Source organism: Halobacterium hubeiense, assembly GCF_001488575.1.
GTDB classification, from domain to species: Archaea; Halobacteriota; Halobacteria; order Halobacteriales; family Halobacteriaceae; genus Halobacterium; species Halobacterium hubeiense.
In genome coordinates this window covers 55,075-110,629 of the sequence record NZ_LN831305.1, presented here as the reverse complement: position 1 = coordinate 110,629, position 55,555 = coordinate 55,075, and the positions used below count along the sequence as shown (strand labels likewise).

General features: G+C 54.5%; 60 protein-coding genes (2 of these 60 running past the window's edge). 28 read left to right on the top strand and 32 right to left on the bottom strand.

The features are described from left to right. On the bottom strand, positions 1-538 hold the start of the coding sequence (locus HHUB_RS15940; protein ID WP_059059225.1) for a Cdc6/Cdc18 family protein. The gene continues 713 nt to the left of window position 1, outside the view; the window shows 538 of its 1,251 coding nt (coding positions 1-538); the start codon lies at positions 536-538; its stop codon lies off the left edge, out of view. A gap of 1,063 nt (positions 539-1,601) precedes the next feature. Between HHUB_RS15940 and HHUB_RS15935 the strand changes: the two genes are divergently transcribed. Then, positions 1,602-2,594 carry a ParA family protein gene (locus tag HHUB_RS15935; RefSeq protein WP_059059224.1) on the top strand — a complete coding sequence of 331 codons (993 nt, stop codon included), beginning with the start codon at positions 1,602-1,604 and terminating at the stop codon, positions 2,592-2,594. Continuing rightward, positions 2,594-3,055 carry a hypothetical protein gene (locus HHUB_RS15930; RefSeq protein ID WP_059059222.1) on the top strand — a complete coding sequence of 154 codons (462 nt, stop codon included), beginning with the start codon at positions 2,594-2,596 and terminating at the stop codon, positions 3,053-3,055. Before HHUB_RS15935 ends, HHUB_RS15930 begins: the two co-directional genes overlap by 1 nt. Before the next feature lie 266 nt (positions 3,056-3,321). Here the strand turns inward: HHUB_RS15930 and HHUB_RS15925 are convergent, their stop codons facing one another. Further along, complete coding sequence (locus HHUB_RS15925; RefSeq protein ID WP_059059220.1) at positions 3,322-3,735, bottom strand: putative toxin-antitoxin system toxin component, PIN family; 414 nt, start codon at positions 3,733-3,735, stop codon at positions 3,322-3,324. Continuing rightward, entirely contained in the window at positions 3,732-3,995 is a 264-nt protein-coding gene (locus tag HHUB_RS15920) for an AbrB/MazE/SpoVT family DNA-binding domain-containing protein (RefSeq protein ID WP_059059218.1), read from the bottom strand. Before HHUB_RS15920 ends, HHUB_RS15925 begins: the two co-directional genes overlap by 4 nt. Positions 3,996-4,437: 442 nt before the next feature. Between HHUB_RS15920 and HHUB_RS15915 the strand changes: the two genes are divergently transcribed. Continuing rightward, positions 4,438-4,782, top strand: a complete 345-nt coding sequence (locus HHUB_RS15915; RefSeq protein WP_238324131.1) for a hypothetical protein — start codon at positions 4,438-4,440, stop codon at positions 4,780-4,782. A 60-nt stretch (positions 4,783-4,842) separates the two neighbouring features. On the opposite strand, the gene HHUB_RS16950 is transcribed toward HHUB_RS15915, so the two are convergent. Together HHUB_RS16950 and HHUB_RS15910 are read right to left on the bottom strand one after the other, a co-directional pair. Next, on the bottom strand, positions 4,843-5,160 hold the full coding sequence (locus tag HHUB_RS16950) for a hypothetical protein (RefSeq protein WP_157534049.1): 318 nt from the start codon (positions 5,158-5,160) through the stop codon (positions 4,843-4,845). After that, complete coding sequence (locus HHUB_RS15910) at positions 5,153-5,428, bottom strand: hypothetical protein (protein WP_059059216.1); 276 nt, start codon at positions 5,426-5,428, stop codon at positions 5,153-5,155. Before HHUB_RS15910 ends, HHUB_RS16950 begins: the two co-directional genes overlap by 8 nt. 455 nt (positions 5,429-5,883) lie before the next feature. Between HHUB_RS15910 and HHUB_RS15905 the strand changes: the two genes are divergently transcribed. The 5 genes from HHUB_RS15905 (at position 5,884) to HHUB_RS16940 (ending at position 9,251) form a co-directional block, all read left to right on the top strand. Then, the gene (locus tag HHUB_RS15905) at positions 5,884-7,116 is read left to right on the top strand and encodes a hypothetical protein (RefSeq protein WP_157534048.1); all 1,233 of its coding nucleotides are present in this window, start codon (positions 5,884-5,886) and stop codon (positions 7,114-7,116) included. A gap of 104 nt (positions 7,117-7,220) precedes the next feature. After that, entirely contained in the window at positions 7,221-7,814 is a 594-nt protein-coding gene (locus HHUB_RS15900; RefSeq protein ID WP_059059212.1) for a hypothetical protein, read from the top strand. A gap of 6 nt (positions 7,815-7,820) precedes the next feature. Then, positions 7,821-8,069: a hypothetical protein gene (locus tag HHUB_RS16945; protein WP_157534046.1), complete on the top strand. Its 249-nt coding sequence runs from the start codon at positions 7,821-7,823 to the stop codon at positions 8,067-8,069. A 412-nt stretch (positions 8,070-8,481) separates the two neighbouring features. Beyond that, complete coding sequence (locus HHUB_RS15895; protein WP_059059210.1) at positions 8,482-8,682, top strand: hypothetical protein; 201 nt, start codon at positions 8,482-8,484, stop codon at positions 8,680-8,682. Beyond that, positions 8,682-9,251 carry a hypothetical protein gene (locus HHUB_RS16940; protein WP_157534044.1) on the top strand — a complete coding sequence of 190 codons (570 nt, stop codon included), beginning with the start codon at positions 8,682-8,684 and terminating at the stop codon, positions 9,249-9,251. Before HHUB_RS15895 ends, HHUB_RS16940 begins: the two co-directional genes overlap by 1 nt. 255 nt (positions 9,252-9,506) lie before the next feature. Here the strand turns inward: HHUB_RS16940 and HHUB_RS15885 are convergent, their stop codons facing one another. Further along, positions 9,507-10,421, bottom strand: a complete 915-nt coding sequence (locus tag HHUB_RS15885; RefSeq protein WP_059059205.1) for a hypothetical protein — start codon at positions 10,419-10,421, stop codon at positions 9,507-9,509. Between the two features lie 651 nt (positions 10,422-11,072). Between HHUB_RS15885 and HHUB_RS15880 the strand changes: the two genes are divergently transcribed. Next, positions 11,073-11,354, top strand: coding sequence for a PadR family transcriptional regulator (locus HHUB_RS15880; RefSeq protein WP_059059203.1), 282 nt, complete (start codon positions 11,073-11,075; stop codon positions 11,352-11,354). 89 nt (positions 11,355-11,443) lie between these two features. On the opposite strand, the gene HHUB_RS15875 is transcribed toward HHUB_RS15880, so the two are convergent. Next, positions 11,444-12,004, bottom strand: a complete 561-nt coding sequence (locus HHUB_RS15875) for a TATA-box-binding protein (RefSeq protein ID WP_059059201.1) — start codon at positions 12,002-12,004, stop codon at positions 11,444-11,446. A 143-nt stretch (positions 12,005-12,147) separates the two neighbouring features. Between HHUB_RS15875 and HHUB_RS15870 the strand changes: the two genes are divergently transcribed. Next, positions 12,148-13,098 carry a hypothetical protein gene (locus HHUB_RS15870; protein ID WP_059059198.1) on the top strand — a complete coding sequence of 317 codons (951 nt, stop codon included), beginning with the start codon at positions 12,148-12,150 and terminating at the stop codon, positions 13,096-13,098. 228 nt (positions 13,099-13,326) lie between these two features. On the opposite strand, the gene HHUB_RS15865 is transcribed toward HHUB_RS15870, so the two are convergent. The 4 genes from HHUB_RS15865 to HHUB_RS15855 form a co-directional block, all read right to left on the bottom strand. Then, on the bottom strand, positions 13,327-13,566 hold the full coding sequence (locus HHUB_RS15865; RefSeq protein ID WP_059059196.1) for a hypothetical protein: 240 nt from the start codon (positions 13,564-13,566) through the stop codon (positions 13,327-13,329). Positions 13,567-13,570: 4 nt separating this feature from the next. Then, complete coding sequence (locus HHUB_RS15860; protein ID WP_059059194.1) at positions 13,571-13,783, bottom strand: hypothetical protein; 213 nt, start codon at positions 13,781-13,783, stop codon at positions 13,571-13,573. An 825-nt stretch (positions 13,784-14,608) separates the two neighbouring features. Then, on the bottom strand, positions 14,609-14,761 hold the full coding sequence (locus tag HHUB_RS17700; RefSeq protein ID WP_449271436.1) for a DUF7837 family putative zinc-binding protein: 153 nt from the start codon (positions 14,759-14,761) through the stop codon (positions 14,609-14,611). A 570-nt stretch (positions 14,762-15,331) separates the two neighbouring features. Beyond that, positions 15,332-15,673 carry a hypothetical protein gene (locus tag HHUB_RS15855; RefSeq protein ID WP_059059193.1) on the bottom strand — a complete coding sequence of 114 codons (342 nt, stop codon included), beginning with the start codon at positions 15,671-15,673 and terminating at the stop codon, positions 15,332-15,334. A gap of 1,042 nt (positions 15,674-16,715) precedes the next feature. Between HHUB_RS15855 and HHUB_RS17695 the strand changes: the two genes are divergently transcribed. Beyond that, on the top strand, positions 16,716-16,862 hold the full coding sequence (locus HHUB_RS17695) for a DUF7563 family protein (RefSeq protein WP_230892641.1): 147 nt from the start codon (positions 16,716-16,718) through the stop codon (positions 16,860-16,862). A gap of 158 nt (positions 16,863-17,020) precedes the next feature. Here the strand turns inward: HHUB_RS17695 and HHUB_RS16430 are convergent, their stop codons facing one another. Beyond that, positions 17,021-17,236, bottom strand: coding sequence for a hypothetical protein (locus HHUB_RS16430; protein WP_082687327.1), 216 nt, complete (start codon positions 17,234-17,236; stop codon positions 17,021-17,023). Positions 17,237-18,508: 1,272 nt separating this feature from the next. Between HHUB_RS16430 and HHUB_RS16425 the strand changes: the two genes are divergently transcribed. Together HHUB_RS16425 and HHUB_RS16935 are read left to right on the top strand one after the other, a co-directional pair. After that, a complete protein-coding gene (locus HHUB_RS16425) occupies positions 18,509-19,141 on the top strand; it encodes a site-specific integrase (protein ID WP_157534042.1) in 633 nt (210 codons plus the stop codon). Between the two features lie 5 nt (positions 19,142-19,146). Next, a complete protein-coding gene (locus HHUB_RS16935; RefSeq protein WP_157534040.1) occupies positions 19,147-21,243 on the top strand; it encodes a homing endonuclease associated repeat-containing protein in 2,097 nt (698 codons plus the stop codon). A gap of 179 nt (positions 21,244-21,422) precedes the next feature. On the opposite strand, the gene HHUB_RS15840 is transcribed toward HHUB_RS16935, so the two are convergent. Both HHUB_RS15840 and HHUB_RS15835 read right to left on the bottom strand, forming a co-directional pair. Next, positions 21,423-23,504 (bottom strand): minichromosome maintenance protein MCM, encoded by a 2,082-nt coding sequence (locus tag HHUB_RS15840; RefSeq protein ID WP_059059186.1) that lies wholly within the window; start codon positions 23,502-23,504, stop codon positions 21,423-21,425. 99 nt (positions 23,505-23,603) lie between these two features. Continuing rightward, positions 23,604-23,858, bottom strand: a complete 255-nt coding sequence (locus HHUB_RS15835) for a winged helix-turn-helix domain-containing protein (RefSeq protein ID WP_059059238.1) — start codon at positions 23,856-23,858, stop codon at positions 23,604-23,606. A gap of 126 nt (positions 23,859-23,984) precedes the next feature. Between HHUB_RS15835 and HHUB_RS16930 the strand changes: the two genes are divergently transcribed. Next, positions 23,985-25,055: a hypothetical protein gene (locus HHUB_RS16930; protein WP_157534038.1), complete on the top strand. Its 1,071-nt coding sequence runs from the start codon at positions 23,985-23,987 to the stop codon at positions 25,053-25,055. Between the two features lie 215 nt (positions 25,056-25,270). Continuing rightward, entirely contained in the window at positions 25,271-25,930 is a 660-nt protein-coding gene (locus tag HHUB_RS16925; RefSeq protein ID WP_157534037.1) for a hypothetical protein, read from the top strand. A gap of 385 nt (positions 25,931-26,315) precedes the next feature. On the opposite strand, the gene HHUB_RS17560 is transcribed toward HHUB_RS16925, so the two are convergent. The 4 genes from HHUB_RS17560 to HHUB_RS15815 form a co-directional block, all read right to left on the bottom strand. Then, positions 26,316-26,441, bottom strand: a complete 126-nt coding sequence (locus HHUB_RS17560) for a hypothetical protein (protein WP_272948293.1) — start codon at positions 26,439-26,441, stop codon at positions 26,316-26,318. Between the two features lie 86 nt (positions 26,442-26,527). Then, complete coding sequence (locus HHUB_RS15825) at positions 26,528-28,207, bottom strand: hypothetical protein (protein WP_059059183.1); 1,680 nt, start codon at positions 28,205-28,207, stop codon at positions 26,528-26,530. Between the two features lie 273 nt (positions 28,208-28,480). Beyond that, positions 28,481-31,867 carry a DUF5817 domain-containing protein gene (locus HHUB_RS15820; protein WP_059059181.1) on the bottom strand — a complete coding sequence of 1,129 codons (3,387 nt, stop codon included), beginning with the start codon at positions 31,865-31,867 and terminating at the stop codon, positions 28,481-28,483. Positions 31,868-32,200: 333 nt separating this feature from the next. Then, entirely contained in the window at positions 32,201-32,608 is a 408-nt protein-coding gene (locus HHUB_RS15815; RefSeq protein WP_059059179.1) for a hypothetical protein, read from the bottom strand. 149 nt (positions 32,609-32,757) lie between these two features. Here HHUB_RS15815 and HHUB_RS16420 point away from each other — a divergent pair, with 149 nt between their 5' ends. Continuing rightward, the gene (locus tag HHUB_RS16420) at positions 32,758-33,576 is read left to right on the top strand and encodes an HNH endonuclease (protein WP_082687326.1); all 819 of its coding nucleotides are present in this window, start codon (positions 32,758-32,760) and stop codon (positions 33,574-33,576) included. A gap of 310 nt (positions 33,577-33,886) precedes the next feature. Here HHUB_RS16420 and HHUB_RS17265 read toward each other — a convergent pair whose 3' ends face one another. Both HHUB_RS17265 and HHUB_RS16415 read right to left on the bottom strand, forming a co-directional pair. Beyond that, positions 33,887-34,273 carry an HVO_A0114 family putative DNA-binding protein gene (locus HHUB_RS17265; protein WP_238324129.1) on the bottom strand — a complete coding sequence of 129 codons (387 nt, stop codon included), beginning with the start codon at positions 34,271-34,273 and terminating at the stop codon, positions 33,887-33,889. A gap of 137 nt (positions 34,274-34,410) precedes the next feature. Next, a complete protein-coding gene (locus HHUB_RS16415) occupies positions 34,411-34,557 on the bottom strand; it encodes an integrase core domain-containing protein (protein WP_157534053.1) in 147 nt (48 codons plus the stop codon). A gap of 409 nt (positions 34,558-34,966) precedes the next feature. Here HHUB_RS16415 and HHUB_RS15800 point away from each other — a divergent pair, with 409 nt between their 5' ends. The 4 genes from HHUB_RS15800 to HHUB_RS16410 are packed head-to-tail and all read left to right on the top strand — an operon-like array spanning position 34,967 to position 37,142. After that, complete coding sequence (locus tag HHUB_RS15800) at positions 34,967-35,368, top strand: helix-turn-helix domain-containing protein (RefSeq protein ID WP_059059176.1); 402 nt, start codon at positions 34,967-34,969, stop codon at positions 35,366-35,368. Next, positions 35,361-35,762, top strand: coding sequence for a hypothetical protein (locus tag HHUB_RS15795; protein ID WP_059059175.1), 402 nt, complete (start codon positions 35,361-35,363; stop codon positions 35,760-35,762). Before HHUB_RS15800 ends, HHUB_RS15795 begins: the two co-directional genes overlap by 8 nt. Next, positions 35,752-36,156 carry a hypothetical protein gene (locus HHUB_RS15790; RefSeq protein ID WP_059059174.1) on the top strand — a complete coding sequence of 135 codons (405 nt, stop codon included), beginning with the start codon at positions 35,752-35,754 and terminating at the stop codon, positions 36,154-36,156. The genes HHUB_RS15795 and HHUB_RS15790 overlap by 11 nt, the downstream gene beginning before the upstream one ends. Next, positions 36,153-37,142 (top strand): AAA-associated domain-containing protein, encoded by a 990-nt coding sequence (locus tag HHUB_RS16410; RefSeq protein WP_082687325.1) that lies wholly within the window; start codon positions 36,153-36,155, stop codon positions 37,140-37,142. Before HHUB_RS15790 ends, HHUB_RS16410 begins: the two co-directional genes overlap by 4 nt. Positions 37,143-37,144: 2 nt before the next feature. Here the strand turns inward: HHUB_RS16410 and HHUB_RS16405 are convergent, their stop codons facing one another. The 4 genes from HHUB_RS16405 to HHUB_RS15765 form a co-directional block, all read right to left on the bottom strand. Next, positions 37,145-38,881 (bottom strand): helicase HerA domain-containing protein, encoded by a 1,737-nt coding sequence (locus HHUB_RS16405; protein WP_082687324.1) that lies wholly within the window; start codon positions 38,879-38,881, stop codon positions 37,145-37,147. A 98-nt stretch (positions 38,882-38,979) separates the two neighbouring features. Beyond that, the gene (locus HHUB_RS16920; protein WP_157534035.1) at positions 38,980-39,933 is read right to left on the bottom strand and encodes a hypothetical protein; all 954 of its coding nucleotides are present in this window, start codon (positions 39,931-39,933) and stop codon (positions 38,980-38,982) included. Positions 39,934-39,936: 3 nt separating this feature from the next. After that, positions 39,937-40,356 carry a hypothetical protein gene (locus tag HHUB_RS16915; RefSeq protein ID WP_157534034.1) on the bottom strand — a complete coding sequence of 140 codons (420 nt, stop codon included), beginning with the start codon at positions 40,354-40,356 and terminating at the stop codon, positions 39,937-39,939. A 352-nt stretch (positions 40,357-40,708) separates the two neighbouring features. After that, complete coding sequence (locus HHUB_RS15765; protein ID WP_238324127.1) at positions 40,709-41,047, bottom strand: HVO_A0114 family putative DNA-binding protein; 339 nt, start codon at positions 41,045-41,047, stop codon at positions 40,709-40,711. 189 nt (positions 41,048-41,236) lie between these two features. Between HHUB_RS15765 and HHUB_RS15760 the strand changes: the two genes are divergently transcribed. Then, a complete protein-coding gene (locus tag HHUB_RS15760) occupies positions 41,237-41,581 on the top strand; it encodes a DUF7718 family protein (RefSeq protein WP_059059169.1) in 345 nt (114 codons plus the stop codon). A gap of 1,281 nt (positions 41,582-42,862) precedes the next feature. Beyond that, positions 42,863-43,747 carry an IS1595 family transposase gene (locus HHUB_RS15755; protein WP_059059168.1) on the top strand — a complete coding sequence of 295 codons (885 nt, stop codon included), beginning with the start codon at positions 42,863-42,865 and terminating at the stop codon, positions 43,745-43,747. A gap of 475 nt (positions 43,748-44,222) precedes the next feature. Here HHUB_RS15755 and HHUB_RS15750 read toward each other — a convergent pair whose 3' ends face one another. Beyond that, positions 44,223-44,654 (bottom strand): exodeoxyribonuclease VII large subunit, encoded by a 432-nt coding sequence (locus tag HHUB_RS15750; RefSeq protein WP_238324126.1) that lies wholly within the window; start codon positions 44,652-44,654, stop codon positions 44,223-44,225. Positions 44,655-44,729: 75 nt separating this feature from the next. Continuing rightward, positions 44,730-44,897 (bottom strand): DNA-binding protein, encoded by a 168-nt coding sequence (locus tag HHUB_RS15745; RefSeq protein WP_004048632.1) that lies wholly within the window; start codon positions 44,895-44,897, stop codon positions 44,730-44,732. Positions 44,898-45,062: 165 nt separating this feature from the next. On the opposite strand from HHUB_RS15745, the gene HHUB_RS15740 reads away from it, so the two are divergent. Genes HHUB_RS15740 through HHUB_RS15735 form a run of 3 tightly spaced genes read left to right on the top strand, consistent with a single transcriptional unit; the run spans position 45,063 to position 48,216 of the window. Continuing rightward, complete coding sequence (locus tag HHUB_RS15740) at positions 45,063-47,672, top strand: heavy metal translocating P-type ATPase (protein WP_059059167.1); 2,610 nt, start codon at positions 45,063-45,065, stop codon at positions 47,670-47,672. Beyond that, on the top strand, positions 47,669-48,022 hold the full coding sequence (locus HHUB_RS16400; RefSeq protein ID WP_082687323.1) for a DUF7541 family protein: 354 nt from the start codon (positions 47,669-47,671) through the stop codon (positions 48,020-48,022). Before HHUB_RS15740 ends, HHUB_RS16400 begins: the two co-directional genes overlap by 4 nt. Next, entirely contained in the window at positions 48,022-48,216 is a 195-nt protein-coding gene (locus tag HHUB_RS15735) for a hypothetical protein (protein WP_059059166.1), read from the top strand. Before HHUB_RS16400 ends, HHUB_RS15735 begins: the two co-directional genes overlap by 1 nt. A 128-nt stretch (positions 48,217-48,344) precedes the next feature. Here the strand turns inward: HHUB_RS15735 and HHUB_RS15730 are convergent, their stop codons facing one another. From HHUB_RS15730 to HHUB_RS16395, 4 genes are all read right to left on the bottom strand, one after another. After that, a complete protein-coding gene (locus tag HHUB_RS15730; protein ID WP_143416470.1) occupies positions 48,345-49,418 on the bottom strand; it encodes a hypothetical protein in 1,074 nt (357 codons plus the stop codon). 162 nt (positions 49,419-49,580) lie between these two features. After that, the gene (locus tag HHUB_RS15725) at positions 49,581-49,859 is read right to left on the bottom strand and encodes a DUF7521 family protein (protein WP_059059164.1); all 279 of its coding nucleotides are present in this window, start codon (positions 49,857-49,859) and stop codon (positions 49,581-49,583) included. Continuing rightward, complete coding sequence (locus HHUB_RS15720) at positions 49,856-50,233, bottom strand: winged helix-turn-helix domain-containing protein (protein WP_059059162.1); 378 nt, start codon at positions 50,231-50,233, stop codon at positions 49,856-49,858. Before HHUB_RS15720 ends, HHUB_RS15725 begins: the two co-directional genes overlap by 4 nt. A 376-nt stretch (positions 50,234-50,609) precedes the next feature. Next, positions 50,610-51,539: a transcription initiation factor IIB gene (locus tag HHUB_RS16395; protein WP_082687322.1), complete on the bottom strand. Its 930-nt coding sequence runs from the start codon at positions 51,537-51,539 to the stop codon at positions 50,610-50,612. 965 nt (positions 51,540-52,504) lie between these two features. Here HHUB_RS16395 and HHUB_RS16390 point away from each other — a divergent pair. The 3 genes from HHUB_RS16390 (at position 52,505) to HHUB_RS15705 (ending at position 54,424) form a co-directional block, all read left to right on the top strand. Continuing rightward, complete coding sequence (locus HHUB_RS16390) at positions 52,505-52,804, top strand: DUF7520 family protein (RefSeq protein ID WP_082687321.1); 300 nt, start codon at positions 52,505-52,507, stop codon at positions 52,802-52,804. Positions 52,805-52,883: 79 nt separating this feature from the next. Continuing rightward, complete coding sequence (locus tag HHUB_RS17180) at positions 52,884-53,060, top strand: DUF7333 family protein (RefSeq protein ID WP_169793430.1); 177 nt, start codon at positions 52,884-52,886, stop codon at positions 53,058-53,060. A 440-nt stretch (positions 53,061-53,500) separates the two neighbouring features. Beyond that, on the top strand, positions 53,501-54,424 hold the full coding sequence (locus tag HHUB_RS15705) for a CPBP family intramembrane glutamic endopeptidase (RefSeq protein WP_238324138.1): 924 nt from the start codon (positions 53,501-53,503) through the stop codon (positions 54,422-54,424). Between the two features lie 62 nt (positions 54,425-54,486). Here the strand turns inward: HHUB_RS15705 and HHUB_RS15700 are convergent, their stop codons facing one another. Together HHUB_RS15700 and HHUB_RS15695 are read right to left on the bottom strand one after the other, a co-directional pair. Continuing rightward, on the bottom strand, positions 54,487-55,296 hold the full coding sequence (locus tag HHUB_RS15700; RefSeq protein WP_059059154.1) for an ABC transporter permease: 810 nt from the start codon (positions 55,294-55,296) through the stop codon (positions 54,487-54,489). Continuing rightward, a protein-coding gene (locus HHUB_RS15695; protein WP_059059152.1) for an ABC transporter ATP-binding protein crosses the window boundary here: on the bottom strand, positions 55,289-55,555 show its final stretch. It continues 504 nt past the right edge of the window; only the last 267 of its 771 coding nucleotides appear in the window; its start codon lies beyond the right edge, outside the window — the gene reads right to left on this strand; it ends in the stop codon at positions 55,289-55,291. Before HHUB_RS15695 ends, HHUB_RS15700 begins: the two co-directional genes overlap by 8 nt.

The following is a 55,555-nucleotide window of genomic DNA, read 5'->3' as shown; positions in this document are numbered from 1 at the left end:
CCCCGGCGCGTGACAGTTGCATTAGTATCTCGCTGTCTTTGAGTTTGTCAATCTCGTCGAGGATGATAACGGCAACATCGTACAGTTCGTCGAGGATATTCCAGAGTCGGTGGTAGTAGACGTCAGTTGAGAGTCCGGTAACGGGAATCGAGATGTTCGTTGCCTCTGGGCTGTTGAGGTTTCGAGCGATATTGATGACAACGCGGGTTTCCGTTGTGGATTGCGTGCAGTCGATGTAGACACGCCCCATGTCTGTATCGTTGGTTTCAGCGAATTGCTTGGCGCTTTGTGTGACGTGTTTCGCTACGAGTGATTTCCCAGTCCCGGTTTTCCCGTAAATGAGTGTGTTTCGTGGGGATTTGCCACGGACTGCGGGGTGGATGCTGGAGGCAACGTCTTCGATTTCTTCGTCACGGCCGATGATTCGGTCTTCGTCGGGAATATGGTCGATGTCAAGGAGTTCTTTCCTGGCGAAGATGGCGTCCTCGCTCGCCCAGATGTCGTTGAGTGATTGTTGCGACCCGGTGTTATCGGCCATACACTCGACACCCGGTTGAATGCATATAAATCCACAGGTCCCTCCACCCCAGGTGTCGAATGTAAACACCGAAAATCAGGACTTTTACGCCCTATAGTCGGATTTAAGTGAAGTCTCCCACACCATCCGTCGGATGAAGATTGAGGGGCGGTCGTCGAGTGTAAACCGTGACATGTGTGGCAGTAATTACGGCACGGTTCTGAGACACCCACACCCCAGGTGTCGAATGTAAGTCCCTAAAATACCCAGGTAAAGACGCTTACAACGCTATACAGTATTAGTAGCAGATTACAGATGATGTGGGGATTCCCAAAACAGGCTATACTAGGGGAAAGGTATAAGTCATTAGCAGTAAAACAATAACCGTACTGCAACAAAGTAAAAGAGAAAAGGAGCGGCTAGCTCCTTCTTTCTATTCTTCCAGAACAAAAACGCGAGTATCAGCCTGTCTCTCCTGCTTCTCGTATGGATTTACACTCGACACCTGGGGTGTGTGCCCGAGACCATCTATCTTTGAAGAGAAAATCTCTCTCCAGGAAACGTGAATCCGACAACGCTCAACCAATCCACGCCCAGCGGAAACTCCGATTGTAGAACGCATTCGTCGCATGTCGGACACTGAGGCGGCACGACCGCTCACCTGATCGGATTATATTGGTAACCCGACCACCTCTCAGGGATAGGTGTAGCGGCAGTGTGGACCTGTCCTCAGAATGCTTTGCGTTCTGATGGGCTGCACGGGAACGCGGTTCTCGTGAACGCCAGTAGTCCTAGCATGCTGACCGGGCTGCAAACCAAGAAGCACCTCAATCTATCGGCACGATGCCGTGAGAAACCTCGCTGTTTCCTACCGACTACCGCCTGTTACATATATCTGCTACAGTTATCTGTAACAGATATCTGCTATAGGAATCCGTGGCGGATTAGCCCAGTTGCCTCCTTCTCACAGTAAACAATCGTAGCAGCCACTGATTACAGACATCTGTTACAGACAGGAGATACAGCCATTTGGCACAAATATCTGCCACAGATTAATGTAACAGCCGACCATATCGGGGAGTGTATGCTATCCGCAGTCGTCTACTCCGAATCCGGAGGGACGTTCAAAACCACAACAACCGGTAACCTCGCGGTTGCATTCCAACGCGCGGGCCTAGACACGCTTGTCATCGACCTGGACCCACAAGAAGGGAACCTGACGACCCTCTTCGATGTCGGTGAACATCGCAGCGACCCAGACGCCGACAACATCGTCCGACACATCCTCGAACGGCCAAAGGGTGAATTTGGAGATCTCATCGAGACCAGCAGCGAGGGCGTAGACATCGTTCCAAGTCACGACATGCTTGGTGATTTTACCAGCAATCTCGAGCAGAAAATCACCTACGAGGCACAGATGGAGAGCATGGACAGAGAAGACTACCCCCGGTTTGAACTCCTCCACGACCTCCTCTGGAAGGAAGAACAACTGCAGAACGAGTACGACGCTGTTCTGATCGACCCAAATGCTAGGGCAGAAGACCTGCTGTATAACTCAATTTTCGCCCTCCGAACACTCGTTGCGCCTGTCAAGCCAGCCGGAAAGGGGAATTTGAGCCTCGACGGCCTCGAACAACTGGTCACTGGAATGGAGGAGAAGCTCGACATTCAGGTCGGACTTTCTTGCGTCGTGCCGAGTGGCGTAGGACAAACGAACGCCCACCAGCAGTACCAGCGCAAATTCGACGCCACAGAGGAGTTCGCGACGCCCGTCTCAATCGGTGACCGCGAAAGCATGATGGATGAAATGTGGGAAGCGCGTGGGTCTGCGTTCAAGGTCGTCGAAGAGCGCTGGAAAACCCACGAAGTCAACGGCGAGATGGTTTCCGAGCCGGGGCCGCGTCGCGTCTCCGACCGGGAGCTGGAAACACTCGAGAAACTGTGGACTCTAGCGGCCTTCATCGCGACCGAAACCTTCGACGAGGACTTCGATGAGGAACTGCTGTTGAATATCACTGACCACGAGGACGTAACACTTGAGCCAGCACTCGGAAACGAACCTGAGGTGACTAACTAATGGGAGGCATGAAGAAGGGCTCTGGTGACCTGAGCTTCGAGGATGACTCTGAGAGCAACGAGGAAACCGATGCCAAGAGTCAGTCCGGAGAAGCCCCCACAGCCACCCCCGAACAGGACGCCGACACGACTTCGACCGGCTCCAGCGACTCCGACAACACTGGTAGCGTGACAGACGCATCGTCTGAAACTGAGAGTGATTCGACCGAAGAGTCACCGACATACCCTTACTTCGTGCGGCGGAGTAACGTCGGCGATGAGCGCGACACGCGACTGGAAATCCATGTTCGCGACGATGTTGCAGACACCGAGACCGAGTTCCTCAATAACCTCGCGGAAGAGCTGGGGACGACCGACGTGGCGAAAACGGACGCACGAGAGTATGCTCTGGTGCTCGCTCATGAGCGGCCGGAACTCGTCGCCGAGTTGATGCAGGAAGACGGCTACGGAGAACTTGATTGACTGAGTAACGTAGGCAGTGGCAAGGACGAATGATGCCGATTACGGATTTCTTGTGGTGTACGCGTGTGGGTTCGAGTCGCTGTCAGGCGGTTCTGACTTAGGTAAAGACGGATGGTACCTCGGTTACTCGCCACCGCCGTTGATAGAGCAGCTGATCGAAGATGGACAGAAGATCCACCAGCAGCGACCGATCTTACCAGAGACGCTCGCTACCGCTACGTAACCGTGGTGTGAGTCTTACCTAAAGACGAATGGTCCAAGGCGGTTCACTCTGCTTCGAGCTGCTCGTAGAACGTTCGGGGGTCGATGATTTCGATATTACGGAACGAATCTAGGTCGAGGAGGTGCTGATCACCAGAAACAACATAATCTACGTTGCCAGCAACAGCGGCTTCGAGGAACTTGTCATCGTCAGGATCGTCTTCAACAGCGGTGATCTCTTCATCCGGCTCGACAAACTCCGCGAAATAGCGGATCGTTTCAACCTCCTGTTGGACTTCGTCTTCGTCCATTCCAAACCGGTCCGGATACTTGAGGAGCGTCTCGCGAAACTCTGTGAGGGTCTCGACGGAGACGATGATCTGGTACTTACTGCTAAAGCCTTTGACGACGACGTCGTGTGGGACGCCGGTCGCGATAACGCTTGAGATGAGTACGTTCGTATCAAGAACCGCCTTCATTCACCAGATCCCCGCGCTTCATGCACTAACTCATCAACTTCCTCCATCGACAGTTCGACTGTTTCGGCTCGCTCTTCGACCCGCTGTTGGAACTCTTCGACTGACGGGAGTTCGAGTTTCTTTAGGACGAGCCCGTAGTCGGTTGGGACGACCATTAGCTTCGTGCCTCTTTCGAGGCCGAATTCCTCCCGTAGCCGGCTTGGAATCGTGATCTGGCCTTTCGATGTCACGGTGGTTACTTCAGGATCGTCGGTGCTCATTAGATAGTTCTACGTAAGGATTTCTTACGCATGGTCTTGAATCCATCGGCTATTCAGTACTACGAGCCAGAGACACAAACAGCGTGAGCAGAGATCAACTAGAGCTAGCGATACCAGCGGGAAGCTTGCCACCTAGAAGATCTAAAGAACAGCGGAAGCGGTGGGGTGGGGGAGACATTCCTATCCTGTACCGGCTTCTCGAACCAGCCACAACTCCTGCCCTCGCTCGCGTTCTGTAGACTCTTCAGAGCGGCCCGGCCAGAGTTAACCAACAATCTGAACCGATACGTGCAAAGTGTTGGTTAAGGTTGGCGCGTCGATCATCCAGACACCGCCCGGTGACGGCTACTCGTCCACGTTCGGTGTATCCTCTGTGAAACGCCTGCAGTAGTTTCTCTTTCTCGGCAGTCTTAACCAACACTATTACGACCTAGTCATCCTAATGTTGGTTAAGACGATGGCCCACACACGCCCCAATCCACCGGACAACATCGCCCAGTACATCCTCGATGGCCTCGATCGCCAGGGTCCCGAGACGCTTCGCCAGATCGCTGAGCACGCTGAGGATCTGGCCGACTGGAAAGCAGCACAGGCAGCTGCTGAGATGGACAAAGAAGATGTCGTGCGTGAGGACAGCCAGGAGGATAACGACCGCCCTGTCGATGTTCCTGCGAAAGCCAGCGTCGTCATCAAGGAGATCAACAACAACCGCTACTACTACTATCAGTGGCGGGCCGGCGATCAGGTCAAATCTAAGTACAAGTCCCCAGTCGAAGCCGGCGAGTAGAACGCGCAACTACCGTCAAGTGCACTGATATTGAAGCGGATAGACATACTACTGCAAGGCTTACTTGGAGGTAACATCGCTGTCCGGTCCTCGATTCGTTTCAACGAGGAACTCTACCGTATATTCCCAAGCATCCAGGTCGTAGTGAATCGTGGCGACATGCGTCCCGGGTTCGTGTGCCTCCAGGTCAACGACGTCGCGGACGTCGTCGAATGCTGGCGTTTTCAACTCGGTTCCCCATCCGTAATCCGCCGGACTTCGGGACGTTGGCGGATCTGAACCAGTAGTGTAGCCGAGGTCACGCTCTCCCTGGGAGTTCTCTCGGATTACGACTTTGTGATGTCCCGCCGCCTCTTCGTTTGGATCATCGTTAGTCATAGTCCTCGAAGAGGTCGTCAATCGCAGATTCGATGAATTCATCGCGAAGCTCGCACTCCTTGATTTTTACCTGTGCATCGAGTGTTCCCGCCAGTTGGTGTGCTAGTGTTCTTGATTCGTCATCAAGGACGTCGCTCATTCCGGAATCAAGTTTCTTGATGATGGCTTCTCGGGCGTCGTTGGCGGCCTCACGGTTGGTGAAGACACCGTATGGATAGGATCCCGACGGACCGTCTGTATACACGACGAACGTTTTCGTGTTAGTCATCGATTTCACCTATCTCGTGGTCGTCGCTATCTGGGCACTCGCTCGTTTCTGGAGTATTGGCGGGGAGCCAGGAGCTATTACAGACTTTCCGTAACGTCCTATCGCCGCTTTCTTCTGGGCCATTCATCTGAGCGTACGCTGTTCGGTACCTGCGGCCGACAGCGTCCGCCACCTTGAGAGTAGTTACCTCGGTGTGTGTTCTCATGCAGACTCGTAAAAGAACCTCGCACTAAATGGTGCTGGTCAGGGGAGTAAGCGGACCGCTTACCGGATAAATCAGAGGATTGTTTCCGAGTTATCAGACAAGTCGGCAATACCTTCTCGGTACGTACTCAGCACACACCCTTGGCCATTTATTAACCCATAGACACGACCCGATACTAAGCAATGAAGAGAGAGTGGACTAGTATCGTCTACCCCTGCGGACCGGCCTATATTAAATCAGGGTGGATAGTTTGAACAGTCAATCGGCCACCCAGCAGATTGAAGAATTTATCGAAGATACAGCGACAAATCGCGTCAAAGCCTTTCCTGCATGGCCAACCAGTATATTCCAACTAGAGTTAGAAGGAGTAGGGATATATCAGAATAAGTCCGGCAGCTATCTCGCGAAGATGATTGACAGAGGAGATCTGGCCGAAGAGCATGTAGGCGGAGTCCCGTATATATACGACTCATCAGACGATCTAAATTTGGATGGGACGAGAGTTCAGCGAGCTACAGAGACATTTTATGAGTATCGCAATAATCCGGGGCAAGCAACGCTCCCAGAGTTCACTCTCTATGTCGCGCTAGCCAAGGAGAGAACCCTGCTTAACGGCGATTTCATGGACATCTACCCGAAGGGAAATTACACACATATTCTTCGGGGGATGCCCGACGAAGTCGACGGCTTATTGAAACTGAACGGGGAGTGGTTCCCACTCCAGGTTTACAGTGGGATTCAACTGCTCACGATGGAGAGCCACAATGGGAAACGGGGTAAGATCAAGCAGGCAGAGAAGGTCTCGAACGAGAAAACACCAAAGAGCAATCCAGTCATCATTTCGCACCTAACGTCTGAGAATGTGCGAGATCATATGCGCGATCCGCACGACGGAACAGTTCTTGACACACGGAAATTAATCGCCTGTGAAGCCAATCACAGTCAATTGGAGAGCGCACTGAAGTTCTTGAATATCAGAGACCGGGTTGAGTTCATCCCGAGGCTGAGTACAGCTTATGAGAGGCTAGAGTTGGATGGAAACCGGTTTGACGAACTCGTTGATGAAGTCCCGACCGCGATTACTCCGGAGAAGATCGCACCTGGGGCGACTGACTTGCCTAATCGATACCGTCGTCTTGTGAGAGGAATGCTCCATTTACTCCATGTGAACACGTTCTGGCGACGCGCTGACGGACGGACAGAACGCGAGGCAAGTATTTTGCTTCAGGAAGCGTTCCACCACCTGCTTAGAAGCGATGGGATGGATATTGACGAGTACATCGATGTTGGGTGGGAAGAGCTTGAGAGTCGACTGAGGACTATCAAAGCCGCGCAGCAACGTGAATCGATGATTCGAGATAAAGCACGGGAGTATGTCTCGACGCTCGTTAGTCAGAATGTGATGAGGCAGAGAGGCGACACAATTTATGCGCGGAACTCAGCGCACCCACACACCTCACTTTCGTTCCCATCTGGGTTTTAACAGCAGGTTCTACCCTCTCCGCCGGTTCGTTGGCTGGATACTGACGTATGGTATACTCATACGCGAAGGTTGAGGGAGTCATACTCACAAAGGGTTAACCACAGATGGCCGAGACAAGCATCGGTGTTTCAGAGGAGGTGAAAGCCCGCCTCGAACCCGTCAAAGAGAAATGGGGCTCACCGTCCTGGAACGCCTTCATGGATGATTTGGTGGAACAGAACGTGGATATCGACCCAGAGGAACTTGACGAAGTTGCCGTCGAGAAACACGAGCGTATTGAGAAGACACGCGCGACCGCTGTTGGCGTCCTCGAAGCTCTCGACGAGGCCGACATGGTCAATGAAGCTGTGGAGATCATCAAGGAGATGAGCCAGCAGCGGATGCTTGCCGAGCATCAGCGAATCATCGACCACTTCCTCGAGAAATCCCGGAACGGGGAGCCGCCAAACGAGATGGACGAGCTTCTCGCACGGGTCATCATCAAGACCGAAGGCGTCCGCGACCAGGAAACGCCAGCCGCCGAAATTGCGCGTGGTCTGTTCAACGAATCAACTACCGCTGAACGGACGACCACCCAAGAGGTTTCGTCCAGCACGACAGACCAGACCGCCGCCGGCGAGTCCGTAATGGAGACGGACGAAGAATCCTGTGATGACTCACTGTTCGACGGTATCGAGGACGCAGACGGCGATATCTAATCAACGATGGCAAGGACTACTCAGACCGTTACGACCGCACAAGTCGACGACCAGCCGCGCCAGCAGACTGGTGAACCTGATGCCGTGGACGTGTTCGTGCGAGAGTTCGGTCAGGAAGCCGGGAAACACGTCGGTACTGCGTTAGCAGAAGAGATTCACAATGACCCAGGAGTCCGGCGTGCTGCCGCGACAGGAGCAGGCGTCGGCCTCGGTGTCGTCGCGGGCCTTGGCCTGCTAGCACTCCTCACTCAGTAGAATTTGACGCGGACACAGGCGTAGCTGGAGCGGCACGAGACTCTGTATTATCGAACAAGTCGTCACTCTCCGTGCTCCGACGAGTCCCCACTTTGTCGTTCTCGACGAGCTCTTGGACTGATCGGTCAAATCCACCTGTAGAGTGGGGTATTGGAATATCTGTGAAATTTCTGCCTAGATAAGCGAAACCCACCGCCATCTGCCATTCGGCCCGGGCCGAACTGTATTCCGCCCACACCGAAGGCGACCCCGCCCACGCCGAAGATAAAATCAGAGTACAGGCTGTCTGCCGCCCTAATTTAACGGTCTAAGGGATTTTTACTTCTCTGGCACCTGGGGTGTCGTGTGATGGTCGTGACAACCACCATGTCGAACCAAACGGCGACAGCGCTGAATACGGGGGAGAAGTCTAATGAGTGAGATTAGTGAGGGCATCGAGGGCGTCATCGCTCTCGTGATGGGTGGGTTCATACTCTTAGTTATCGGCTCCTCCCTCGAAACCACCGTCAACTACAACCTCAGCATGTGGGGGGCTCTCCTCATCCTTCTCGGTGTTGTGCTAGCAATCGGTATCGTTGCAGCAATCGTTGGGTCAATCGTTGGCCGGTTGTAATGAGCCTCCGAGAACACCTCACCCTCAATCGGGAAGAAAAGAGGGTAGATGAAGAGATCCTCAACGTCATCCGCGAGAGCGATGCTGGGTTCGTCGGAACAACGGAGGTAAGCGATAGTCCAGGCGTTGATCGGGAGGAGGACACTGTTCGGAACCGCCTCTGGGGTCTTGAGGAAGAGGGGCGTGTACATGTAAAACGAATCGGGAATGATGGGAACCTTGCTTGGTACCTATCAGAAGATGAGCGGCAAGACCCTGTGAACCCTGATATTTACTGGGCCGCACGCATCTGCGAGGAAGGGCGGGGCGTCGGAACTGTCGTACTGCGAATTGGCGTATTATGCGCACTTACCGGTTTCCTGCTAATGATGCTCGCACTGACTGCAGATATCGCGGGGGTCCAATTAGAGATTGTGAGCGCCGTTGGAGCGGCGTATCTCGGCTATATTGTTGCAGGAGCAGGTGCGGTGAACGTCTTCGTCGGTGGCGGAATCAAATGGGGAGTTTCCATCATGGAGAACGTCATCGAGCGGCGTGCCGAGGTGAATATGGACACGAGTTCAGGATGACCACGGTGGCTGAATATTCCTATACCGGTTTTAGGAACAGTAAATGGAGATTTCTCTACGGGGCGACTGTTCTCGGCTGTTTCCTCGTAGGGAGTCAGTGGAACTCGAAAACTGTGATATCGATTGTGACGTCTCGCTTAGCGTAAGCTACGGCGAAGGCTAGGAGAACGAACAGCGAGAACAGACCGAACACGAGAGCCGTCGCTGGTAATGTCGTGAGTGCTTGCAGAATCATGGTGTATGCTCCGTTATCCGTCAGGCGGAGTGCTGGTCGATTTCCTCTTGTAGTTCGTCAAGCAACTCCTCGGCCCTCTCAGTACGGGTGTCTTCTGAGGAGTTACCCTCCGAGTCGAGGCTGCTCGGCTCCTCCTCGTCTTCCTCGGCTTCTTGGTCTATTTCGTTCCACGGCTCCCATCGCCGCAGTTGCTCAACGAGCTCGCGGTACTCGTCAGGAACTTTCTCCTTCACGTACTCTGGTTGCGAATCCCAGTTTCGCGCGGTGTGCTCCCAGGCTTCGGGAGAGAAGCGATACCAATTCTCTCCCGAATAGGGGCGGTTCCGAGAGGAGTCAGGGAGGTTTGGGTCGCGTCCAGGAATTGTCGTCGAGAATTGCGGACCGAGGGGGATGCGTTCAATTGCATCACTGACCTTGTCGCAGAGCTTCATGAACCCGCGTTCGTTCGGAAGAACACGTTCTTTCGCGTCCTGATACTCGTCGCTATCCCGTAGGAGGTCGTCCCAGTCGGCACCGTGCTCGATACGCCGTTCATCGACGGCGTGTCTGATGGTAGCGAATGCCACTTTTTCGACCGCTTTCTGGTTGCCGAACTGGTCGAGGTCTAAGTCCTCGAACGCAGAGATGGCGAGTTCCTGCTCGGTCTGTGAAACTGGGAGAGATGAACAGAGCGCCTCGACGACCCGACGACGGTCGGCATAGTGCATCCGTTCGGCGAAGCCATCCGAAAACCGGTCACGCTCCTCGTTCACCTCCTGAAGGCGTTCTTCTCGCTCGCTTCGTTCACCGTGCTTGCCAATCGAGGTCGCGTCCGGCGTCTCGTAAACCTCCTTCTCGGCATGTTTGTCGATGTACAATTCTTCCTCTGACAGAGCCCCGTCTCCTGCCTCGCTCGCGTGACCGCCGATGATGCGGGGAGATGGAGAGGGGGTCATAGAACCGTTAGTCGTTTTTGTAGCCGATGCTGATGTAGTAGTGCGCTTCATATTTCGTACTTTCTCCGTCAGGGAGGGCCGACTGCCTTTCCTGCTCTCAGCTCGCGTAGATGTGTCTCAGAAACGCGTCGAACTGAGGGGAAATCGCCACACGCGTGGCTCAGAAATTAGCTGGCGTAGAACGGCCGTCCTCCCTTCATATAGATACGTTGTAACGAGAGTTACTTAAAGGCCGAATGGCGTTGCGGTCGCCATCTGTTAACCAACAGACCACACCCCATCTCTGTCGTGTTGGTTAAGACGGAGCGCTCTTATGTAGAGCTGTGGAAAGACGGTCTGACAGGAACTAATTCTGCTATCTTCTGGCGATTTGAACGCTAACTAAGTCGCGCAGCGTGAAGCCAGTACACGTAGACGGCCTCTTTCCGTGTTTCTACATAAGAGCGATTACTGTTAACCAACAGAATAGCGCTTTCCAGTGGAATGTTGGTTAACTCCGGACGATTTTCTGACTGCCGCGCCGATCACTCGATTTCGATGGCCTCATCGTTCCCATCTTCGAGTCGCTCTGGGATTTCGGCCCTGGGACTGCAACACCTACTAGGATATCAGAGGGGACTTATTCAACCCAGTCGAAGGGCACATAGACGGATGCATGATTTAACTGGATTCCAGCGGGACATCTTGTATGTAATTGCTGGGCTTGAGCAACCGCATGGGCTCGCAGTCAAGGATGAACTCGACGACTACTACGAACAAGAAATCAATCACGGCCGGCTCTATCCGAACCTCGACGACCTCGTCGACAAAGGCCTCCTCGAGAAGGGCAAACTCGACAAGCGCACAAACTCCTATACGCTCACCCGGCGTGGCCGCCGCGAGATTACTGCACGTCGCGACTGGGAAACCCAGTACGTCGACTTCACCGAGTAACAGCCCGTTTCCAGCGTTCGGGGATGGGTGTCACTCACTCCAGCAACACTGCCCCCTTCGCGTGGTAGTCGCTCGATAGCTCCGTGGACTCACTCAAGCAGGCCGAGTTCAGTGAGGCGGTCTTCGACGTGTTTCAGTGCGGACTGTGCGTCCTCAGATTCATTTGCACCGGTAATCACGAGTTTCCCACTGCCGAAGAGGAGAACGACGACGTCGGGGTCGTCAAGTCGGTAGACGAGGCCAGGGAACTGCTCGGGTTCGTACTCAATTTGCTCTAATCCCAGCCCGATTGCGATTGCGTTCAAGTTCAGCGATTGCTCGAGACTCGCGCTGGAGACAATATTCTGCACCTCAATCGGCGGATTACTGTCGACATCGATGCCTAACTCGCGGATGTCCTCAAACACGATCTCGAGAGCTTCGTGAACGTCATCGACGCTTTTCGCGCCGGTGCAGACGACTTTGCCCGAGCGGAAAATCAGCGTGGCTGACTTGGGCTCCTGGAGGCGGTAGACGATTCCAGGAAAGTCCTCGGGGTTGTACTCGGCGCCGGGAAGGTCTGTGGAGAGTTGGTCGAGGGCGAGTTCTTGGCCGATATCGCTGGAGGCAACGACGTTCTCGATATGGATCGTGTCCGCCAGAGTGCTCATATGGGATATTCGTCGGACAACTCACTTAAATAGCGGGTGGAAATGTGTGGCGCTGGTGAGGCCCTCAACGGCTAATCGATTCGAGTATAAGCCGCTAAGTACAGGAGAACGAATATTACCCGTCCCCGAACAGGTGGTGGTAGATGGAGTACGTCTACCTCGACCTGAATATGTGGATTGACCTCCATATGCGGGACGAAGATGACGAGGTTCGGGAGCAGGTTGAGATGGCCGTTGAAAATGGAGAGATTGCGCTCCCCATCATCCACACCATCCTGACCGAGGAGGCGACCTTCGAGAACGAACAGATGCGCAAGGAGGTGTTTGACTATATGTTCGAACTCAGCGCTACTCACTCCTTGCGGCCGTTCACCGATGTGCAGTCGTTCGAGATAGAGCGTTTCGTGCGCGGTATTGGGGGTGACTTTGAGTACGATCTTGAAGAACGAGTCCGTGGGAAGGGGGTTGACGACCTTTTCGGCGACTGGTCTCTGACGATTGACGGCGAGGAGTTAGACCCCGAGGGTGAATACCAAGAAGTCTTCGAGGAACTTAACCAGATGTTTCAGAACCGCCGCGGCTTCGAGGTGACCACCGGTGCTGTCGAACAGACCGTCGAAGAAACGGGGGACTGGGAGTCAGAGCTGCACGAGGAAATCGAGAAGATTATCGACGATTGGGATGACCACTTCGATGATAACGCGAGACGCCGCAGATACGCCAAGTACAGCTACTTCTATGATTCCGTATTCCTCCCTCTCGCCCAACGGTTCGTAGAGAGCAACCTGTACTACAACTTCGGGGTCTACGATTTTGAAGAGTACGTCAATCAAGGAGACGAGGACGTAGAGGACCTCTTCCGATTGTTTCCAGCCAACTACACCTACGTCACGCTCACTAACGCAGCCGACCTGCAAGACGGCAGGAAACCAAACGATGTGTATGACCTGTTCTCGCTCGCGGTGGCGATACCGTACTGTGACATCGTGGTTACTGAGAATGTCTGGAGGACAGAATCTGAACGCGCTGGATTGACCGAGACGTACGGAACAGAGGTGGTGTCCTCGTTGGACGACCTTACTAACCTCATTTAATCTGCAATACAACTTACGGGGTAATGTCGATGGTCGAAGGCGATTCTGGGCGCGAGCAGCATAGTTCCACGACGCCACCACCCGCTCGTCGTCGATTCAGTCGAAGATGACGACGGATTTGACTGCGTGTCCTTGCTCCCTGGCGAACCAGAACGCGAGGGCATCCTCGACGGCAGCGGGCCACTCCGACATAATGAGAGAGGGTGTCGACTCGTCAGATAAAGATATTCACCGCCCCCGAGCAAGGAGTTCTGCGAGCGCCGTTAGGACCAGACCAGCACCGCCGATAAGGTAGGGGAAATACCCCGCCACTATTGGCAGAAAGCCGTGCTGCGCGTTGTAGAAGGGGTCGCCAGGTTCCAATGCAGCAGGGGACGACACTGCGAAGGTGAATATGTCGAGAGCGACGTATCCGAGGATAGCGACGGTGACGAGCCCGAGGACGCCACCGACGAGTTTTTCCCACACTATGTTACTCCCAATAATTCCCAGTCAGCGTATCCCAGACGACGCGCCCCGGGCCGACGACAACGAGACCGATAGCGACGGCAGCTACGGCAGGGAATACCCACGTGACCCCGCTGAACACTCCCGTCTTCGGTAAAACTGGCCAGATTCCCTGAAGCACGAGGAAGCCGACAACTGCGGAGGAGATGCTCTTCACAACCCGCTTCTCCGTGACCATAGCAGTGCGTGTCGGCCAGCCGATATAAGGGTTCCTCCGGTTCCGTCAAACAAGGGGATTCCTACCAGTAGTTGTCAATCCAGATTCTTTATTCAGAGTGAGAGCTGAAACAGCCGGTCAGTACGCACACCTACGGAGCGGCTGTTTCACTCCGAATCGGCGCTGTGAAAAACCCGCCTCGATGTGGTGAGTGGCTTCAATACGTATAGCGGGTTTCGTGAACGCACCCCCGTGTGCGAAATAGCGCAGGTTTAGACCACACCCCCCGCTTGCCGAATGTAGATGGCCTACTGAGCGCCTTCAGCCGGTACTAAATCCTGATGACGAAACGAAATTGGGAGCTCTTCGTCTGTTTCTACGTCTTGCAGAATGTACGAGTATCCATCTGTGGCTCGTCCGGTTTCCGTCCCAAGGTCGTCCATTAGAACTTCAACAATCTCACAAACGACACCGTGATACCGAGCGTCAGGATCGCCAGAGCCGGTGTAGATTTGCACCCGGTCACCGACCGAATATGAATCACTCGCCGGTTGCGGGATGTCCTCCATTGATTCGTTTTGCATCGACAGACCCTATCAGTCCATCGTTACATCCGCAGTCTCACTGGCGATTGTTCCAATTCGGTTGTTCACGAACCCACTCCTCGTAACTGTTCCAATACGACGTTCGACAGGGTGACAGCTCACAGCCGATACGTCACGATTTCGGAACTGCCACATTCAGAGCAGCGGTCGACATCCCCAGACTCCAAGGTCGTCCCACAGCGCCGGCATTCGACAATCGAGGCAGTATCTGGCCGGCCGAACAGACGGGTGAGTAGCCGGATCATGCGTTCGGATCGACAACGCCGCCGCAGCCCGGGCATTCCGCCCAGTACCGTGCGTCGTTGCCGGTCTCGTACTCAACGAGGACATGCCGGTGGTGGATCAAGTCGCCACATCGGGGACAGACGCCAACTCGGGGATTCTGCGAGGCCATAGATCGTGTCTCGAAGGTAGGGTGGACAGCCTTCGACAGAGAAGGCTGGGTCCGGGGGTGCGAGCGTGTGACAGCGGGTGTATCGCTCCCGCTATGGGATTAGGGGGCCTGCATCCACATATAGGTCAGCCACCCGGAGTGACACGACACGCCCACGAGTTGCGAAGAGTCGGCGGCCATCGCGTCTCACTGCGGTCCTGGCACACCAGCCATCACAAGGCAGCTCGATCCCGACGAGAAAATACCGAATCAAGACGCTCCTCGTACCCAAATCGGCCAACTCATAGGGTAAATCACCTCGTGGTCAAGCCCCGAAAAACTCGGCCTAAGCCGCCTGTAAACCACTATTCATTCCTCGATGACACACCGTCTTCGAAGTATCATCTCCGACCCCCCACACACCGTCTTCGAAGTATCATTTTCATCTGTACAGACGGTTTCTCGACGGTACACTACTGCTACGAAAATACGCCTTGTAGAGTTGGTTCACCGTGAAACAAACCGAATATCCGAGGTCGACCACCGTCCTGCAGGTGTTGAATAGCCACCCACTAACTGAACGGTACCCACTTATAGGGAGTCCACCTGCTCCTCCCAGCCTTCAACAGCATAGGCATCATCGGGCGCGGCATCATGTAACTTTGCGGCGGCATCAACCGACTCAAGCCGTCGTTGAAGGTCTTCTGCACGGTCTACCGGGACGTAATAGGCTCCCTGAGACCGTTCGACGAGGTCGTCTTCGAAGAGGGTGGTCATCGTATCTGCTGCGTCCGCTTCACTCATGTCTGTGCTGGCGGCAATCTCAGGCAGCGTGAATTGCTCTCCGCGATTACGGACGAGAAAGCCCAGCGCATAGTACTCGTCAGTGTCTGGAATTACCACATACGGGTTCTCGTCGTTCGAATCACCCATAGTTCTACTACTAGGGTTACACCGAAGGCATGTGAAGTATTCCCCAATTCTGCAGTATCTACATCGCGTCGAGCGGTCTCAGGAGTTCCCTCCCCACCCCTCGTTTGGAGTGAAAGCAGTTATGTATCCTAATCCATATTTTTAATATTCCTATAGTATTTGCTCGGTTACTATTGCCTGGTTGCCTTGCACGGTGGAATAGCGGGGGAACCCCGTGCGAAATAGAGCGCTCAAACCAACTGCCATCCCTTATAAAATCGCATCTTGAAATCACAAGACTACAGCTGATTACCACCCCCGTGTGCGAAATAGAGAGATTGATCTATCACCCACCCCCCGTGTGCGAAATAGAGACCTCAAGATCGACACCACCCCACCCCTCGTTTTGAGTGAATCTGCTTATATTTCCACAGTGACTCTTATCCGGTCCGTACGCAACGAGAATATGCCGGTCGTGAATCGAGGACCCATACTGGGGACAGTCACGGAGGCGGGAGTTCGTCGAGGGAATCTCTGGAGTATTCGAGGCGAGCGTCGATAGCCGTCAACGCTGACGGCTAGCCCACGGTGGACGTGACGTGTGACAGTCGGGCGAACGCCCCACAATCGGACTCAGGAATTCGCGCCCACATAATTGTCGGGTACGTACAGCAGAACGCTCGCGGCTCTCGAGTACCAGCTGGAGCCGATAATCAGAGAAAGGGCACTCCGGGACGAATCAACGGTGTAACAGCCAGCTGTGTCCGTTGCGATACTGAATACCGAATCTGGGATCGGGACTACTCGTTGGTGTTGTCGCTGCCACTCTCAGTGAAGTATCCGTGTTCAGTCTGAAAATGGTCACAGACGGCTTCGGTATCTGGCGGGAGGTCATCGCCGCACTCGGTACACGTCGCCATAGTTGACGGTCATGTTGAACACACCAAAATGAGTTGATATCCTGGGCGCGGGCTCGGCTACTGATTCTTGGTTGGGGGAGCAGGCAACGATACAGGTGGGTCGCCACAGAAAGGCTATATCAGAGGCGTCGAGTGGACGGTGTATGCCGGAATGCCAGAACTGTGGCAGTCACGTCACCGACGCCTACGCCCGCGTGTTTACCCCTGACGACGTGACGAGCCCGCGTGCCTGCCCCAGCTGTGAGACCGTCACGCGTGATCGCAACGGTATCCGTGAGAAACGAACCTAACAACACCCAGAGGCCCAGGACAGGCTACAGTGCGGGTGTCAAAGGGCGCGTTCCAAGCTGTTTGATCCACAGTTGCGTCGTCGAGCCAGCTGCTATGGAGGCCGGCTAGCTGGGTACTGGCTTTTTTGAGGTTGCGGTCGACTGGCAAGCCGTCGTGGCTAGTTGCTGTCTCGCGGGTCTGAGGCGAGCTCGAATAATCGAGTGGGTTCGTGGACGAGTCGTACGTGGCCGGCTGCTTGGAGGACTTCAAGACGATTGTAGACGGTGTTACGGGAGTAGCCGGTCTCATCAACGAGGAGGCCTTTGGTCGCACGGCCTTGGCTCAAGACATCGAGGATAGCTTTGTCTGCTGGCCGCAGATCGCGTTCGTCCATCAGCTTGCGTATAATGACTGTGCGAAATCCGTGTGCAAAGTACCCATTCATACGCATAATACCACCCGAGTTAGCCAACCGACTATGCATGTGCATATTGCACAAGTTTAATTCATCTCTCCAGAATAACCCAGAAGCACAACAGAGGCCAGCCCACAGATCAAGCACAACAACTGCCGTAGCAAGCGACCAACCGGCCATAGCGTAGAAGATAACCACACAACCGTCTTCAGAAACACCACAACCGATGCCCCTTCAGGTTGAATACAAATGCCCAGACTGCAACAAAACTGTTGCGTGGATCTACGACGACGAGGCAGATGAAATGAGAGTAGACCGATTGACTGGATGCCCTGGCAGTAAATGTACTCGAGTCCACGAAGCAAAGGTACGACGAGTCAACGAGGAGGAGGCCACCAGGGTAGAAAAACAAGGATACGTCAGGTAAGAGGGGTTTTTCAGCGCGAAAGACGTCGGCTATTGCACTCCTGCGGAGCGGAAATATCAGCTCAGCGCAACATTCAACAAGGTCTCTGGAGGGTCAGCGTGCGCCGAAGGGCTAGTACATCCGTCGACTGGTCTCGTTCCGTTTGAGTGTAGTACCGCAGTCTAGACAGAGAGGAGTTCCGTGATGGCGGGTTTGGAGGCTATGGTCGCAATCTAGGCGTGGATCGATGAACAGTCAGTTCCTACGTGGCAGTTCTTGAGAGGAGAACGCAACGCGTTCGATAGTATGGAGGAGTGTGTCCGCATCAATAAAATAGGGTCCAAAGTCCTGCTAAATATCTCATCCGATGTCAAATTCTGGCCGTCGTTCTACACGGGTGCGAATCTATTACAGAATCTCTGTTGTATACTTAATGATATATTGGGTCAAATCGGGCGGCAAATAAAACATTCTTATTCTTATACAGTGGCGATGGCATTACGATACTTCGTGGAAAAGTATCGCAATAGAGAAAATTACATGTCCGATATAAGAGAAGCAAATCCTGAGAGCCGAGAATTTGAAGAATCATATTGCGATACTTCACCCCAAAGGATTTTTCACTACGATATACCTACTTGTCCTATAACGAATATATGTCCCGCCGTAATGCGATTCCACTTCACAAGAAGCGGCAAGATGCCTTCGTCGACGTCCTCACAAGCGACGAAGTGGATCTAGATCCACACAAGGCGATGACATCTCACCTTTTTCTGGGAACTGGTATAAGAAATGATACGGCCGGACATACACATCGAGATTGGTTCACATACCGGGGAACTGATTTGTACCTCAACATCCCTGATTACGACGAGTGCCGAAAAGAAATAGATGAAGCGCGGAAGACGACGAATACTGGCCTCTGTGGCGCTTGTGAGAGGGCAGGAAACGGTGGATACACACCAAAAACGCAGGCATCTGCGGGCCGCCAATTGCTCATTCCGAACTACTGGACCAACCACGTAACCGATGAGACAGAGTACTTTGGACTGAAAGACCGGTGCGAGAGGTATTTTGCACTTTCCGACCCAGCTGCACCAGAAGGTGCTGAGTACGGATTCAAGATGATACAGGCAGGTGGTAAGGACGGTTTTTCCAAAGGGTTCGGAAGTAGAGCTGTTCGGGCAGTTGGTGCCAAATCTGAGATCAATCCGACAATGCGGAAACAGCGACTCCTGAATGAAGGAGTACCGTCAGATCAGATACGAGACTTCGGAGCCGACGAGGAGGGGAACAGAATACCCGACTTAATCGCACATGACCTTCGTGCATCATTTTGTACGCAGTTAGCACGGAACGACACGGAGACAGCTTATGCGATGACCAAGACCGGCCACAAACTCGAAGAGACGTTCTACAGGTATGTTCAGTTCGCACGCGATGAACTGGACAAGGATAAGGACAAAGATATGTTCTAACACGGATGGGTTCGAAAATACCTGAGGAAAAACTCGTCGCCGATCTTCAGGCAGTTGCCGACATGGTTGGAGAGGCGCCGACGGTAGCACAATATCGGGCGCATGGCGAGTACAGCTACGCACCCCTCAAGAACCACTTCGGGAGTTACAACGACGCGATTGAGGCTGCTGGGCTTAAACCGAATCAGCAAGTTGCTGATCCAGATTGCCAGATTTCCACCGAAGCACTCATCACTGATATCCAAGCGGTTGCCGAGCATATCGGTGAGACACCAACACAACTCCAATACCGCAAATATGGGGAGCACGCTTCGAATACGCTGGTTCGCGCATTCGGGAGCTATAATGACGCACTTGAGGCAGCAGGGTACAAGCCGAACAGGCACAGAGATATCTCAAAAGATGAGCTGCTGTCTAATCTGCGTCAAATCGCTTCAGACCTCAATGAGGTTCCGACTGCACACCAGTTCAGTGAATATGGGAAATACAGTCTTGACCTTCTCACCGATGAGTTCGGATCATACAATAATGCCCTCAAAGCTGCCGGATTCGAAGTGAACACCTATTACTCTATTCCAGCTGAGGACCTGCTAATTGATCTCGTAGAGGTTGCTGATAAACTCGGGGAAACACCGACAAAAGACCAGTACAGTGAATTCGGGATATACCATGGAGATACGCTCACACATCAGTTTGGGAGTTTTGCTGCTGCTCTCGAAGAGATTGGGCATGAACCGAATCGGAAGCAACCCATCACGGACACTGAATTGCTACTTGACGTCCAGAGAGTTGCTGAAGAAGTGGGGGGACCACCTACATATGAGCAGTACAATACCCATGGAGAATATAGTTCAAATAGTCTGAAATATCATTTTGGCAGTTACAATAATGCTATCAGGACAGCTGGTTTCGAGCCTGTCCGTGAGTGCAATGTTGCTGACGACGTGTTACTGACTGACCTACAGAATGTCGTCGATGAACTTGAGGAAATCCCAACGAGTCGGCAGTACGACGAACACGGGGAATTCCATTCAGGCACACTTCATCGACGATTTGGAGGGTACAACAGCGCTATCAAGGCCGCTGGCTACGAGCCAACTGTGTATCGGGATATTGCCGATACAGAACTGTTGGCCGATATTCGAGAAACTGCCGACGAACAAGGGAATGCACCTACTTCTCCCGAATACACAGAGAGGGGAACGTACACGGCGAGAACAGTCATCCAGCGATTCGGGACCTGGAGCGACGCGGTCGAAGCTGCTGGATGTGATCCACCATGTTACAACCACTACTCAGATGAACAACTGCTGACTGAACTCCAGCGGCTCGCAGATGGTCGTCGAGCGCCGACGCAGCGTGAAATGGCAATCTCTGGAAAATATAGTCCCCAAGTATACCGCGACAGATTCGGGTGGTGGTGGCAGGCTTGTGTCCGAGCAAACCTGGTGCCACACACTCGAGTCCCGCTGAGAAAACAAGAGTACGCCGACTTCGTTGAGGCTGCTATTCAACAAAAAAATCCCGTCACTAGTATTATTGGGCTTCTCGCAGCTTTTACTGGCCTTACACAGCCTTTGCTGGGAGAGTTCAGTACAGAATGGCTTGACAGGCTACATAGTGATAAGCGTGATACACTAATTATTGTACCATCTGAACACCTCGAGACAACTGACGACTGGGTTCTTAGGCTCCCAATAAAATGGCACCCCCCAGACTCCAGTGGAGCGGAGGATCTCCCCCTCGAAGGACTATTGAAGTGGCATCAAGAATCCCAGATAGTCACTCTAGACCAAATCAATGCAGGAGGAATTAAAACACGAGTACGCACAATCGCGGAGGCAGCCAGGATAGACCATCACGGAATAATATCTAATCTCAGATCCAGTTTAGCAGCACATCTTATCCGCCAAGGAGCAGAGTTGTGGAAAGCCGAGATGCAAGTTGGGTTTAAGCATACCAACTGGGGTGCCAGCGAAAAAATAGGGATAGGGGACTACCTCTTGTGGGTGTACCAGATGGAGGGGGCTCCCCACCATGAATACGAACCAGAAGGCGTGTTCCTCGACCCACCAGAGGACCACTACGCGCCTACTCGTTGATTAGATAACCTACAGTACAGTTGAGATATAGTAGGATTGGAGTCTTTGTTGCATCAACGGATAGAGCCGGGCTTTATTCACATCGAACCAAGAGATATGAGCAAACACTTCTGGGGATATTATAGAGTAAGCTAAGCCCGCAAACAGTCATATATACGATATTGTCACGACGGAGATTTTCAGATTGAACGCAGGTGGTCTGCGTTCGGCTGATACATTTCTCCTTTCTCTTTTTGCTTCTCTAGAACGTGTTGAGCCTTTTCAGCGGAGACTCCTCTCTGTTCGGCATGCTTGACAACTGCCTCTATTGGTGCGCCCTCATCATATTCCTCTTCAAGCTGCCCAACAATACGACAAATCACGTCCTCAGTCTCCATCTGCTCACCGGATTTCCCCTGCTCAACAACATCAGCGTCGAAACTACCAGTCTCAGGATCAACCCCGATATCCTGAAGCGCACTCCGAGCAAGTGCAACGACACGGTCAGCGTCCTCCTGATCAACAGTGTCGGAGAGACGCATTCTCGCGGAGGCTTCTGCCAACCGAACAATCGCTTCGAGCTGTCTCGCTGAAACCGGCACAGGAGCATCTTCGTCCGCCCCGTTCGACCGCAGATCCACGTAAAACTCCTCGATAGTCTCCTTTGCTTCTGGTGTCAACGTCGGGACGCAGTTCCGCCGAGCGTACGCGATATACTTCCGGAGAAGCGAAAGCTCAATCTCCGGCTCAACAGACTTCCGAAGATCATCTTCCGTCTCACTCTCCGTAGACAGATTCTGAGCGCGGAGCTCACCGACGTGGTTGACGTCGAGAATATGCGACGCAACCTCCGAATCCCCCGCCTCATCCACGCTATCGATGTGAGTGAAGATGAGATCGAACCGCGACATTAGGGCGGGCGGCAGATTGATTTGCTCTCCTAGTGGTTCGTACTGGTCGAACCGCCCGTACTTCGGGTTCGCTGCCGCTGTGATTGATGTGCGGGCCGAGAGGACATCGTTGGCGTCGCCTTTCGAGACCGAAACCGTCTGTTCTTCCATCGGCTCGTAGAGGTTGGCACTCACCTCCTCCGGCATATGATCAAGATCGTCGACTGCGAGATGGCCCTCGTCAGCCAGAACGACAGGCCCCGCCTCAAGTTCCCACGCGCTTGTCCCATCACTCGTTCGTGTAGCTGCTGCGGTTAACCCCGCACTCGTCGTCCGCGTGCCATTCGTTCGGAGCGCTTTCGGCGCGAGTTTCGTTGTCGCTTGCAGTAGCCGTGTCTTCGCCGAGCCGGGATCCCCAACGAGGAAGACGTGGATGTCCCCTCGGATTTGAGCGCCATCTGGGAGGTCCTTGTCGACACCACCGAAGAGTTGCAGAAGAAGGGCTAACTTCTGTTCCTCGTAGCCGTGGACCGACGGCGCAAACGAATCACACAGTCGCTCGATAACATCACTGGTATTCGCCAAATCCGTGATCTGCTGTTCCTCTGACGTGGAAATCTCGATCTCTTCGAGAGGGTCGGCGGGTTCGATGCTGCTCACCTCGATGTACTTATCCGAGATTGAGGCTGCTGTGTATTCACCGGGATCCTTCATCCGGACCACACCGACTACGGTAATCTGGTCGCCTGGATCAACGGTCCCTGTAATGTCGTCCTCGGCGAATGCGAGGATACTCTCGATGTCTTTGCCGTTCTTATCCCCGATTGGGGATTCACGGAGCTTGAATTTCTGCTGGTCAACCCACTTGGAACGGTCAGAATCCAGTTTGAATGGGCCTTGACGCTCGCAGGACTCGCACTGATACGGCTGCTGGAGATCCCCGTCTGTGTGTCCAGGTTGTGGGACCTCAGTTTCCATCCCACAGCGTTGGCAGACAAAGACAGCACGCTCAACGATACTCTGGGTAGAATGTGCTGTGTCGACAGTCCCGGTCACCGAAACGAGCGTGTTGATTGTCCCTGAATCGATGTCCTCCATCGGGACAGTCTCAGAGACATTGTGTACCCGAACGTGGGCCCGTCCGAGGCTGACGTCCACGGGGAGGTCGTACAGCCGGAGGGCTTCCTCGGCGGCCTCCCGGAGGTCGTCGGGGTGGTTGATGTAGTCGTCGGCCAGGTCGGGGTCCATCTGGTAGAGGTCCCGCCAGTCCAACTCGAGGGACTTCGACTCGCGGGGGTACTCGCGGGCGAGCTCCGCAACGTCGTCGCTGTAGTATCGGCGGTAGAACTCCTCGAAAAGGTCAACAAGTTCTTGATTGGCGGCCTGGGCCATACTAGCCATCTATTTGTCAATTTGGTAAATCTGCTGGACTACCTACAAGCAGACCAACTTGAGCGGTCATGGGATTGAACCCAAGCGAGAATCAAGAACCTAGTTATCGAGGTTGCTGGCGTCGAATTCCCCGGTTAGGTAGCGGCGTCCGTCCTCAGTAATTGCGTAGTATCCAGATGTTGTTTGGGTTGCGAGCCCGTGTTCAACGAGGACACTAAGGCGTTGACTTACCCAGGATCGTGAGCGGTCGATGTTGTGGCCGATTGCGGCGGGGCCGAGTTCAAGCCCGGAGTCGAGGACTTCGAGGATGCGGTCGTCAGTGGGGTTTTGCATCCAGTCTCCGGGCTGTCTCATTGTCTCTGTCCTCTTACGCCGCATTATTACTCTTGTCGAAGTATAGAACAAAACAAACGGAATCGTCTATTATACTAAACGGAATCGTGAACAGCCTTTTACCAAATTAGTTCAAACCCCCACGTAATGACAACCCCCTCCACTCAACCCCAATCCCCGCTCACCGGAATCGAAAACTCCCTATCCAATCACCGGGACCACGAACTCCTCAAAACAATTCCCCCGGAAACAGTCCTCACCATCACCTGGCAACCCACATCGTCCGACACCCCCGTCACCACAACCGCCGAGGTAACAGATACCGACACACCATCCCCACTGGTCACACTCAACCCAGAGTCCGATGACACAGTACTCCATGCAACCTGCCCTGACGACGACTCACTCTACATTGAACCAGCAATCCCGACTCAAGCCATTGACGGCGGCGAAATACGTGATGTAACCGTCCAGAGCGTTCCAGTCAACCCCCTCTATATTACCGATGATGGTGTCAACACCCCTGATCCGCTCGTCGGCAAAACCGGCTACCTCAACATTAAATCCGACACCGGGGATGCGCACCAGAAAATCACTGACCCCGGCCTCGAGGAATACGATCAACGGCTTCTCATCCCCCTCATGCCGGGAAACAATCCCCACGAGCTAGACGGGCGTGAACTCTCAGTCTGGCTGCTCAGCGAGCGACGACGCTGGTATCGCATCGTGGACGACCGCAACCACTCCCTGGACAGTTACCCACTCGTTGATCGGCCAGCCTACAGTGCAGCCGATCTGGAGGAAAATCCGTACTATGAACGCCTTGAGACCAGTGGGGAGGTCGTCCAACAACTCAAGCGCAGGGTTCGGGACGACCCCCAGTTTGGCGACGAGTCAGAGGACCGTATTGTGAAGCGTCTCATGAACATGGAATCCGACCTCCGTGGGGTCCAACTCCGTGTTGACTGTCCAAACCCGCGGTCGAAGCAATATGTGAACCCGACACTCTACCGAAATCCAGACTGGGAGACGTATGACGAAGCGGTGTCGATGATCGAAACACGACTAACGGCGGTATCAGATGCCCACCGGAACGCGACCACCGATACGCGGCAGTTGACCCAAGTCAGGCGACGGATAAACGATCTTGAAACTGCAATCGAAGACCTCCAAGAATATATTGCCGCCCCCACCGGAAAACCGACCGACACGCCCTAGCGATTACCCAGAAACCACCAGAGAGGACTCAATCGGCCAGTTGGTTGTGACAGGTGTGGCTAAGGCCACCAATCCAAAACACACCGTATCGCCAGCAGAGGCTGCATAACTCGCCACGCACAAATTGCGGGAGTAGATTTAGATACTAGACCAATCTACATTTTCAGGAAATGACCAGTGGTCAACCTAGCGAAGAGGAGGAAGAACGCACTGAGATGGACCCATGGGACGCATTTATTGAGGCATATACTGGTGTCCCGGGAGGGCTTAAACAAGCTCTAGAAGACGATGAATCCAAGTCATACACGCTAAACAAGATGCAACAAGCGAGGATAGGGATGAGCGAGCTTAACGACGATGGTTCTCCATCTATCCGCTACCAGACTAAGCGGTTTTACTCCCTCAAGAAAGAGATTGAGAACGGACCACAGACTCTTCGAGAGAAGGTACCAGATGGGTTTAGCGACGAAGAAATATTTGAGCGGATGGAGGCGGTGCTTCTGCGAAGGCCCGTTAACGACTTATTTCTCCTCGTTGGCTCACTCATCGAGACGTTGTCCATCAAGGCTGTCCTTGATAACGTGATAGACGAAAATAGAGTATCAAATAATGTAGAAGAACATGTTGAGCGTCTTCCTCAAACGGAACGCGAGTGGTGGTTGTTCTCTACGGGTGTTATTGATGCAGGTGAGAAGGGGAAAATTCGGGAAGCGTATAGACTCCGGAATAATATAGCCCACATGAAGGATTCAAGCGGGAATTTATATTCAAAATCAGATGTAATGACTGCTGTTGAAGATGCTGAGGAGGCGATTAATATTCTCCATACGAGCGTCTGGGATTTTACGTTGAAGCACAGAAAGGTCATCTCCTAATAACACCTCACTCTTTGTCTACCCGGTTCTATACGTGAGCCCGTGGGGTCACACGCGACGAAAATCCGTTTCCCGAATATGCACACGAACCGCGGTATTTCTTCACACGACGGCAGCCGCGATTCGGATGTTCAAGCGACCAATACGTGAGAAACATCACGTCGAAAATGCCGAGTTTCTGGTTGATGACGCACCGTGGCTCAAAGCGGCATTATTCGAGCTTGATCTCCGATTTCAACACGTCACACATGGAAATCGGAATGCTGTCGAACTCCTGTTTAAAGAGCTGAAACGCCGGACTGAGCAGTCCGCCACTCACTTCCGCCACGCAACTGCTGACTCTGCACAAACATGGTTGCAAACCTTCGTGTTCGCCTGGAATTAACTAATCTGAATAATGCCCGTCGTCGCAGTCCCAGCCGTCAAGGCCCGCGATACGTTCGTCGAGGTAGTAGCCGGAGAAGAGATTCGAGTTCTGATAGGGGGTAGAACCGAGTGTCGCTTGGCTCATCGTGGATAGCGTAAGAGCGGGGAGTCACACTATTGAAACTAGGGGGAACCGCTTTGGTTATTGCATTCCCACCACTGACTCAATACTCATTTGTCAGGATGGGATCCCTTTATCCACTCTTCGCGCTTCGGAATCAGCGGTAACTCGCCCTCCTCAACAAACTCCAAGAACTCAAGATCAGTCAAAAACCGGATTCCCCGCTTCACAGTGAACGACGGCGCAACTGGCGACACCACAAACCGGCGGATATTGTACTCGCCCCACGAGTCCCTGAATCTCGCCGCATCAAGGTCCTCCTTGGTTTCCCCCACCTGATACACGAAGTTCTCACCGACCTTATTAGCAAGCCACCAGTCCACGCGCTCATCAAATGCCTCTCCAGACTCAGGGAAAATTTTCTCGTTCATCTTCTCGTTGTACTTCTTCACACCGTCTGAGGCATCCATATTCACTGACGGCAGGCTGTACTTACACTCAATAAACCAGATCTCTCTGTTCGAGTTGTCTATAACGAGGAGGTCAATCTCGTGTGGCTGGGTTTTCGAGTGGTGTGCGGCGCTGTGGAATACTTGGTATCCTTCGTTAACGAGGTAATCATGGATATTCCGCTCGTACGTTGGTCTACCCCGTTCAGATTGTATGGAGTCCAAAGTCTTGTGACCCTTCCGCCCCTGTTCATCGTAGATCTGAGGGAACATCTGGAATCGGATAAACCGGGAGTAATGTCGTGGATAAAGGACGAACAGCTGGTCGTATTCAATCGCAGGGAGTGCCTGTCCTTGAGACGTCTCTTGAGTCAGTGGCAGTGCGAACAGGAACGGATGCGCAGTATCATTCCCCGGATACATCACGATGTGGTCGCGAACCTGACTCCAGTCGTCGCCGAACACAGTGTCACCAGCGTACTCTAGCTGATTCCATGTCGCGACGCCAAGCTCGCCTGTTTCATGAAGGGAGTTCAACGCGGAATCACTGAATGTGGCATCGAGTGCATCCAGCAGAGCGTCCAATTTCATCACGGTAATCGCTTCAGGAAACGATTGGTGGAACACATCGTTGAGCGCGTCTGATGATGACATCACGAACGACATCGATACGATCGGTTCGTGGAACGTCCGTCCGAAGTCGCGGACTGACTCAATCTCATCCGCAGATGGGGTATCGAAATCGTGGAATTCCAGTGATTTCTTATCAAATTTGGGCCGGTTCTCTACGTGAGCTCCGTTGAGGCTCCGCAGATTACGATCGAAGCAGTAGGCGAACTCCGAGTCGAAGATGGTGTACTGGTCGAGAAAGCTGGATTTCCCGGGCGTGGAGACACGTGGGTATGCGTATTTGAATTGGTCCTCCAGATGCTCCAGTGTTCGAAGAACTGTGAAGCGGTGGGTTAAGACGGTATCCAGTTTCGGGGGCGGGAGTTCCGTGAGATCGAGGCGCTCGTCACCAAAGTTATCCTTCGAGATCAGTTGTTTCACGAACCGGACGGAGAATACGAAATCTCGCACCGGGAAGCCCCGTTCCTCGGGATCAAGGAGGTTCGCAGCGGCTTTATTCCCGAGCCGGATGAGCGAGAGGATAAGTTGTTCTTTATCGAATTGCTGGAGGAACTCGACCATCGCCTCTTCACCGAAATGGTCGCGTAGGGCTTGGACTTCATTGCGTATCGTGGCAGGTGATTCGATAGAGAGGGAGGCGCAGTTGGGACACCGCATATCCCCGAGGTTATAGTCGACGAAAAGCGGGTTATTGCATTGCGCACAGGGCATTACTACCCGTTAAGGCGTGTCGAGGAAAAGAGTTGCTCCCAGTTCTAATTCCAACGAAGCAGTCGATTATCTGGTGAATCTAAACGAGTCTTATCGTCTCCACGATCTTCCGTTCTCGCACCCCACCCACCTCACCGTAGTATCTGTGGATAATTCACCTCCGTTCAGTCGCATATCCAGATCTCATCGATGACTCGGTCCCGATACTAACGAAACTGAACAGTCCCATTCAGGAATACCTGTGCAGAGTCTTACTCGCGTCCCCCAACCGAGCTAATCGCTTGATACCGCCGCGGTCAGCGTCTGTTGGTCTGGTGCCGCACCCGGTGGTGGCGACCCAATTCTTGCGACCGTCGACGGTGGCCTATCCTCGTCAACTCCGTCAACGTACACCCGCAGAATGTGCTCGTACTGCTCCAAGACAGGATGCGCCTCAAGCACCTCCTCGAATACCACTGGCTGTGAAAATGCCTCGACAGACGCCGCACTCGCTGTGTCCGCTCCAAGTTCGTGGGCAGCACCAAGCAACACCGCATCCCACCGCCCGTCCCCCAGCCCGGTCGCCGCAATCTCCCCATCATACGCCTCACTATACGGCTCGCTCTGCCCGTTCCCCGACACCCACCACGGCTCCAAGTACGCCCTGTACTCCCCAGGCCCAACCCGTTCGACGATATCCAACGCCCGCAACCGCTGCAGATACCGGTCAACCGAATTCTGCGACGACACATCCACGAGATCCCCACGAGAAACCGCCCCATCACTCCCCAGCAGTGCCCTCACCATCTTCTGGAGCGCCAGCTTCGGCCGCTCACCCTCGTCGAATAGCGACGGCAACAGCCGATTCGCTGGTAGCGTCGCGATCCCTCTCGCTAACGCCCCTACATCCAACTCGTCCGATGGCTCATCTCTCGACTCTAACGCCTGCATTACTGCCGCCACGTCGAACGGCGACGGCGCACGCTCCTGCGTCCCCAGCGCCGCGTGAATCACATTCACGAGCCGGTCGAGGTCCTGGCGCGCCCCAGCACTGAACCCCTTCTTCATCGCGAACGCCTCGACAATACGCCGCGTCGTCTCCGCTCCGTTTGCCACGACTACCGGCACGTCCATCACCGCTGCTTCCTCAGCTCCCTCCTGAATCCGCTCACGAACACGGTGATCCTCGACAGATAGCGCGTCCTCGATATCACTGGCGACCTCGCCACCTGTCCCGTCGACGGCGACTACCCACGAACACGTCAGCTCTGCTCGTGGATCTCCCGGGTCAATTTCGTATCCCAGCCGCCGCTTCAACTTCTCCGAGCGGTGTTCACGCTGCATCCGATAAATCGAATGCACGCCATCAGGTCCACGATAGACGCCTTGCTTCGCCACCACCGACCGGAAGAACGCAAGGAACCGACCATACCGGTCATCGTCGCGACGCAACTGCGTCGAGTCCGGCACCCGAAGATGCACCGTCAAATCATAGCCAGCAGCATGATACAACGTCGTCGCCGTCGTCGCTAACCCAATCAGCTTCGACAACAGTGCCGACCGCTGCTCATAGTCGAGGTCATCGAATCGTCCGACATCCTCCAGGAGCGAACACCGAACAGCCTCGAGGCGCTCCCGGTACGACAGGTAGTCGTTTTCCTCACCCGAACTCATCCACCCCATCTGCGCGCCGAACTTCGCGACATCCGCAAGCGCCGAGTCGAACTGGTCCGCACCCGCCCACAGGTTCTCGAGACTACTCCCCAGACGACTCCGACGCAGAATCTTACTCCACGCCCGCGACCCAAGTAAGGTTCCAACGAGACGTGCCAACGTCCCCAGCGGATTCCCCCACTCCAAGACGACTGCAACATCGTCATCGAAGGATGGCCCACCAGACAAGTACGAAACACGCCCATCATCGAATTTCTGTAGGTTCGCGTCCTCTACGACTGACACTCCCTCCGTACAGCGACCGGCCTGTAATTGGTGATGAAGTGTCGCCGGCTCAATCTCTCGAGGCGCAGTACCACCGCTGTATCGACCGAGGAACCGCGTATAGCCGTCCTCGCTGACGTCACCAGTCGTCGCGAGGAACGACTCGGCGGCAGAGACGCGGTCGTCGCCCAGCCGGTGGGAGTCCCCGGGCGGGTCTTGTTGGTGCTGGGGAGTACACTCACTTGTACCACGGTTGGGGGACTGAGTAAGACTGGCCTGAACGGGGTTCTGCACAGATCCCTTAGCGTCGACGTAGTCGGCAATAGACGCACCAAGCTCCGTTAGGACGACCCTACTGGGGCGTGTGCTGTCGTCGATAGTGACAAACCCAGCCGCTGCGAGGTCGTCGACGTACGCGTAGATGCTGCCCTCGGAGAGACTCACATCGTCGTCAGCCGCGAGGTCACCACGAGTTGCCCCAGACGCTGGGATATTCCTGAGGATACGCGTGTATCCCGTGTCTGACCACTCGCGTTCACGAAGGATGTCCCACGCCTCCCGCGCGAGTGCCGCGTCCTCTCCGGCAGCTGTGTTGGTCTTAGATGGGTGGGAGGTATCTGCGTCCTCGGTAAGATTGAGATGACAACTGGTCCAGTCAGGGTGGTCCTCGACGAGGAGTGACTCCATGCGTGGTGTCGAGAACACCAACTGGATGTCTAGGGCGTCCGAGAGGCTGTCCAGCGCGCCGAGAGACCGGGCGCGTGTCTCTTTGCGTGTCCCAACCCACTCGCCCTCATTGAGCGTCGCAGCGACCTGTGGCGTCACCTCAAGCACATCAAGGAGTGCAACCGGGCCAGCTTGGAGTGCTGCACGGCCTGCGTTGAGCAACCCACGGCCGGTTCCGATCCGCGTGAGCGACTCTGGAGCCTCGTTAATGGTGACGTCTTCCTCGATGGCACGTACGGTGAACGCCACGAGGTCACGGACCCATGCGCGGACTTCGACCGGAGCTTGGCGATCACCATCAATTTCGACAGTCTCCGGGTGGATGTCAAGTTTGTCGAGCAGCGCCGTCGCGATACCCTCGGTATTCGCATCCTCGAGGGTGAGGCTATCTTGGTCGACTGTCCATTGGGCGACGGCAGCAGCGAGCGTCGGGAGAAGGTCTTCGAGGAGGCTGGGAATCCAGCGCCGCATCTGGGGTTGGAGCCCACGATAGACAACCGTCGTCGAGAGATCCGTCTGGCCGTCCTGCTCTGGCGGAATACGCGAGATTCCGGAGTCGGCGGCCACGGGGAGTGGGATTCCAAGGGGGTCGAAGGAGTTCGTGTGCTCGGATTCCGGTTCCTCCATCCCCAAGGAAGATGAGGAGGACGTCGTCGATTCATCGTTGGTGTAGAGGTGATCGGCGGCGTTGTCAGCGCCGATGTGGCGGAGGACTGCCGCCTCGTCGATGAGCGACGATTGCGCGGCGTCCTCGAGAGAGTCGTAGTCGGCAAGAGCGTCGTCAACGGTGGCGCGGTACTGGTCGCGAGCACGTGGATCGCTCCGGCTGGCGAGGATCTGGGTGCGCTTCTCGACGAGCGCGTCGCGGTCGGTGCCCTCGGCGAACTTGCGGAGTGTGCGAGTCCTGTAGGTGGTCCGACAGCGAGGGCAGTCTGTGGTCTTGCGGCCGGCGGCGGTGAGCCAGAGCTCGCTACAGTGCGAGCAACCGACGAGCCAGATGGTGTGGTGTCCGGACATGGGGCGTCTGTCCGGGAAGTTGCGTGCTGACGACTCCCGAGTTAGTCGTCGTACCCAGGACCGTTCGCGTTCGAAACCAGCCGGTAACGACTCTCGGCCAAGAGAATCGCGGAGCCACGGCTGGGGGCGAAAGCTATTAGGTCATGGGCCTGCGAGAACCAAGTGTCTAGGTGGGTTCTCTTACCGTCGGGGACTAGCCATCCTCGGCGGCGAAATTTTATTTCGCCGACCAGAGGCATCCCCGACGACTATGGCACGTCGTGCGGTTAGCCTACCTTGGTTGCGTAGCCTTTACCACCCCGCCCATAAAAAACTACGTCGGACATCTCTCGATCACTTTTTGCGTGGATCGCCGACAGGCACGTCGCCGTACTCCGGACAAGAGACCCAGCCCTGGCCAAAAGCAGCGCCAAATCCCTCGTCTGGCCTCCACTCATGCTCCTCGCCACAATTCGGGCACTCCACGAACGGCGGGTCGATCTCAACCGCCTCTTGTTCCATGTAGTGGTTTCCTTGGTATGCCTCGCAGTGCTGGCAGACGTTTCCCCACACCTCTTTTTCAAGCGTGTTACTGTAGACACGTTCGACAGGAGTATCGTACTTTGCAAGCACGCCGCCAATAGGGGTGTTGAGATGGTCGTCGCGGGGCCAGACTATTGGCGTCTGCTCACCGCACTGCCAGCACTCGGTCTGCCACGTCAGTAACTTGTCTTGATCGACAGAGAGGTCATCAGGAAGCATGTCGCCTCGCTGTTCGCCACCGGCATATTTGATTGCTTGGCCCCGTTGACTTCTGCAAGTGCCGATCACTCTTGAACGCTCAATTGCTAAATGTATATGTGGTAGTACTGACCCCAACAGAATTTTGCCGAGGGAATTGAATCAGTTGTATGGAGAAGCGTTCCGGGTTAATTGGGGAATTAAATCCACCAGACATCGAAGTCCCCGAATATCAGCAAGTCCTTCGTAGTCGAATGGTTGCTATTTCTAAACTACTTTCCGAGCTAACCGTTATCCGACGTGATTTTGTCCGAGAAAAAACACGGCAATTGAGTCGTGAGAACGAGGATATTCCGGGCAGCTTCTCTACAGGGAGTCTCGAAATCGAGGTAGTTTCACCACATGATCGGCGACGAACCGACATTGATCGAGAATTAAAAAAGAACGTGTCTGACGCGGTTGAGAAGACTTCAGAATATCAAAATATCACAAGAGAAATCGATGAATGTATCGATGAGATAGACCAGCTTTTCGAAGAGATTGAGCGTGAGGTTTGCAATGATGACCTAACGGCTAGAGAAAATCTCCGACGGTTGTACGTACTTCTAGGAGAGAATGTGTTATCTAGCCGTCTAGCAGATTTAGCTGATTGTTCGATTGGTCACGTCAAACGATACGAGTTCAACCCAGAAGAGGGAGTAACCGAATATAAAGAATGGGCGAAAGAACGGCGAGACGAGCAGGTTCGTCCCCGAAAAAAGAAGAAAATTATCAAACGGGATGGTGGTTGCCGAAAGTGTTCTAAGGAAGGTGTTGACGAACTTGAGGTACATCATATTATTCCGGTCTCCCAGGGAGGGTCAGATAGCGAGGACAATTTAGCCATCTTATGCGTTGATTGTCATAAGACGGCTCATGATTCGCCGGGAAATGGGAGCGTTTGCTACTCAAATAAAGAGGGGTTCTTGAAATGGATTAGAAAACCCTGATGAGATTCACCGAGGAGGAAATACCATCCTGTGACCTCGGCTCAACTGTGCTATTGTATATCCCTGCCCGAAGTTTGCTCGTAGACGTAAAATTGCATCCCTACTTATCGGCTGTTCCAGCGGCGAGAGTGCTGAACTAATAGGGCTTTCAACAGAGCCGTTCGTTCGATTGATACAGCTGTATCTTGAATCTCGTGCCTCCCAAGGTTCGAGCTCTAAGCTAGGGATATATCTGGCTAGAATCTCGTCTCATGCCGATGTTTTCCTCGGGGTTGGCTTGGAAAGAGAGGTCTCTAAATCCGTGAGTTCGTCAGACGACGGGTTCGATGACAACGTGGGCGTGCTTGAGGCGGGGGGCCTTCGAGCGACCGGTTTCCTTGTACTCGATGACGTCGATCTGCGCGAGTTCCTGAAGATCACGGCTCACAACGCCCTTGTCGTAGTCCAGCTCCTGTGCGAGGGCGCGTACTGAGTCCGGATTGTGTTCGTTCAGGTGGTCTAGGATCTCCAGACGGCGGTCGTGAAATACCTCTTCAGCTCGCTCTCGGGCGAGAACGAGAGTGTCTGGATAACCGTGCTTCGTCAGCGTTTCCGAGAACGCAGCACGAAATTCCAGACGGTCGTCGATGTCCGCATCCTCGCGTTCGAACTCGTTGGGGTCGGGAACCGAGGATGGCGGTTCTTCAAATCCGGGCATATTCATCACTCCCTGACCGTTGTTAGGGCTGCAACGGTGAAAAGGTTCTGGCTCCCACCTAAAGCAGGTCTTCAGGCTCTAAGTGGTGTTCCACTCGAACTATCGAAACTTTTAAGTGTCTGACTCTCCGCCACTGCCTAGTTCTGGACCACCTCGATCGGTGTTTTTCCATCGAGAGCTTGGTGTGGTCTGTGGTGGTTGTAGTAATGCATAAACTGTTCAAGCCACTCTCGAACGCTCCACAGAACCAGCAGTGCCATCGACCGACACCGTCTTCGAAGTATCTTTGCGACAACCGACTTTCAGCCAGACCGATTCTGAGATAGCTTCTGATCGGTTTTGAAAGACTTCTGCTAAATTCGTTGTAGGGTAGTATAGCTTTACGTAACGAACTCTAGTCTATAATTTCCCTCCCAGTAGAATCAGGTAGAATGACCCGAAGAGACGCATACAAAGCAATCTATGCCAACGGTAAGAAAGTACGAGAGTGCATACAAGCATACCGCTGGGTGACCGCTTTATACTTAAAGAATGGGCAGATATCTTGGGGAGGAGAGGCTTGGTAATTTTTCTTACTTCTGGAAATTTGGCATGACTTATATACCGCACCTTTGCCAACATCGATATAGAATATAGATGGGAGTAAGTGTGCCAAAAAATTATATACCCAGGGTACATTGGTAAGGATGAAGCATGTCCGAGAAACAGCGAACCCTCGAAAATCTGCTCGTAGACGAGCAGGAGATCAGTGAAGAGATCCTCCATGATCTCCTCGCTGATTACATCGGAATCGGCAAGCAAAGTGGCGACCTTATTCCACAACAACCCTTCCGAGAACTCACGGCAAAAGAAAAGGTTGTCATCGTGCTGCTTTCACAACGCGCACGGCACGAACTCGATATGGTCGAGACCGAGTGGATGACACCGACCGAAATCAGCGATCAGAGTGGTGTGAAGAAAGGTACGATATATCCGACGGTCCGTGAGCTCGATAACGATGGAATCGTCGAAGACGACGATGGAAGTTACCGAATCCCAGCTCACGGCCTTCAGGAAGCACGTGAATACATCGACGGAGGTGGGAACAATGAGTGACGAGGTCGAAGAGCTTCGATCCCAGATGAATCAGCTTCAGGACCGAGTAACTGAACTGGAACGCCGTCTGGACGGTGACGAAGAGACAGAGGCTGCCGAAGGAATCCGCGAGTTCGTCGAATCGTTCGACCCGTCCAGTCATACCGAGCGATCGCTTAGCATAGCGTATTATCTCGAGACGTACCGTGACAAAGAGAAGTTCACTGTTGGCGATATCGAAGACGGGTATCGAGAATGCCGTGTGAAGCCGGCAAGTAACATGAGTGATGTACTCGGCCGCATGGAAGGTCGAGACTGGTTGCTTCGGGACGGAACAAATGGTCAAACCCAGTTGTGGCGGCTTACAGCTACCGCGTTAGAAACCGTTGAGGAGGAGATCAACAATGGGACTTAAGGATAAAATCCAGGATCGGATGGTCACTGACCACGAGACCATCCTAGAATCGAACTTCGAACGCGTAGAGAAGCTGTTCCGTCTTCACGAGGACGGCACGATCAATTTGGAGGGGCAGTACCGCGATCTGGGGGCTAAACTACAGATCTTGGTTTATTTGATCGGACAGCGGTTTGCTTACGAGGGTGAACTCGCTGAGAGCGATGCTCTCGAGACGTCCTTCTTCTATGACCGGATCGATAAAAGTGATCGAACAATCCGGAGTTACCTGCAGGAACTCCGCGATGGGGGTTACGTCAAGAAGGAGGGGCAGAGCAAACATCGGCTGATCGCCGAGAACCTTCCCAATGCCCTGGATGAGATTGAGGAAGCCGTCGGAGGTAGTGACGTATGACAGATCGCCTTTACTACCCTCCAGATCATACCGAGGAAGTTTTACGAAAAGCTACCAGTGGCGCATCTACAATTGAAGACCTTGCTGATTTGCTTGAATATACGCCAAAAACAACGTCAAACAAAGCGCATGATCCCGTAGTTCTCGGTTTAATTGAACGTGACGACTACCAACTCTCAGTATCGGAGGACGCACGAAGAGTTGTACAGCTGGAGGATACCGCCCCTCTAAAAAATGCCTTTATCGAACTTCCAGGAGTACAGGAAATTCTAGACCGGATAGAAAAAGAACCCATAGATGTAGAAGAAGTTGGACGTCTAATTAGTTTTAACACGGATTCAAACGCTGCAGCTGAAAGTACTTTCAAAAATTACGGTCGAGTTTATGCCCAATGGATAGATTATCTCGGTTTGGGGTCCTACTCAAATGGCGTGGTAGCAGCGGGGAGTATCGAGAACACTCCAGAGAAAGAGGGACCTCTGGACAATCCACGAGGAGCTAATAGTCCTAATGTCCGACCGGAGAAAGTATTCGAAATTCTTCCTCTGCTCGCCCAAGTGGAGTCACGTGAAGAACTCCGAGAACGAGCCGAATACTCCGAGGGAGAAGTCTCAAAAATTGTGTCGACCTGTTACGGGTTGGGAATCGCAGAGTCAACTCGTAATGGGCCGGAGCTAACTAATCGGGGTAAAGAGCTTCAGCAGGAGAGTGTGGGTAATCGGAAGCGGATGCTCCGGGAAGCCCTTTTAGAACTTCCTCTGGTTCAAGCCTATTGTGAGAGAGTGCCAGAGGATGAGTTCAAAAATCAAGAGGTTATGGAGCAGGTGTCAGAGGATTACCTCAAGGGTTGGAGTGAGGTGACGATCCAAACCCGTGCGAAAAGGCTCTATTCCTGGCTGTTATTCACAGAACTCTTTGAGGAGAAATCACGGGGATACTTGGAGTCGACGGAGAATCTCGAAGTGGGCAAGTTAGCTGCTCCGTAAGTTTAGATACTGCTCATCAGTTCCTGCGAGGTTGCACGACGCTGAGCAGTGGCACGTATCTCGTTCAGCTCGTTGATATTGAGATCAACTTTGTTTACGCGGCCATCCTTGGATTTCGTCACAATATCTCGTTCGTAGAGTGCATTAACTGCTGATGCTACGTGCCCGGTAGAATTGATGTCGAGTTCGTCGGCAACTTCGTCGTATGTGACAGGCTGATTTTCAGCCATAATTGCGGTAATAACTCCTTCTACATACCGTGGCGAGGAGGCATCTGTCTTTGCAGCGTTTATCGCGTCTTGAACTGCCTCGTCTTCTAGGAACTCTCGGTACGCGGTGATTTCAGCCTCTGTATCCAGTTTTGAATCTGTATCTTCTTTCTCTCGGAGTTCCCCTACCGTCTCCTGTAGTGATTCAATGCGTTGACGGAGGCGATCCGCTTCTTCTTGTTGCGGTTCAAGGCCTAGTGCCTCCCCCATACGGGTATAAGCCTCTGCCACCTCGTCGATATTCTCGTTAAGACTCTCCAAGCGTTCTGCCTGGTTCGCTGCTTCCTCTAACTCTTCGACTCTGCTACGCAGCTCCTTGTTCTCTTCTCGTAGCTGTTGGTTTTCTTGTCGAAGCGACCGAATCTCTTCGTTCTTCTCCTTCCGAATCTCTTCAACCGTTTCTTCAATATTCTGAGTGGAAGTGCTGCTGGAGTCGCTTTGTGCGAGAGCATCAGTAAACCGTTCCGCTAACTCACTCACATCACGGGCCTTCTCTAATTCTCCCTCAAGATCGTCGATCTTCTCTTTCCGTTCTTCGAGCTGTGAACGAAGTCGTTCAATTTCATTCGCCTCAGCCTGTTGGCGTTCAGAAATTGTTTCAAGTTCGGAAACTATGTCCTCGCTAACGGATTTCAGGTCAGGTCGTTCGATCTCTTCGAGCCCTGGAGTTGCGCCTGCGTCAAAAGTGTGTTTCCGACGGAACTGGACTCGGTGAATCTGGTCGTCCCAATCAGTGTGTAGAAATGCTTCACCGTCATCCAGGTCTTGGACAGCGTCTGCGTATTCAGAGCCAAGAACCCTGCGGACAACATTGGTATCGTTATCCCAGGTGAGGCGGTGCCAAATATGCCAATCGCACTGAGTGATAAAATCCTTCTTGACGTCAGCAGGGCGTTGAGAAATTCCGCAGAGTCCGAGACCGTGTTTTCGTCCACGTTTTGCGATTTTGATTAGCATCCGGCCTACGTCATCCAGTCCGGATTCGGGGATGTACTCGTGGACCTCCTCAACAAGCATCAGGAAGGGTTTCTTCAGCTTTTTTTCTTTGGCGAAAAGGTGTCGACCCACTTCCTTGATTAGTTCCCTCTGTTCCTCTTCATGGAGGTAGCCAGAGACATCGAGGATGACCGGGATATTTTGCTCAAGAGTTAGTTCAGCGATTTTCTCAGCATGTTCTGGTCCGACAGCTAGGTCACATTCTTCGTCCGCGCCCAGATGAAGCAGTTCGTACTCTTCCTTTAGTCCGAAGTATTCTCCATCAACGTCAACAATGAGAACAGGGTATCCATCGTTGAGCAGTTCTTCTATAACGACGCTTGCGCTGTTGCTCTTCCCGCTGCCTGATTTCCCTAGAACTACTCCTCTACCGGTCAGTACTTCTACGACTGGGAGGGAATCACCGGCGTCGTTGATTTCGATAGTATCTTTGGAGCTTGTGGATTGGCTCCGGGGTTCGGCCTTGTGGGACATAGGCCAGGCTCTATATACAGTAATTCTTCAGCGCACATAAATTTATCGCCTTTCTGTCATATTGGTGGTACTTAAAACCGGTTCAGAGTAAATCACATTCATTCTGTGGGTGGCTCTGATTTAGAATCGATGAAAGTGTCTAAAGAACTATCAGATGATTCGTCATCCTCCTCTTCAGACTTCTCCTCAACCTGATCTTCAGAAGAGTTTGTTTCTTCTTCTGAATTATCTTGAGAATCTTCTATTTCCTCTACAGAGTTCTCAGAAGTCGGGTTAATGTCCGGTATATTGATCTCTTGAGCAAGACCTCGACGGATCCCTACAATCAATTCTTCAACTTTCGTAGGATCTTCCTCACCAGACAACTCTAAACGAATTTGAAAGGATCTACCTGGCTCTGAAGCTTGACGCTTGATGCTCTCTGCAGTAGCTTGGTTTGGGAAGTCAACCCCTCCCTGATCGCCTTCTGGTACATCCTGCTGACTCGCCTCTTCTTCCGCCTGATCATCTTCAATAATCTGTTCTACGAGAACCTCAAACTCTTCATCGAGTTCAACGCGAGTCTCCTTGCCTCCCCTCCCAACAATATAATTACCTAACCCAGCTGCCTCCAACGTGTTGATAAATGTAGTCGCAGCAGAGCCTAACGTGTTCTCACTACCCTCTAAACCTACTGACGTCCGAAATACCTGCAATACATCACTCTTCGTGATCTCTCCTTTTTGCGCTATCCCATCATCGACTAGTTCTTCGAGAACAATATTGTATAATCGATAATCACGAAAACCGGTTTGAAATTGCTCCGCTAATTCTTCAGAATCGTCTTTGTTATAGCTGGCTTCAATACCGCGCGAAGTCGCAGAAACGCCTTCTTCCGATTCTTCTAAAAATCCCAGCCCTACCCCATACCGGATATTATCTCGAACCAAGGTTTCACTCTGATCTACCGCCTCATAGAGTTCTTCACGAGAAAGATCGCCTTCCCGGAGTACCTCACACAGCTCAAGGATATTTTCTACTGACGCGTCTCCAGGCGCACTATCAAACCTCATACATTATGAGCTATCCTCCTGCAGGTAATCTACCGCTCGCTTAATGCTGTGAGCGGGGATATGGTATCCTCCTTGTTCGTCGTCATTTGTGACAAAATCAAGATCGCCCACATTATGGCGGATTGTACTGTTATCCACGTCGAGCAGATCAGCAAAGTAGCCAGATCCCTTTCCAAGCGCTCCGTCATCTTCGAGATCGTCAAGAGCTGCAAGTGCTCGTCGGTAGAGAAGTACTGCGGTGAATTTCCGTTTTGTATCAAGCTCATCGAACTCTTGATAGAACCGAGGGTTTCCAGTCTCACGATCGATTGCGATCAGGTCGGTAAGTACATCTCGGATTCGTTGTTGGTCGATATTACTGGCGTCGACGTATAGGTCTTCGAGCGGATCCGAGTCATCGTCAGATTGGTCATCTGAACTCATATATGTCGTGAGTCTTGCTCTAGTGAAATTACTCTTCCCCTCACAGGTAGGGTTTAGCAGCCTTCGCATCGTTCCCGTACCTATAGGTACGGGAACAGAGAACAGGTTTACAGGCGGTTGGAGTGAATATTCTTAGAGTTTGATGCCGGATTGCGGTCAATAACTCGTGAGACAAACCCAGATGGAAACCGCTAGCAGTCGTGGGGAGGTAGATGTTTCTCGTTCGTACTTCCGGGGGAATCAATCCGAAGACGAAAATAGCGGGAGGGCGCGTGGTAGAGATGCGAAGAAGGCCGGCTCGCGGAGCGTGTCGACTCTGAGAGGAGGTTGGAACTGCGGCAGCCGTAGTCGGTTAGACGATTGGCTCGATGACGACGTGGTCCTGCGTGAGGATAGGGCGCTTCGCCCGGCCGTCTTCCTCGTAGGTGATGATGTTATGCTCTGCTAGCTCACGGAGGTCGCGGCTGACGGCAGCCTTGTCGCGGCCGAGCTGTCGAGCGAGAGCGCGGACTGACTCCGGGGAGCTCTCCTTGAGGGTGTTGATGATTTCGCGGCGCCGGTCAGTGAGGACTGCGTCTGCGGTGTCGTGGCTGACGACGTGGACGTCGTCCATGCCACCCTTTGTGAGTGCCCGGGCCATCTGTTGGCGGAGGCGCTGCTGGTCGGTTATCTGGGGTTTTGTTTCTGCCATGGTGTATCTCCCTACTGTTGTGTAACGAGGTCAACGGTAATAAGAATATCGGTAGTGCTTGAGAAGCCGACTAACGGCTGTTCTCGGATTTTATCCATTCCGTTGTGTCGAAAACTTTAAGTACCTGAATCTGTTACACGTTAGTAGGGACAAGCCTACTCTACCAGCATCTCATCTCAACTCTCTACTATGGCAGGATTCGATTATACCTACGAGATTCAGGAGTACAGACAGAGAACCTACCAGATAGGCGTTCGAGTGGACCCATCTTTCAACACCGTTGAATCGTTCGCTGTCGTTCTGTTCTTCCGCCGAGCCGACGGTGAACGTGTCACGGTGGCGAAGGTGGACAACGCCGAACACGACGAAGGGCGCATCCACATCGACCGCCACTACCGAGAGCAAGGTGCGGAAACCAAAGACTTCGACATCGACGTGACGTCGTGGGAAGAAGCCGAGGAGTACCTCCTCGAACGCTGGCGTCGGTATGCCGACCGCTATGAGGAGACCCACGGTACGTCCCACGTAGAGTAGCAGAGAAGTCAGCCCGCTTGTTCCTCGACGGCACTGCGATGCCGTTGGCGAGCTGGTAGAGAGTGCGGCTGCGTCCTCACTTCTACTTACGCCACTCCAATTGATAAAGTCTCGGTCCTCTTCCGAAGGTTACGGTTAGGGATAATCTTAACCTTAGTATTCGCGTCCGATTTCGAGTTTCTTCATGGCCTTCTCGAATTCTCCGTCGTATCGCCGCGCGGGATCTCGGAGGTGGTCGCGAATCGACTCGGTCACGTTGACGACTCATCTTTGAGCTGCGAAGCAGTCACTGACGGCAGCAAGTAGTTCGACAGCCCTGCTTTCAGCCCGCCTTTCCGCAGGAGAAGCGTCGCAAAAGTCCTGCCAGAACAGTAAGACGAGCAAATCTTCTGCATCAGTACGCGATAACCGTTTGAAACGAAGTAGCGTACACTCTATCCTACGTCATTGAGCCGATAACGCAGCGCCGCGCTGAGTCGGTCGCAAGCCGAGTGAACTGCTGGTATCGAGGCTGGATGGGGGGCGGAGAGCCTGACGAATTCAACCGGTCACTACGACCAGTTGCAGAGTACGCCCGGCGTCAAGGCTACGACAAGCTGGCATCGCGGCTATTGGAGATTTAGAAGCAAGGTGGGATTGCTGCACCCACGTCCATCTTCAACGCCCGTCGGCTTGCGCCTCAAGGCTTGCGGGTCATGGTCATGCAGCCTCCACGCGGCACCTTCCGCGCTCACCTAGAACACACTCCCACGCTCATATAGAGCTTTTGGAGAAACGCTCGACGTAACCAGTAACCGTAACCAGTAACCAGACTAACCTCTCTGCATTCGTCGCATGGGCCCTTGACATCCTCCTCCGCGTTCACGCAGAGGAATCCCGAGCGGTGAGAGTTTCAGGTTTGCAGTCCCACCGAACCCCGACACGGTGAGAATCCGTGTGGGGTTCACGGACTGAGTGGGTGGGAGTGCCAAGCCCCCGGTACTCCTATCCTCGGTCAGATCGGGACTCCCAGGGTTGTTTTTGCCTCAAGGGAGTCCCCCAGACTTCGACGGACTCGGAGTTACTTTTCGTGGTGCGTACAGCAGTCCGGCACAGCGCTGGTTCATTATAGGAACCAGCCGTTCACCAGACTGATTCCGGATACTGTCGTCCGAGAGACGCGGTTTCTCGTGATCACGAAAATCAGTGATCGCTCTTGGGTAGAGGATTGTTGGTCAGTTCTCAGCAATAGCTGGAAGTCACAGCAGGCAAGGGTGACGCAACCGCGTCACCCGACGAACAATGATGCCAATCAAGACGTTCGTCTCGGAGCGTCGCGCCGCGAATCTGCTGGCACAGATTCGCTGGCGTGACGGCGTCTATTGCCCGCGCTGCCGTGACGAATCTGTGATTCGGTACGGCAGCTATCGCGTGTTTCAACGGTATCTGTGTAAGGATTGCGACCGGACGTTCAACGATCAAACTGGCACCGTCTTCGAACACTCGGCGGTCGCACTCAGAAAATGGTTTCTCGCCGTCTACACCTACATCCGCATGAACACGAGCGTCAGGCAGCTAGACGCAGAGATCGACGTTTCCTACAAGACGGTCTACCGGCGCGTCCAGCGCTTCTTGCGAGCGCTGGACGCGCCTCGACCACACCTCAAAGGCCCCGTTGAGATCGACGAATTCTACGTGAAAGCGGGTCTCAAGGGCCGCGAGCGCGACCAACCGTCGCGCTCGCGTGGCCTGTCCACGCGCGGGCGTGGAACATACGCTGAGGACAAGCTCCCTGTGTTTGTTCTCGCAGATCGTGGCACCGGTGAACGGCACGTGATCCCAGCGAAAGCCGCAACCGAATCACGGATTCGACTCCTCCTGGCTGCCCGCCAGCAGGAGTCGTTAACCGTCTACACAGACGGGTTTCGGGCGTACGACCCACTTGACGAGGACGACGCATTCACCCGTCAATACGTCGTCCACGGTGACGGCGAGTACGTCGATGGAGCCGTTCACGTGAACACCTGCGAGAGCCACGCGTCGCTGGCGCGACGGTGGCTCTCGCCGCATCGAGGCATCTCGAAAGACAGACTCACACCGTATCTCCGAGCGTTTCAGCTCCGCCGTGAAGTATTCCGAAAACCGGGGAAAGAAGCGCTCAAAACCACCCTCGAAACTGCGCTATGACTCACCAACAATCTCCGCCACAAGAGCGCACTCTATTATATCGATCCACATCGAGCCGACGAGCTAAAACAGCGACTTGTATCGCTCGATTCAGCCGTTCAACGCTTCGAGGCGGCACCCGACGACGCCTACGCCAAGCAGGGCTGGGAACAGGAAGTCTCCAGTATCGATCGAGGTGAAAGAACCGAGCCGACAAGCGAGCACTCCAAAACTGCAGAAGAACGAGCACAAGCCCTTATCGCAGATATCGAAGACCGCCGCGCAGAGAAATAATCTCAACGGCGTGGTCCATTCGGCGTTGAATATCTGGTCTCCTTACGATCCCCCTCCTTATCCCGACAAGAGCGAGAGTTGAATTAGTAGATACCGTTCGTAACGGACGTCGGTGCCGACAGCCTTGGAATGGTCGTGCTCTGGATGTCGTACCGGGCGTCCCCTCGGAGGGAAGTGACGACGCCACCCCGCTCTGAGAACGCTAATGGTTGTCGTCGCCGAACCAGCCACGCTCTTCGAGTTCGCTTCGCAGTCGCTCGACTGCAGCAGCCTTGTCGCCGTCGCCGACGACGATCACCTCCCACGGTTTGAGGTCGATCTTCCCACCTTCGACCCAGTAGTCGATATCGCCCTCGAGGATGACTTCGGTCCCGTCCTCGAGGTCAGCGTCCATCTCCCGGTAACGGTTCGCCCAGATCATGCAGGGGAGCTCGGCCTCGCCGTCGGTGAGCGTGAAGTAGAGCGCCGTACTGTTCTTGTGGAGGTCAGTGACCTCGCCGATACAGCGGACACCGTTGAGGGCAGGCGTGTCCTGGACGACCGACGCGATCCGGTCGTTCAGCTGTGACACGCTAAGGACCTCTCTCGCATCGGGTTCGACCGCCTGCCGTTCGGTATCCGGTGCGTCCGCCATCTCCGTTTTCTAACTTCTGAACAGGAACCTCAAAAAGCTACGTTCGAGTGCCGGGGTTGGCTGCGTTACGCAGGCCTACAGGTCGCGGGGCTGGACCGTCTTCCGGTCGTTGGCCTCAGCACGCTCTGCGGCGTCGTCGAGCAGTTCGGCGACCTCTTCGTTGAGGGCGTCGTAGAAATCTGCCGAGACGTTGTGGTCCGAGAGTGCGTCCTTCACGGCTGCTTTGACGATGAGGTCAGACATTCCATCGCGGACTTCTCTTGTCCACTATATAAAGGTTCGAAGCCCTCACTGCAATATAGTCAGCCGCAGCTATTATCCTATCCAACAGATTTTAATAACACTTGTTAATAAATCGCCTCTATATAGCAGTCGATTTAATAAGTCTGTGGAACTACGGCCTATATAATGACTCCACCACCAGAAGGCGGTGGGCATGACCACGAGCACGACCATGACCATGATACCAATAAACAAGAAACTGAGAACGTAACCACGGCCTCATCGAGTCACGACGACGTCGCCCAGTTCTCTGTGCCCGAAATGGACTGTCCGTCCTGCGCAGGGAAGGTCGAAAACAGTGTGCAGAAACTCGACGGCGTCGAAACTATCGACCCACAGGTGACGACAGGGACGCTCTCCGTCTCCTACGAGGGAGACCAGACCTCCCCGGACGAGATTGCAGAACGCGTCGAGAAAGCCGGATACACCGTCGAAGATCGAGCCGAGAGGACAGCATCGTTCGCCGTCCCAGACATGGACTGTGCGTCCTGTGCGGGGAAAGTCGAAAACGCACTGGACGACGTCTCGGGCATCAGAAGCTACGAAACGCGACCCACGACTGGGGAGGTCGTCGCGACGTACGACGATGCGACGACGTCGTCGGAGGTCGTCGCTGCGATCGAAGGTGCAGGCTACGATGTGACAGACTCCCCAGCGGACGAAACGGACGCTGCCGCAAGCGCTACCGAGGAGCGCGAGAGTGTCTGGCGGAGTTCGCGCGCTATCAAGACGTGGATCAGCGGCGGGTTCGTCGCACTCGGCCTACTCTTCGAGTTCTTCCTCACGAGCCAGAACGTCCTCGTGGCCGAGCTCGTCGGCCGCGAATTACTCGCTGCTGATATCCTCTTCCTCGTCGCAGTCGGGGTTGCTGGCCAAATCATCTTCCGGAACGGCTACTACTCCGCGCTGAATCGCAACCTCGACATCGACCTGTTGATGAGCATCGCCATCAGTGGCGCGATTATCGCCAGCCTCGTCTTCGGAGAAGCGCTATACTTCGAGGCCGCCACGCTCGCGTTCCTGTTCAGCATCGCCGAGCTCCTCGAGCGCTACTCGATGGACCGGGCGCGGAACTCACTCCAGGAGCTGATGGACCTCTCGCCGGACGAGGCGACGGTCAAACGCGACGGCGAAGAGGTGACCGTTCCCGTCGACGACGTGACCGTCGGCGACATCGTCGTCGTGCGGCCGGGCGAGAAAATCCCCATGGATGGCGAGGTCCTCGACGGTGAGAGTGCCGTCAATCAGGCCCCGATCACCGGCGAGAGCGTCCCCGTGGACAAGACACCGGGTGACGAGGTGTACGCCGGCACAATCAACGAGCAAGGCTACCTCGAAATCGAGGTCACCTCCGAAGCGGGCGACAACACGCTCTCGCGCATCGTCCAGATGGTGGAAGACGCCCAGTCCAACAAGACCGAGCGCGAGCAGTTCGTCAACCGCTTCTCCTCGTACTACACGCCGATCGTCGTCGGCTTCGCAGTCATGGTAGCGGGAATCCCGCCGCTGGTGCTCGGAGCGTCGTGGCCGACGTTCATCGTCTACGGGCTCACGCTACTCGTCCTCGCCTGCCCGTGTGCGTTCGTCATCTCGACGCCGGTGTCCGTGGTGTCGGGAATCACCAGCGCCGCGAAGAACGGCGTCCTCATCAAGGGCGGCAACCACCTCGAAGCGATGGGGGCGGTCGAGGCTATCGCGATGGACAAGACCGGCACAATCACCAAGGGCGAACTCACGGTCACGGACGTCATCCCGCTGAACGACAAAAGCAAGGACGACGTTCTCCGGTGTGCACGCGGGCTGGAATCACGGTCCGAACACCCTATCGGCGACGCAATCATCGAATACGCAAAGGACAGCGATATTGGGGCGCCGACCGTCGATGACTTCGAGAGTATCACCGGGAAAGGCGTCGAGGCCTCTCTCGACGGCGAGAAACACTACGCCGGGAAGCCGGGATTCTTCGCGGACCTTGGGTTCGACCTCGAACATGTCCACGCGACGACCGACGGCGGGGTCGTCACGACGAAGAGCCGGCAGATGTGCGAACGCAACGACTGCCTCGACCTCCTCGAGGGAACGGTTCCCGACCTCCAGTCCGAGGGGAAGACTGTCGTCCTCGTCGGTACGGAGGACGAGATCGAGGGTGTGATCGCCGTGGCCGACGAGATTCGGCCCGGGGCGAAGCAGGCGATCCAGCAGCTCCACGACCTCGGCGTCGAACAGATTGTCATGCTTACGGGTGACAACGAGCGGACCGCCCGAGCGATTGCCGAGCAGGTCGGCGTTGACGAGTATCGCGCCGAACTCCTGCCGGACCAGAAGGTGTCAGCAATCAAGGAACTCGACGAACAGCACGACGGGGTCGCGATGATCGGTGACGGCGTCAACGACGCACCCGCGCTCGCGACTGCGACTGTGGGAATCGCGATGGGCGCCGCTGGGACAGATACCGCCCTCGAAACCGCCGACATCGCACTGATGAGTGACGATCTGTCGAAGCTGCCGTATCTCTACGAACTCTCGCACGACGCGAACAGCGTCATCCAGCAGAACATCTGGACGAGTCTAGGTGCGAAGGCCGTACTCGCACTCGGCGTGCCGTTCGGATTCGTCCCGATTTGGATGGCTGTCCTCGTTGGCGACGCCGGCATGACGCTCGGCGTCACCGGAAACGCCATGCGGCTCTCCCGCATCACGCCAGCTGGGATAGATACTGACGAGGTGGCCCCATGAGTGACGCCGGCTTGAGTGACGCCTATCCCCGCGCGAGCCCCTGGCCACCACTGGTAGCGCTCGCGCTCGTTACGTCCGAGATCGGTGTCGTGTTCGGACTACGACCGGTAACCATCGGCGGCCTGCTACTGTTTATTGGCTCTGTTGCAGGAATTCTCACAGAGTCCCAACACGTTACGCGACCACTTCGTGTGATTGCTGTGCTGAGTACACTCGCAGCGGTGGGCGGACTGCTTCTCCTTCGCTACGAAGCGAGCTTCCGCGGTGTTTCACTGTTGATAGCTGGTGGTATCGGCATTACAACCGGGATTGTTGGCCGTCAACTGGTTCGATGGCGAGGTGTCGCCTAATGGACCTCGACGACCGGGTCGTATTCGGAGCGATCGTCTTCGCGGGTATCGCTATCCCCGGGGTGACTAGCTACTTCCTCTCTGAGATGGGTGCAGATACGCTCAGCCAGGTTGTCTGGGCAGCGGGATACGGTGGGATGGTACTGTTTGTGTGGTATCATTGGCTCCGGCCAATGGACATGCAAGGAGCGTAACACACCAACGCCGTACCTTCGAACGCGAACCGTGCGCAGCAAACTTCAGCGTAGTTAGTACGGGAAGGAAACCAGTCGTGTGGAGGTGTGGTTTTCTCGCAAGGCTACCGTTCCCGTGGACATCGTGGTTACGTCGCTGACGGCACCAACTCTTCAGTCGAATAGATGAGTGTTGCAGTGAAGATGACCACCGTCGCCACTATAAACAACGCGCTGAGTGGGGAAGATGAATCGACGAAGACCCAGTATAGTGGAGCTGCAACGGACGGGCCGGCTGCGAGTACAGCGATCTTCGCGACGAGCGGCCCGCAGCAACCACACGTGCAAGCACCAATTACAGACCCTGTGCCGGCTGTTCCTTGCATCATCCCCGCCTTCTCCTCAAGCCGCCACTGCCAAGCAATTAGTAGGGCGTTCACTCCAATTAGGACACTCAGCAGCCCTACTATCGTGACGACACCAATTGAGAGTGCAACGGTCAAGGGAAACTGCGGGAGCACAATTTCGAGCGTATCCCACTGGACAAGCTGATAATTGACTGGTAGAACTGTGACAACGCGCTCACGTGGCAGCCCCTCTTCCCAGAAGAAGGAGAGATACCCGCTCGACGTGAGGAAAAACAGCCCAGAGAGAAGCGTGACGGTCGCCCCGAACCGTCGCGCAACACAATCCCGGAACGCTGTCCGGACGACGTCTCCTCGGTCCGTCCAGACAATATATCCGACGAGAATCGGCGTGCCTAGTACGATGAGATACCCCAGCGGGTGGGTGTAGCTTGCGGATCCGCGGATTATGTATGGGTACGAGATCCACAAGCCCATGAGAATACCGAGGAATGTGTATCGTGGGCGGGTCGGCCACCGATGTAATCCGATACCAAAACTCGCTACCACAACACTGACCCCGATACCGAGCCCGAACAATTCGTACCACGACCGGGGGAACGGCATCGAACTGGCTGCATAGGCCGGATCTGGTGTAACCCCGTCAAAAATGATGATGCCGAGGATAGCGACGAATAATCCCACTCCAATTCCATACAGTGCCGTTGTCGGTGAGACGTATTCCCGACGCTTCAATAATGCACAGCCAGCGACGAGGCCAACTCCGCCGAGAAATACGGCGATACTCGCCTGTTTGGAGATGACAAGAGGTCCGTCGCCGCCATGAGCTGACGCAACCGGAACCTGTGCGAGAACCACGACTACGACCAACACGAGAAGGAAGTCGAAGCGAGCACTCCCACGATTGCCTTTGCTTTGTGCGGGAATTGAGATGCGTTCGTTCAGGTTTTGTACGGCTGCGGCGGTTCGTCCGATTTGATGTCGGGGATATCCTTGGAGCATGAGTGTGTGAACGTGTTGTCAGTCTTGTACATACAGCGAATACAGAATCACCGCGAGACCAGCGGCCACGAAGGTGCTGTTAACGAGGACGCCGAGAGGGAGCGATACGGAATAGAACATATTGATAGCACCAGTGAACAATGCACCGAACGTCACAATCCCGAAGCCAACCCGCAGCAGTCCGAGTGAGGGGTCGCCCGTCCGATGATACGCTCTGTGCGCGATATACGTAATTCCCCCGCCAAGCCCCAGTATGAGGGCTTTCACAGCGACAATCGCAGCCATGATCTCATTCATAGTTCGTCACCCATCTTCGACCAGATATCTCGAAGCCGCTCATCAGTTCCTTGCTGTCTGTGGTCGATTGTCACTGAAAACGTGTCATCCTGGTCAATCGTGATGTTCACGTTCTCAAAATTCCGCTGATAGTACGCCGTTCGCCCACCGTCGGGGTTTATCTTGTCGTGTTCTCGCAGGAGTGCGGCATCACTGAGTTGGTCAAGCTTTCGGTACAGCGTCGAACGAGGAATGTCACACGCTTCAGTGAGTTCGGTAGCAGTCATTGGCTCGGCGGTTTTGCGGAGTATTGATTGGCAATCGGGGTCATCTAGCGCGTCAAGGACAAGTTCCGGGGGCGGCTGGTCGTCCGGCGTCGTTGCATCATCCGCCATGTTGCACGCCTCGGTTTTTCGCGGGATACTTCGTGTGATTCCTGCCTGTCATTCCAGGTGACAACGTTCAGCTGTTCGCCGAGTGTTGGCTGTTGGGCCTCTTCGTCGGAGTCTGGTTGATACGCCTTCTGGTGGTGCACCTTCAATTGAAATCTGAGTCACTGCCATCTGAACTGCTGGGGGCTATCATCGGCGAGTTCGTAGAATCCGCGTCGGCTCGAGTTGAGGATTCCTTGTTCGCAAAGCTGGATGCATACTCGTTCAACGTGTACTGGATGTCGATGTATTGTGGCCGCAATCTCGACCGTGTGAATCGGTGATTCGCCGGCGAGTGCCTCTAGAATGTCTCTTTCGATCTGGCTCGGGTACTGGTACATCACTTGTGCTCAGCGTATACGTCCAACAGTTCCTGATAGCGAGTTCGAATCGTGACCTTGCTCACGCTTGCCGCTGAACTCACGGTCTCCTGGGTGAGTTTCTCGTTCGTCAAATACGTCGCCGCATACAGCGCTGATGCCGCCATTCCGACCGGGCTTTTGCCACTATGGATGCCGTTCTGCTGGGCAACGTCGAGCAGGTCTCGCGCACGGCGAAGTGCCTCGTCAGTTACGTCAAGTGTTGATGCGAGCCGCGGTAGATGCTGGTCCGGAGATTCCGGTTCGATTTCAAGCTTGAGCTCCCGAGAGAGATACCGGTATGCCCGCTGAAAGCGTTTCTTTTCGACTCTGCTTACCGTCTCGACTACGAACGGAGATCTCGGTGTTTGATGTTGCCGCGCGCTCGCGTACAGTGCAGCCGTTGCCATCCCTTCGATAGAACGACCCGGAAGTAACCCTTCCTCGACGGCACACCGATAGAGGACCCCCGCTGTCTCACGGACTGCCTCAGGCAAGCCCAGTGCCGACGCCATCCGATCAATCTCGTCGAATGCCTGTTTGAGGTTCCGCTCTGCGGCATCTTTCGTGCGGAATCGTTCGTCCCACCGGCGGAGCCGTCGTAGTCGCTCCCGTTTTCTGCTTGACAGATGTTGGCCGCGCGCATCCTTGTCCTGCCAGCTGATAGTCGTGCTGAGTCCCTTATCGTGCATCAGTGGCGTCGTCGGTGCGCCGACTCGGCTCTTTTTCTGGCGTTGTTCGTCAGTAAACGACCGCCACTCTGGCCCATGGTCGATAGTTTCCTCTTCGATGACCAACCCACACTGTTGACATGCTACCTCACTCTGTGAATTATTGTACCGAATCTGTCCCCCACACTCCGGGCAATTTGTTCGATCTTTTGGACTGCGGTTTTCTTGTGGTTCCGTCATATATTTTTGAGGATTCGGCTCTACACTACCGCACGGATAGCCCGGTTGACAATTGGGTGGCTCTGATTTAGAAGCAAGCAGCCCCAGCTAATGAGTTTGAAGCGGATTCCCAAAATTCGGGACACCGGCTCAGACATTTCCACACCTCTTCCCAATCGGCATTTGAATATGAGAAAGAGGCTGGGAGATGCGATGGTCGTCACGATGTTGGTTCTACTCGTAGCAATTACGATTATACATATCGTGAACCCCGGATACACCGAAGGTGGGTTGGCCAGTATGTTCGTCGTGGCCAGCATCGTCGCAATACTGGGTTTGCTTGTCGCTCTGCTAGTGATGGTGACTCGGGATTTAGCTACGAAATCGACCGGTCGCCAAGCGTAACTACGACAGTTCTGCTTCATTCTTCGAGACTGCGGAAGCCACTGAATGCCTGAATTACCGGAAAAACAGAGTTCTTCCGACGGCGACCGACGGTGGAGGTCCTCCTGGTCACTACGCCGACCACGGGATTACTCGTAGCTGGCTGGATGCTCTTCGCGAGTCCAATTCGACTGCTCGGGTGGGCAGTTGTCGCGGTAGCAGGGCTTATTGGTGTACTAAGGTTCGGTCAGAACAACAGTTAGCGGTTTGACGTGGTCATTTGGCCGCGGGAGCAGATGGGAATTGTCGTCAGCACCATTGCGTATAATGGTGTGTTGTTCCCGAGTATCGCTATCGCGGAGGTCGCTTGGGGTGGGACCGGCAGTCCCGCAGTTGGCGCGTTGCTTGCATTGCTCATCCCGATTTGGTTCCTCAAGCACATCGCTTTCGTCCTTACGCTACCGACGCGTGCGACACGGTAATATCCGGCTTTCGGAGAGGGTGAATGTCCCCGCAGACCCTTTGCGCTTGGTATCTGTGGCTGAGCGATATTGGAAAACGAGCGATTGTTGCATCTGGAGTTCACTGATACGCCTAGACGAATGACAGACAGACAGGTGACCAACGGGCGCGGAGTCGTACTATGGATGTATCTCAGCGCCGTTGCTGTCGCAGGCATCTTCGGGTACGTGCTGGGAATTATTGTCTATGGAAACGGTGGGCCGTCGGGGCCGCTTACCGACGGTGGGCCGGCAGTGCAGTACGGTAAAATCGGCCCAATCGTTTTCGAACTGAATCCGCCAAATTTAGCGATTTTCGGCTTAGTGGCAGTAGGTGGACTTCTCGGACTCGGACTGCTCGCCATTTCGAATGCCAGCCGATACGACGACGCTACCGCCTGACAACGACAGAATCACGAGCCGATATCAGTAGTTACCAATCTAGGTTAACGACTTAATCCGTCCAGTCACAACGTGGCGTATGGAGTTTGGCTTCCCGCGCTCGGTAGTCCCGCTCGTCGCGATCGCTGCGGTCGCCCTTACGTCAGTGATGACTACCTCGACAGTCTTCATGATGGTTCTTCCTTCGATGATTGCCTTCTCGGTCATCGCGTTCTTCTTCGGGATGAAACACGGCGAATACCGTACTAGTTTGTAGTGTTCCGGCTCTTCTCTAAACGGATCAGGAATGAGCTCTATTCCTCGCCGCGTCGATAGGCGGTTTCCTGCGCACATCTTTGCAAGCCGCTTTAGCGATTCCCCTCGTACAACAGCAAAAACGGCTCGGTTTTCACCATTTCGGAAGGAAGAGATACATGGAGACCTAACCACCGGCTGTGAATGATAAATTCCTCATGATGGTGGTTCTCGGAGGGATCGTCTTCGCACTATTCCTCACCGGATTCGTCATCCGACTCGCCTGACGAAGAATGAGTGAAATGAATACTGAGCGGAAGTGCTACCGGAAAACGAGGTAGTCCTCGTCTTGTGAAACGACAGTACGCGCACTCAGTTGGGGTTGTACTTGCTGGGATCGGACTAATCGGGACGTTCCTCTCGTGGCCTGCACCAACAGACTTCACGGCACAAGCTACTCGTGTGTTCGGAGCGATCGCCGTTCTGGCTTTCACTGTCCGACGTCACGGACTTGCTCCGCCGTGGGTCGACACTGCCGCAACGGCGGCCACCGCTGGACTGACGATCGGAGCAGCGGCTGCGGTCATCGAGCTTCAAACAGCAACAGTACTCGGACCGATTGTCTCGCTGCTGGCTGGCTTCAGTGCGCTGGGAGTGGGTGGTGCTGTCATCACCGAATTGAACCAGTCGGCAGTCAAAATACGGGAGCGTCGAGCTCTCCTCGCACTCGCCGTCTCCGCGCTCGCACTCCTCATTGGGGGCCTCCTCAATAGTATAGCCGTCTCTCTTGTCCCCTCAACACCAATAGTCCGCGTTTCAGTGTCCACTGCTGTCGCCAGTATCGCCTATGCGATAGTTGGTGTCGTGTTCATTAAATCCACCAACAGTAGTATCGACGTGAGTACGGTAACCCGCCGCGACCTTATCGTGGCAGCAGCGGGAATTCTCGCGATTTTCACGCTCCACGTACTGATGGCTGCCGCGGTCGCTGTATTCTCACTGCCACAAACGTCGCACTCTCTCATCGAGGCAGCCAAAACAACTCCCGAGATCCTGCTTCCGCTAATCGTCCTTTCGTTCGTCGTTGTCGCCCCGGGTGAGGAACTACTCGCGCGAAATGCGCTCCAGAAGTACCTATACGGTGCGTATTCGCGTCGGAGTGCTGTGATCACCGCGTCGTTCGTGTTTGCTGCCAGCCACATCCTCGCGTACGGAGGGACGGGTGCCACACCGGGCGCTATCCTCGTCACGCTCGCCCGAGTTTTCGGAGTCGCACTCGTACTCGGAGCTACGTACGAGCAGACAGACGACCTCTTCGCGCCGGTCGTCGTTCACGGCACGTACAACGCTGTTCAGTTCGCTATCGCGTATCTCACGTTCACATGACCCCACCACAGCTACTGCTCACGAAGGCTTTGTTGACGCGACTTCGTACAACAGTTCGGCGGTCACTCAATCCCAGTCAGACCTGCGGCAGTGAGGAGGGAAAGCGACGTCCATACAGCCAGCGAAAACACGCTTGCAATTGGTGAGGCTGCACGAACCGGCATCGTCACTGCCGGTTCGACAGCGTACGTCATCACAAGGCCACGGTAGGCGCTTAATGGACTCGCGGCAAGCGCTTCGCTTAGCCCTCGTTCGACAATCCAGCCCTGTCCAACTCCGGCAATTATCACGAGGTCGAATCCGACCACAAGCACGAGTAATAGGCCGACCGCCGACACGAGCCCGCGACGCGCAGACCGAGCCACCGACGAGATCAATAGCGTGATGGCGAGGACGACGCCTGTGAAGAGAATTGTCAACGCGACAAACCGCGCGTAGTATACCGGTGAGTCTAGTCCGCCCGGTTGTGCGAGCACGTTCGGGGTGTCGCCCGAGAGTGGAACGACGAACCCTGCAGCGAATAGCGTCACGACGACAACCCCGAGCGCAACTCCGAGTCGGCCACAGTAGACGCCGAGTCCGTACCGGATGGGCGTTATCGGGAACGTATCGAGGATTTTCAGTTCGCCTCGTAACCGGTCACCGAGAATCGCCCGATACCCGAGTGCAACCACCAGTACCGGTACTAAAACCTCGATTGGCGTAAGGAGCGCCAGCACGAGCGGGACGTAGCCGGCCTGCCCGCCGAGCGCCGCAATCGCCACCACCAGTGCGAAGAACCCGATTGCGAGCAGCCAAACTGACCGAGACCGAGAGAGTGCTCGCACCTCCCGTTCGACGACGGCAGTAAACTGCTGGGTGGCGTCACTCACGATTACCGCCTCCCGCGGATGTGACCGTACGACCGCTTACTGCTGTCTCGAACGCGTCCTCTAGGGTCTCCGTCTCCGTGTCTGCAAGCACAGCGGCCGGGGACCCGGCCGAGACGATGTTGCCATCAGACATTACAAGGATGTAATCGGCGTCTGCTGCGCGCGAAAGGTCGTGGGTCGTCAACACGACGGCTTGGTCGCGCTCGGTCAACCCCGCGATCACGTCATACACGTGGCGAGTCATCTCCGGGTCGAGACC

What these genes read in the sequence shown, in the direction of transcription:
- HHUB_RS15935 (WP_059059224.1), top strand. Translation starts at nt 1,602, where the DNA reads ATGCTATCCGCAGTCGTCTACTCCGAATCCGGAGGGACGTTCAAAACC.
- HHUB_RS15930 (WP_059059222.1), top strand. Translation starts at nt 2,594, where the DNA reads ATGGGAGGCATGAAGAAGGGCTCTGGTGACCTGAGCTTCGAGGATGAC.
- HHUB_RS15925 (WP_059059220.1), bottom strand. Translation starts at nt 3,735, where the DNA reads ATGAAGGCGGTTCTTGATACGAACGTACTCATCTCAAGCGTTATCGCG.
- HHUB_RS15920 (WP_059059218.1), bottom strand. Translation starts at nt 3,995, where the DNA reads ATGAGCACCGACGATCCTGAAGTAACCACCGTGACATCGAAAGGCCAG.
- HHUB_RS15915 (WP_238324131.1), top strand. Translation starts at nt 4,438, where the DNA reads ATGTTGGTTAAGACGATGGCCCACACACGCCCCAATCCACCGGACAAC.
- HHUB_RS16950 (WP_157534049.1), bottom strand. Translation starts at nt 5,160, where the DNA reads ATGACTAACGATGATCCAAACGAAGAGGCGGCGGGACATCACAAAGTC.
- HHUB_RS15910 (WP_059059216.1), bottom strand. Translation starts at nt 5,428, where the DNA reads ATGACTAACACGAAAACGTTCGTCGTGTATACAGACGGTCCGTCGGGA.
- HHUB_RS15900 (WP_059059212.1), top strand. Translation starts at nt 7,221, where the DNA reads ATGGCCGAGACAAGCATCGGTGTTTCAGAGGAGGTGAAAGCCCGCCTC.
- HHUB_RS16945 (WP_157534046.1), top strand. Translation starts at nt 7,821, where the DNA reads ATGGCAAGGACTACTCAGACCGTTACGACCGCACAAGTCGACGACCAG.
- HHUB_RS15895 (WP_059059210.1), top strand. Translation starts at nt 8,482, where the DNA reads ATGAGTGAGATTAGTGAGGGCATCGAGGGCGTCATCGCTCTCGTGATG.
- HHUB_RS16940 (WP_157534044.1), top strand. Translation starts at nt 8,682, where the DNA reads ATGAGCCTCCGAGAACACCTCACCCTCAATCGGGAAGAAAAGAGGGTA.
- HHUB_RS15885 (WP_059059205.1), bottom strand. Translation starts at nt 10,421, where the DNA reads ATGACCCCCTCTCCATCTCCCCGCATCATCGGCGGTCACGCGAGCGAG.
- HHUB_RS15880 (WP_059059203.1), top strand. Translation starts at nt 11,073, where the DNA reads ATGCATGATTTAACTGGATTCCAGCGGGACATCTTGTATGTAATTGCT.
- HHUB_RS15875 (WP_059059201.1), bottom strand. Translation starts at nt 12,004, where the DNA reads ATGAGCACTCTGGCGGACACGATCCATATCGAGAACGTCGTTGCCTCC.
- HHUB_RS15870 (WP_059059198.1), top strand. Translation starts at nt 12,148, where the DNA reads ATGGAGTACGTCTACCTCGACCTGAATATGTGGATTGACCTCCATATG.
- HHUB_RS15860 (WP_059059194.1), bottom strand. Translation starts at nt 13,783, where the DNA reads ATGGTCACGGAGAAGCGGGTTGTGAAGAGCATCTCCTCCGCAGTTGTC.
- HHUB_RS17700 (WP_449271436.1), bottom strand. Translation starts at nt 14,761, where the DNA reads ATGGCCTCGCAGAATCCCCGAGTTGGCGTCTGTCCCCGATGTGGCGAC.
- HHUB_RS15855 (WP_059059193.1), bottom strand. Translation starts at nt 15,673, where the DNA reads ATGGGTGATTCGAACGACGAGAACCCGTATGTGGTAATTCCAGACACT.
- HHUB_RS17695 (WP_230892641.1), top strand. Translation starts at nt 16,716, where the DNA reads ATGCCGGAATGCCAGAACTGTGGCAGTCACGTCACCGACGCCTACGCC.
- HHUB_RS16430 (WP_082687327.1), bottom strand. Translation starts at nt 17,236, where the DNA reads ATGGACGAACGCGATCTGCGGCCAGCAGACAAAGCTATCCTCGATGTC.
- HHUB_RS16935 (WP_157534040.1), top strand. Translation starts at nt 19,147, where the DNA reads ATGGGTTCGAAAATACCTGAGGAAAAACTCGTCGCCGATCTTCAGGCA.
- HHUB_RS15840 (WP_059059186.1), bottom strand. Translation starts at nt 23,504, where the DNA reads ATGGCCCAGGCCGCCAATCAAGAACTTGTTGACCTTTTCGAGGAGTTC.
- HHUB_RS15835 (WP_059059238.1), bottom strand. Translation starts at nt 23,858, where the DNA reads ATGAGACAGCCCGGAGACTGGATGCAAAACCCCACTGACGACCGCATC.
- HHUB_RS16930 (WP_157534038.1), top strand. Translation starts at nt 23,985, where the DNA reads ATGACAACCCCCTCCACTCAACCCCAATCCCCGCTCACCGGAATCGAA.
- HHUB_RS16925 (WP_157534037.1), top strand. Translation starts at nt 25,271, where the DNA reads ATGGACCCATGGGACGCATTTATTGAGGCATATACTGGTGTCCCGGGA.
- HHUB_RS17560 (WP_272948293.1), bottom strand. Translation starts at nt 26,441, where the DNA reads ATGAGCCAAGCGACACTCGGTTCTACCCCCTATCAGAACTCGAATCTC.
- HHUB_RS15825 (WP_059059183.1), bottom strand. Translation starts at nt 28,207, where the DNA reads ATGCCCTGTGCGCAATGCAATAACCCGCTTTTCGTCGACTATAACCTC.
- HHUB_RS15820 (WP_059059181.1), bottom strand. Translation starts at nt 31,867, where the DNA reads ATGTCCGGACACCACACCATCTGGCTCGTCGGTTGCTCGCACTGTAGC.
- HHUB_RS15815 (WP_059059179.1), bottom strand. Translation starts at nt 32,608, where the DNA reads ATGCTTCCTGATGACCTCTCTGTCGATCAAGACAAGTTACTGACGTGG.
- HHUB_RS16420 (WP_082687326.1), top strand. Translation starts at nt 32,758, where the DNA reads ATGGAGAAGCGTTCCGGGTTAATTGGGGAATTAAATCCACCAGACATC.
- HHUB_RS17265 (WP_238324129.1), bottom strand. Translation starts at nt 34,273, where the DNA reads ATGCCCGGATTTGAAGAACCGCCATCCTCGGTTCCCGACCCCAACGAG.
- HHUB_RS15800 (WP_059059176.1), top strand. Translation starts at nt 34,967, where the DNA reads ATGTCCGAGAAACAGCGAACCCTCGAAAATCTGCTCGTAGACGAGCAG.
- HHUB_RS15795 (WP_059059175.1), top strand. Translation starts at nt 35,361, where the DNA reads ATGAGTGACGAGGTCGAAGAGCTTCGATCCCAGATGAATCAGCTTCAG.
- HHUB_RS15790 (WP_059059174.1), top strand. Translation starts at nt 35,752, where the DNA reads ATGGGACTTAAGGATAAAATCCAGGATCGGATGGTCACTGACCACGAG.
- HHUB_RS16410 (WP_082687325.1), top strand. Translation starts at nt 36,153, where the DNA reads ATGACAGATCGCCTTTACTACCCTCCAGATCATACCGAGGAAGTTTTA.
- HHUB_RS16405 (WP_082687324.1), bottom strand. Translation starts at nt 38,881, where the DNA reads ATGTCCCACAAGGCCGAACCCCGGAGCCAATCCACAAGCTCCAAAGAT.
- HHUB_RS16920 (WP_157534035.1), bottom strand. Translation starts at nt 39,933, where the DNA reads ATGAGGTTTGATAGTGCGCCTGGAGACGCGTCAGTAGAAAATATCCTT.
- HHUB_RS16915 (WP_157534034.1), bottom strand. Translation starts at nt 40,356, where the DNA reads ATGAGTTCAGATGACCAATCTGACGATGACTCGGATCCGCTCGAAGAC.
- HHUB_RS15765 (WP_238324127.1), bottom strand. Translation starts at nt 41,047, where the DNA reads ATGGCAGAAACAAAACCCCAGATAACCGACCAGCAGCGCCTCCGCCAA.
- HHUB_RS15760 (WP_059059169.1), top strand. Translation starts at nt 41,237, where the DNA reads ATGGCAGGATTCGATTATACCTACGAGATTCAGGAGTACAGACAGAGA.
- HHUB_RS15755 (WP_059059168.1), top strand. Translation starts at nt 42,863, where the DNA reads ATGATGCCAATCAAGACGTTCGTCTCGGAGCGTCGCGCCGCGAATCTG.
- HHUB_RS15750 (WP_238324126.1), bottom strand. Translation starts at nt 44,654, where the DNA reads ATGGCGGACGCACCGGATACCGAACGGCAGGCGGTCGAACCCGATGCG.
- HHUB_RS15745 (WP_004048632.1), bottom strand. Translation starts at nt 44,897, where the DNA reads ATGTCTGACCTCATCGTCAAAGCAGCCGTGAAGGACGCACTCTCGGAC.
- HHUB_RS15740 (WP_059059167.1), top strand. Translation starts at nt 45,063, where the DNA reads ATGACTCCACCACCAGAAGGCGGTGGGCATGACCACGAGCACGACCAT.
- HHUB_RS16400 (WP_082687323.1), top strand. Translation starts at nt 47,669, where the DNA reads ATGAGTGACGCCGGCTTGAGTGACGCCTATCCCCGCGCGAGCCCCTGG.
- HHUB_RS15735 (WP_059059166.1), top strand. Translation starts at nt 48,022, where the DNA reads ATGGACCTCGACGACCGGGTCGTATTCGGAGCGATCGTCTTCGCGGGT.
- HHUB_RS15725 (WP_059059164.1), bottom strand. Translation starts at nt 49,859, where the DNA reads ATGAATGAGATCATGGCTGCGATTGTCGCTGTGAAAGCCCTCATACTG.
- HHUB_RS15720 (WP_059059162.1), bottom strand. Translation starts at nt 50,233, where the DNA reads ATGGCGGATGATGCAACGACGCCGGACGACCAGCCGCCCCCGGAACTT.
- HHUB_RS16395 (WP_082687322.1), bottom strand. Translation starts at nt 51,539, where the DNA reads ATGACGGAACCACAAGAAAACCGCAGTCCAAAAGATCGAACAAATTGC.
- HHUB_RS16390 (WP_082687321.1), top strand. Translation starts at nt 52,505, where the DNA reads ATGACAGACAGACAGGTGACCAACGGGCGCGGAGTCGTACTATGGATG.
- HHUB_RS17180 (WP_169793430.1), top strand. Translation starts at nt 52,884, where the DNA reads ATGGAGTTTGGCTTCCCGCGCTCGGTAGTCCCGCTCGTCGCGATCGCT.